Annotated in this window: 52 protein-coding genes, 2 rRNA genes and 1 other annotated feature; of the genes, 27 read left to right on the top strand and 27 right to left on the bottom strand. The window is 36.5% G+C overall.

The window, feature by feature from the left end; all coding sequences use genetic code 11:
• Both FCI53_RS05230 and rrf read left to right on the top strand, forming a co-directional pair.
• A 23S ribosomal RNA gene (locus FCI53_RS05230) occupies positions 1 to 125 on the top strand; the annotation flags it as partial.
• Positions 126 to 265: 140 nt separating this feature from the next.
• A 5S ribosomal RNA gene (gene rrf, locus FCI53_RS05225) occupies positions 266 to 381 on the top strand.
• A gap of 285 nt (positions 382 to 666) precedes the next feature.
• On the opposite strand, the gene FCI53_RS05220 is transcribed toward rrf, so the two are convergent.
• The 7 genes from FCI53_RS05220 to FCI53_RS05190 all read right to left on the bottom strand — a co-directional run bounded on the left by FCI53_RS05220 (position 667) and on the right by FCI53_RS05190 (position 2,881).
• Complete coding sequence (locus tag FCI53_RS05220) at positions 667 to 885, bottom strand: spore germination protein (RefSeq protein WP_138416523.1); 219 nt, start codon at positions 883 to 885, stop codon at positions 667 to 669.
• Between the two features lie 27 nt (positions 886 to 912).
• Positions 913 to 1,131: a spore germination protein gene (locus tag FCI53_RS05215; protein WP_138416521.1), complete on the bottom strand. Its 219-nt coding sequence runs from the start codon at positions 1,129 to 1,131 to the stop codon at positions 913 to 915.
• A 42-nt stretch (positions 1,132 to 1,173) separates the two neighbouring features.
• A complete protein-coding gene (locus FCI53_RS05210; protein ID WP_138416519.1) occupies positions 1,174 to 1,563 on the bottom strand; it encodes a spore germination protein GerPE in 390 nt (129 codons plus the stop codon).
• Positions 1,535 to 1,759: a spore gernimation protein GerPD gene (locus FCI53_RS05205; protein ID WP_138416517.1), complete on the bottom strand. Its 225-nt coding sequence runs from the start codon at positions 1,757 to 1,759 to the stop codon at positions 1,535 to 1,537. Before FCI53_RS05205 ends, FCI53_RS05210 begins: the two co-directional genes overlap by 29 nt.
• The gene (gene gerPC, locus FCI53_RS05200; protein ID WP_138416515.1) at positions 1,756 to 2,370 is read right to left on the bottom strand and encodes a spore germination protein GerPC; all 615 of its coding nucleotides are present in this window, start codon (positions 2,368 to 2,370) and stop codon (positions 1,756 to 1,758) included. The genes FCI53_RS05205 and gerPC overlap by 4 nt, the downstream gene beginning before the upstream one ends.
• A gap of 64 nt (positions 2,371 to 2,434) precedes the next feature.
• On the bottom strand, positions 2,435 to 2,650 hold the full coding sequence (locus tag FCI53_RS05195) for a spore germination protein GerPB (RefSeq protein ID WP_138416513.1): 216 nt from the start codon (positions 2,648 to 2,650) through the stop codon (positions 2,435 to 2,437).
• Between the two features lie 12 nt (positions 2,651 to 2,662).
• The gene (locus FCI53_RS05190; RefSeq protein ID WP_138416511.1) at positions 2,663 to 2,881 is read right to left on the bottom strand and encodes a spore germination protein; all 219 of its coding nucleotides are present in this window, start codon (positions 2,879 to 2,881) and stop codon (positions 2,663 to 2,665) included.
• Positions 2,882 to 3,006: 125 nt separating this feature from the next.
• Between FCI53_RS05190 and FCI53_RS05185 the strand changes: the two genes are divergently transcribed.
• Genes FCI53_RS05185 through FCI53_RS05175 form a run of 3 tightly spaced genes read left to right on the top strand, consistent with a single transcriptional unit; the run spans position 3,007 to position 5,899 of the window.
• Positions 3,007 to 4,200, top strand: coding sequence for a DUF418 domain-containing protein (locus FCI53_RS05185; RefSeq protein WP_138416509.1), 1,194 nt, complete (start codon positions 3,007 to 3,009; stop codon positions 4,198 to 4,200).
• Positions 4,197 to 5,402, top strand: coding sequence for a DUF2157 domain-containing protein (locus FCI53_RS05180; RefSeq protein WP_171038067.1), 1,206 nt, complete (start codon positions 4,197 to 4,199; stop codon positions 5,400 to 5,402). Before FCI53_RS05185 ends, FCI53_RS05180 begins: the two co-directional genes overlap by 4 nt.
• Positions 5,402 to 5,899: a GDYXXLXY domain-containing protein gene (locus tag FCI53_RS05175; protein ID WP_138416505.1), complete on the top strand. Its 498-nt coding sequence runs from the start codon at positions 5,402 to 5,404 to the stop codon at positions 5,897 to 5,899. Before FCI53_RS05180 ends, FCI53_RS05175 begins: the two co-directional genes overlap by 1 nt.
• 485 nt (positions 5,900 to 6,384) lie before the next feature.
• Here FCI53_RS05175 and FCI53_RS05170 read toward each other — a convergent pair whose 3' ends face one another.
• Positions 6,385 to 7,578 (bottom strand): ornithine--oxo-acid transaminase, encoded by a 1,194-nt coding sequence (locus tag FCI53_RS05170; protein ID WP_138416503.1) that lies wholly within the window; start codon positions 7,576 to 7,578, stop codon positions 6,385 to 6,387.
• Between the two features lie 161 nt (positions 7,579 to 7,739).
• On the opposite strand from FCI53_RS05170, the gene FCI53_RS05165 reads away from it, so the two are divergent.
• The 3 genes from FCI53_RS05165 (at position 7,740) to FCI53_RS05155 (ending at position 12,044) form a co-directional block, all read left to right on the top strand.
• Positions 7,740 to 8,108, top strand: coding sequence for a YisL family protein (locus FCI53_RS05165; RefSeq protein ID WP_138416501.1), 369 nt, complete (start codon positions 7,740 to 7,742; stop codon positions 8,106 to 8,108).
• A 290-nt stretch (positions 8,109 to 8,398) separates the two neighbouring features.
• Positions 8,399 to 10,246: an asparagine synthase (glutamine-hydrolyzing) gene (asnB, locus tag FCI53_RS05160; RefSeq protein ID WP_138416499.1), complete on the top strand. Its 1,848-nt coding sequence runs from the start codon at positions 8,399 to 8,401 to the stop codon at positions 10,244 to 10,246.
• A gap of 340 nt (positions 10,247 to 10,586) precedes the next feature.
• On the top strand, positions 10,587 to 12,044 hold the full coding sequence (locus FCI53_RS05155; protein WP_138416497.1) for an alpha-amylase family glycosyl hydrolase: 1,458 nt from the start codon (positions 10,587 to 10,589) through the stop codon (positions 12,042 to 12,044).
• Positions 12,045 to 12,095: 51 nt separating this feature from the next.
• On the opposite strand, the gene FCI53_RS05150 is transcribed toward FCI53_RS05155, so the two are convergent.
• The 3 genes from FCI53_RS05150 to FCI53_RS05140 form a co-directional block, all read right to left on the bottom strand.
• Complete coding sequence (locus FCI53_RS05150) at positions 12,096 to 12,956, bottom strand: SDR family oxidoreductase (protein WP_138416495.1); 861 nt, start codon at positions 12,954 to 12,956, stop codon at positions 12,096 to 12,098.
• 218 nt (positions 12,957 to 13,174) lie between these two features.
• Positions 13,175 to 13,375, bottom strand: coding sequence for a YppF family protein (gene yppF / locus FCI53_RS05145; protein ID WP_171038066.1), 201 nt, complete (start codon positions 13,373 to 13,375; stop codon positions 13,175 to 13,177).
• A gap of 241 nt (positions 13,376 to 13,616) precedes the next feature.
• Positions 13,617 to 14,477 carry a DegV family protein gene (locus FCI53_RS05140; protein WP_138416491.1) on the bottom strand — a complete coding sequence of 287 codons (861 nt, stop codon included), beginning with the start codon at positions 14,475 to 14,477 and terminating at the stop codon, positions 13,617 to 13,619.
• A 436-nt stretch (positions 14,478 to 14,913) separates the two neighbouring features.
• Between FCI53_RS05140 and FCI53_RS05135 the strand changes: the two genes are divergently transcribed.
• Complete coding sequence (locus tag FCI53_RS05135; RefSeq protein WP_138416489.1) at positions 14,914 to 15,759, top strand: YitT family protein; 846 nt, start codon at positions 14,914 to 14,916, stop codon at positions 15,757 to 15,759.
• A 71-nt stretch (positions 15,760 to 15,830) separates the two neighbouring features.
• On the opposite strand, the gene FCI53_RS05130 is transcribed toward FCI53_RS05135, so the two are convergent.
• From FCI53_RS05130 to FCI53_RS05110, 5 genes are all read right to left on the bottom strand, one after another.
• Positions 15,831 to 16,094 (bottom strand): NifU N-terminal domain-containing protein, encoded by a 264-nt coding sequence (locus tag FCI53_RS05130; protein WP_138416487.1) that lies wholly within the window; start codon positions 16,092 to 16,094, stop codon positions 15,831 to 15,833.
• A 267-nt stretch (positions 16,095 to 16,361) separates the two neighbouring features.
• Complete coding sequence (locus tag FCI53_RS05125) at positions 16,362 to 17,030, bottom strand: Ltp family lipoprotein (RefSeq protein ID WP_138416485.1); 669 nt, start codon at positions 17,028 to 17,030, stop codon at positions 16,362 to 16,364.
• Positions 17,031 to 17,179: 149 nt separating this feature from the next.
• Positions 17,180 to 17,371 carry a DUF3813 family protein gene (locus tag FCI53_RS05120; protein ID WP_138416560.1) on the bottom strand — a complete coding sequence of 64 codons (192 nt, stop codon included), beginning with the start codon at positions 17,369 to 17,371 and terminating at the stop codon, positions 17,180 to 17,182.
• Between the two features lie 43 nt (positions 17,372 to 17,414).
• A complete protein-coding gene (locus FCI53_RS05115) occupies positions 17,415 to 17,528 on the bottom strand; it encodes a competence protein (protein ID WP_138416483.1) in 114 nt (37 codons plus the stop codon).
• Positions 17,529 to 17,706: 178 nt separating this feature from the next.
• Positions 17,707 to 18,531: a Cof-type HAD-IIB family hydrolase gene (locus FCI53_RS05110; RefSeq protein WP_138416481.1), complete on the bottom strand. Its 825-nt coding sequence runs from the start codon at positions 18,529 to 18,531 to the stop codon at positions 17,707 to 17,709.
• 139 nt (positions 18,532 to 18,670) lie between these two features.
• On the opposite strand from FCI53_RS05110, the gene FCI53_RS05105 reads away from it, so the two are divergent.
• Positions 18,671 to 19,435, top strand: coding sequence for an alpha/beta fold hydrolase (locus FCI53_RS05105; protein ID WP_138416479.1), 765 nt, complete (start codon positions 18,671 to 18,673; stop codon positions 19,433 to 19,435).
• A gap of 253 nt (positions 19,436 to 19,688) precedes the next feature.
• Positions 19,689 to 20,000 (top strand): metal-sulfur cluster assembly factor, encoded by a 312-nt coding sequence (locus FCI53_RS05100; RefSeq protein ID WP_138416477.1) that lies wholly within the window; start codon positions 19,689 to 19,691, stop codon positions 19,998 to 20,000.
• Positions 20,001 to 20,635: 635 nt separating this feature from the next.
• Here the strand turns inward: FCI53_RS05100 and FCI53_RS05095 are convergent.
• From FCI53_RS05095 to FCI53_RS05075, 5 genes are all read right to left on the bottom strand, one after another.
• Positions 20,636 to 20,935 carry a metal-sulfur cluster assembly factor gene (locus FCI53_RS05095; protein ID WP_138416475.1) on the bottom strand — a complete coding sequence of 100 codons (300 nt, stop codon included), beginning with the start codon at positions 20,933 to 20,935 and terminating at the stop codon, positions 20,636 to 20,638.
• A 12-nt stretch (positions 20,936 to 20,947) separates the two neighbouring features.
• On the bottom strand, positions 20,948 to 22,198 hold the full coding sequence (locus FCI53_RS05090) for a cbb3-type cytochrome c oxidase subunit I (protein WP_246050013.1): 1,251 nt from the start codon (positions 22,196 to 22,198) through the stop codon (positions 20,948 to 20,950).
• A 2-nt stretch (positions 22,199 to 22,200) separates the two neighbouring features.
• The gene (locus FCI53_RS05085; protein ID WP_138416473.1) at positions 22,201 to 22,416 is read right to left on the bottom strand and encodes a DUF2249 domain-containing protein; all 216 of its coding nucleotides are present in this window, start codon (positions 22,414 to 22,416) and stop codon (positions 22,201 to 22,203) included.
• Complete coding sequence (locus FCI53_RS05080) at positions 22,406 to 22,657, bottom strand: DUF2249 domain-containing protein (protein ID WP_138416471.1); 252 nt, start codon at positions 22,655 to 22,657, stop codon at positions 22,406 to 22,408. The genes FCI53_RS05085 and FCI53_RS05080 overlap by 11 nt, the downstream gene beginning before the upstream one ends.
• A gap of 703 nt (positions 22,658 to 23,360) precedes the next feature.
• The gene (locus FCI53_RS05075) at positions 23,361 to 24,053 is read right to left on the bottom strand and encodes a Crp/Fnr family transcriptional regulator (RefSeq protein WP_138416469.1); all 693 of its coding nucleotides are present in this window, start codon (positions 24,051 to 24,053) and stop codon (positions 23,361 to 23,363) included.
• Positions 24,054 to 24,243: 190 nt separating this feature from the next.
• Here FCI53_RS05075 and FCI53_RS05070 point away from each other — a divergent pair, with 190 nt between their 5' ends.
• Both FCI53_RS05070 and FCI53_RS05065 read left to right on the top strand, forming a co-directional pair.
• A complete protein-coding gene (locus FCI53_RS05070; RefSeq protein ID WP_138416467.1) occupies positions 24,244 to 24,483 on the top strand; it encodes a DUF2249 domain-containing protein in 240 nt (79 codons plus the stop codon).
• A gap of 158 nt (positions 24,484 to 24,641) precedes the next feature.
• Positions 24,642 to 25,787, top strand: coding sequence for a TIGR04053 family radical SAM/SPASM domain-containing protein (locus tag FCI53_RS05065; RefSeq protein WP_138416465.1), 1,146 nt, complete (start codon positions 24,642 to 24,644; stop codon positions 25,785 to 25,787).
• 374 nt (positions 25,788 to 26,161) lie between these two features.
• Here FCI53_RS05065 and FCI53_RS05060 read toward each other — a convergent pair whose 3' ends face one another.
• Entirely contained in the window at positions 26,162 to 26,836 is a 675-nt protein-coding gene (locus FCI53_RS05060; protein WP_138416556.1) for a Crp/Fnr family transcriptional regulator, read from the bottom strand.
• Positions 26,837 to 26,965: 129 nt separating this feature from the next.
• A complete protein-coding gene (locus tag FCI53_RS05055) occupies positions 26,966 to 27,775 on the bottom strand; it encodes an undecaprenyl-diphosphate phosphatase (RefSeq protein ID WP_138416463.1) in 810 nt (269 codons plus the stop codon).
• A 99-nt stretch (positions 27,776 to 27,874) separates the two neighbouring features.
• On the opposite strand from FCI53_RS05055, the gene FCI53_RS05050 reads away from it, so the two are divergent.
• Positions 27,875 to 28,186, top strand: a complete 312-nt coding sequence (locus FCI53_RS05050; protein WP_138416461.1) for a hypothetical protein — start codon at positions 27,875 to 27,877, stop codon at positions 28,184 to 28,186.
• Positions 28,187 to 28,242: 56 nt separating this feature from the next.
• On the opposite strand, the gene FCI53_RS05045 is transcribed toward FCI53_RS05050, so the two are convergent.
• A complete protein-coding gene (locus FCI53_RS05045) occupies positions 28,243 to 28,422 on the bottom strand; it encodes a DUF2929 family protein (RefSeq protein WP_138416459.1) in 180 nt (59 codons plus the stop codon).
• A gap of 132 nt (positions 28,423 to 28,554) precedes the next feature.
• Between FCI53_RS05045 and FCI53_RS05040 the strand changes: the two genes are divergently transcribed.
• Positions 28,555 to 29,193: a hypothetical protein gene (locus tag FCI53_RS05040; RefSeq protein ID WP_138416458.1), complete on the top strand. Its 639-nt coding sequence runs from the start codon at positions 28,555 to 28,557 to the stop codon at positions 29,191 to 29,193.
• 244 nt (positions 29,194 to 29,437) lie between these two features.
• Positions 29,438 to 30,403, top strand: coding sequence for a BMP family ABC transporter substrate-binding protein (locus FCI53_RS05035; RefSeq protein WP_246050012.1), 966 nt, complete (start codon positions 29,438 to 29,440; stop codon positions 30,401 to 30,403).
• Between the two features lie 352 nt (positions 30,404 to 30,755).
• Here FCI53_RS05035 and FCI53_RS05030 read toward each other — a convergent pair whose 3' ends face one another.
• The gene (locus FCI53_RS05030; protein WP_138416456.1) at positions 30,756 to 31,004 is read right to left on the bottom strand and encodes a hypothetical protein; all 249 of its coding nucleotides are present in this window, start codon (positions 31,002 to 31,004) and stop codon (positions 30,756 to 30,758) included.
• A gap of 164 nt (positions 31,005 to 31,168) precedes the next feature.
• Here FCI53_RS05030 and FCI53_RS05025 point away from each other — a divergent pair, with 164 nt between their 5' ends.
• From FCI53_RS05025 to FCI53_RS05010, 4 genes are all read left to right on the top strand, one after another.
• Positions 31,169 to 32,104 (top strand): beta-ketoacyl-ACP synthase III, encoded by a 936-nt coding sequence (locus tag FCI53_RS05025; protein WP_138416454.1) that lies wholly within the window; start codon positions 31,169 to 31,171, stop codon positions 32,102 to 32,104.
• 46 nt (positions 32,105 to 32,150) lie between these two features.
• Positions 32,151 to 33,392 (top strand): beta-ketoacyl-ACP synthase II, encoded by a 1,242-nt coding sequence (gene fabF, locus FCI53_RS05020; RefSeq protein WP_138416452.1) that lies wholly within the window; start codon positions 32,151 to 32,153, stop codon positions 33,390 to 33,392.
• A gap of 789 nt (positions 33,393 to 34,181) precedes the next feature.
• Complete coding sequence (locus tag FCI53_RS22285; RefSeq protein WP_138416450.1) at positions 34,182 to 34,397, top strand: YuzI family membrane protein; 216 nt, start codon at positions 34,182 to 34,184, stop codon at positions 34,395 to 34,397.
• 74 nt (positions 34,398 to 34,471) lie between these two features.
• On the top strand, positions 34,472 to 35,239 hold the full coding sequence (locus FCI53_RS05010; protein WP_138416448.1) for a YjbA family protein: 768 nt from the start codon (positions 34,472 to 34,474) through the stop codon (positions 35,237 to 35,239).
• Positions 35,240 to 35,490: 251 nt separating this feature from the next.
• On the opposite strand, the gene trpS is transcribed toward FCI53_RS05010, so the two are convergent.
• Entirely contained in the window at positions 35,491 to 36,486 is a 996-nt protein-coding gene (gene trpS, locus FCI53_RS05005; protein WP_138416446.1) for a tryptophan--tRNA ligase, read from the bottom strand.
• Between the two features lie 113 nt (positions 36,487 to 36,599).
• Positions 36,600 to 36,774, bottom strand: a binding site (T-box leader).
• A 255-nt stretch (positions 36,775 to 37,029) separates the two neighbouring features.
• Positions 37,030 to 37,395: a DUF3899 domain-containing protein gene (locus FCI53_RS05000; RefSeq protein ID WP_246050011.1), complete on the bottom strand. Its 366-nt coding sequence runs from the start codon at positions 37,393 to 37,395 to the stop codon at positions 37,030 to 37,032.
• Positions 37,396 to 37,717: 322 nt separating this feature from the next.
• Here FCI53_RS05000 and FCI53_RS04995 point away from each other — a divergent pair, with 322 nt between their 5' ends.
• The 7 genes from FCI53_RS04995 to FCI53_RS04965 all read left to right on the top strand — a co-directional run bounded on the left by FCI53_RS04995 (position 37,718) and on the right by FCI53_RS04965 (position 46,319).
• The gene (locus FCI53_RS04995; protein WP_138416441.1) at positions 37,718 to 39,409 is read left to right on the top strand and encodes a peptide ABC transporter substrate-binding protein; all 1,692 of its coding nucleotides are present in this window, start codon (positions 37,718 to 37,720) and stop codon (positions 39,407 to 39,409) included.
• Between the two features lie 172 nt (positions 39,410 to 39,581).
• Positions 39,582 to 40,511: an oligopeptide ABC transporter permease gene (gene opp3b, locus FCI53_RS04990; RefSeq protein WP_138416440.1), complete on the top strand. Its 930-nt coding sequence runs from the start codon at positions 39,582 to 39,584 to the stop codon at positions 40,509 to 40,511.
• Position 40,512: 1 nt separating this feature from the next.
• The gene (opp3C, locus tag FCI53_RS04985) at positions 40,513 to 41,658 is read left to right on the top strand and encodes an oligopeptide ABC transporter permease (RefSeq protein ID WP_138416438.1); all 1,146 of its coding nucleotides are present in this window, start codon (positions 40,513 to 40,515) and stop codon (positions 41,656 to 41,658) included.
• A gap of 17 nt (positions 41,659 to 41,675) precedes the next feature.
• Complete coding sequence (locus FCI53_RS04980; protein WP_138416436.1) at positions 41,676 to 42,740, top strand: ABC transporter ATP-binding protein; 1,065 nt, start codon at positions 41,676 to 41,678, stop codon at positions 42,738 to 42,740.
• Positions 42,737 to 43,672, top strand: a complete 936-nt coding sequence (locus tag FCI53_RS04975) for an ABC transporter ATP-binding protein (RefSeq protein ID WP_138416434.1) — start codon at positions 42,737 to 42,739, stop codon at positions 43,670 to 43,672. The genes FCI53_RS04980 and FCI53_RS04975 overlap by 4 nt, the downstream gene beginning before the upstream one ends.
• Before the next feature lie 221 nt (positions 43,673 to 43,893).
• Positions 43,894 to 45,111, top strand: a complete 1,218-nt coding sequence (locus FCI53_RS04970; protein WP_138416432.1) for a putative glycoside hydrolase — start codon at positions 43,894 to 43,896, stop codon at positions 45,109 to 45,111.
• Positions 45,112 to 45,725: 614 nt separating this feature from the next.
• Complete coding sequence (locus tag FCI53_RS04965) at positions 45,726 to 46,319, top strand: GNAT family N-acetyltransferase (protein ID WP_138416430.1); 594 nt, start codon at positions 45,726 to 45,728, stop codon at positions 46,317 to 46,319.
• Positions 46,320 to 46,392 lie beyond the last annotated feature (73 nt).

Below are 46,392 nucleotides of genomic sequence, written 5' to 3'. Positions count from 1 at the left end.
AGATGAGACTTCCCATCATTTTAAATGAGTAAGATCCCTCAGAGACGATGAGGTTGATAGGTCCGAGGTGGAAGCGTGGTGACACGTGCAGCTGACGGATACTAATAGATCGAGGACTTAACTATATATAGAAAGCGGAGCTAGACTGTTTAAAAGTTTGATTGTCTTGAGTAATTCTTATCTAGTTTTGAAGGTGCAAAAAAAAACACTTGCATTTTATATGAAAAATGCATATAATATATTTTGTCCTTAATAAAAAATATGGTTTAGTGGCAATAGCGAAGAGGTCACACCTGTTCCCATGCCGAACACAGAAGTTAAGCTCTTCAGCGCCGATGGTAGTTGGGGCTTTGCCCCTGCGAGAGTAGGACGCCGCTAAGCAATAAAACCTTGAGATTATTATAATTTCAAGGTTTTTTTGTTGTAAATTAGAAAGGTCTAAAATGTTGGCAAGGAGGCTTATTTCGACGTAGTAAAAATTTGTAGGTGCTAAGTATACGTGCACCTTTGCTTAAAGGATTGCTAGTCAGCAGTTTTCTTTATTCCGATAATATTTAGGCATACATAATAGGTCCAATTCATGTTCCTGTTGTTGCATCGAATTTAATATAATAGGATATGAAATGAGTTTAGAGTATAGGATCTCTAAACTCATTTCTAATAGTATTACGCATTTCCTCCAACAATTTGATCTGCTGCATCTGGATCAATCGAGTTTGTTGCGTTGAACCCTCCGTTGGTGTTAATGAAGTCACCAGTGTTGAGAGCACCAGACCCAGCAGCAGTTTTATCAGCACTTTTCGGAGAAAGATAGAAACTATCTCCGTAATTTATTACCCCACCGCCAACACTATTAATTTTAATTGGTCCAACAATAGATGGCATTTCCAAACACCCTCTTTTATTTTTACTTTATGCATTGCCACTGACAACTTGATCTACTGCATCTGGATCAATTGCATTGGTAGCACTTGCGCCATTATTCGTATTAATAAAGTCACCAGTGTTGAAGGCACCAGATCCAGCAGCTGTTTTAGAGGCGCTCTTTGGAGATAAGTAAAAACTGTCTCCAAAGTTAATTACGCCTCCATCAACACTGTTTATTTTAATTGGCCCTACAATAGATGGCATGTTGAACACCTACTTTTTTAGAAGTTAATTCTCCTAGATATATTATATTTCATTCGTTTCATTTTGTTCCTCTTTTAAGATGCGAATGTGCTTTATCCTAGCCTCCGCATTAATAGTATTAAGGCTACCAATTTGAACGATAGAAGAACTAGACACACCCGTTACGTTAACTGCATTGACGTGTATATGTGGAGTATGATGAATTGTTTGTTGATTTAGCTGTTTTGTTTGTTCTAAAGACTGCAATTGACGATGAAAAAAATCGAAGTTAGAGAATTCAAATCCCTCGTCCGTTTCCACACCACCTTCTTTTTGAACAGCAATGGCCTTTGTTACTGGGGTGAACTCATGAACATCGCCAATGTCAAAAACAGAGCTGTAGGATAAGGAATTTATACGAATTTTATTTGTGTGTGCTGTTCGCTTCTTCATCGCTCATGTGCCCTCCATCAGTTGGTTGCCTTAGTGGTACAAGCGCACCAACAATGTATGATTCCGGTGGTGTATCGTAATAAGAAGACAACTTAATTTCTTCGTTATCTCCAATCAAAAAAATGGAGGAAGATGTAATACCCGTGATATCTACATTTCCAACATTTAATCCCCAATTATGCACGTGATAATTCATCCATTACTCTCCTTTTGAAAAAATTGCCGAAGGGAGCTCGTAATTTCCTTTTCAACTTGCTCATATATATATTTACCCAATTCATCTGGATTCGCTTGATTCCTATTTTGTTTGGCCTGGTCTTCATAAAATTTAACCCGCTTAGGTAATTGATTGCGAATATCAGCTAAAATCTTAGATTGATAAGTTGAATCAATTGGATAATTATATTCATGGGCTAGTTGCTGTAAAAGTTGTGGACCTTCCCCTGTTAAAAAGGAATCGAGCTGTGCAACTATTTGTTGTTTTAAAGGATCTTGTGCTTGGTTTCGTTGATTAAATTGAGAAGGCTGATATTGCATATGCTCAGATTGGTTTAATGCTAAATCTTCTACATTAGATGAAAAGTCATCAGGGGTTAGACCAATATGCAATGTACCATCTAATCTTTCAATTTTTAATTGATCAAAATGATATTCTAGCTTTTCAACAGTTGTTTGATTGCTAGGTGGTTGATGATTGTTTTCAAGGTTTATGATTCGTTGTTCTAAACTTTTTACTCTTTCGTCTTGTTGGCGAATATAGTTGTGAAGTTGCTGAATATATTCATACCAAGAATTTGATGGATTCATATGGAATACCTCCCTTAGGCGATGACCTATTACTAGCCTATGCACAAGGACGATTAATGTGATTTTACGCTGTAGTTGGGGGAGCAAGTGGAACTAATGGTTCATCTGAGATATCTTGTGGTTCTGCTTCTTCTGCAAATTCTTCATACTCCCCTGTATTATGAAGATCCGCATATGCTTGCAACTGCCCTGCACTTCCTATTTGAAGTACAGAGGAGTTTGTTACACTGTTTACTTTTAGCATATGAATATTAATTGATTGATGGACAGTTAAGTTCATATGAAAACACCTCTATATATCATGAACAATTTGATCAAACTGGTCTTTATCATAAACATTGGTATCATTTTTATCTAATTGAATTTTTATATCAGTACCAGTATTAAATGAACCACCACCTGCAAACGTCTTTGCTTCTGAATGGGGGCTCATAGCGTATACATCACCAATATTAAATATACTTGATGAAGCAATAGAAATGACTTTGACAGCTCCAACAGCAGCAGGCATAGTGATACCTCCTTTTGTCCATAGTTTATGTTGTGTTATAGGTTCCTGTTCATGATTTGTTGGTGTATGTAGACGATATCGATTAAACTGTTAGAGAGGGATACAGGTAGGAAAGGAGTACATTTATGGAAAAAGTAGATTCTCCGTTATTGAAAGACAAGCGGCTAAGGTGGATTGATGCTTCACGTGGATTTGCAATACTAGGAATCCTTATGGTGAATTTGCCTGCATTTAATGGACCATTTTTCTTATACGGTGGTGGTGAAAACTACTGGTCTAGTTCCGTAGATCCCTTGATCAGAAGTTTGATTGATATATTTTTTCAAGCTAGCTTTTATACATTATTTTCTTTTTTGTTTGGTTTTGGGATTCAAATCATTGTGGAAAAATTAACTCAGAAACAGCTAGAGGTTGGGAAAACTATCTTCCGTAGATTATTCATTTTAATCGGTTTTGGATTGATTCATGCTTTTGTTATTTGGCATGGAGATATATTATTGTCGTATGGCATCATAGGGTTACTATTATTGGCCTTTTTTAAACGAAAAAACATTACCTTGCTTGGTTGGGCCTTTGGGTTGTTACTTATTCCAACTGTTCTTTATACATTTTTATTATATCTAGTACGAGATCAACTTGATTTTGTGAATGATGTGGCAATACAAGCAGCTTTTCAAAACTATGGGAATGGTTCGCTTGTGGAAATTTGGCAGCAAAATTATTATGATTGGTCGTACGGTGGTGTAATCTATAACTACTTTTTCTTAATCATTGGTTTATTACCACTGTTTTTGCTAGGAATGGTAACAGCAAGGAAAAGGTGGTTACATCATGTACAAAAGTATAGAGCCTTTTTAAACAAGGTATGGTGGGTCACGTTAAGTTTATTCTTATTTGTAAAGGTCGGTCCACATATGATAGGAAATCCTTCGTGGATGTCTAGTTTTCAAGACAATATTGGTGGAACAGCATCGGCATTGTTTTATATTGTTTCCATCACATTAGCTTACCAAAACAGTACGTTTAAAAGGTTTTTAAAACCGTTGGAAAAGGTAGGGCGAATGTCACTAACCAATTATATTTTGCAATCCATTATTTGTTTTTTGCTTTTTTATTCAGTTGGTTTTGGTCTATATGGAAAAGTAAGTCCTTTAGCAAGTATAGGGTTAGTGATGATCATTTTTACTGTTCAAATTTTATTTAGTCACAAGTGGTTAAAGCATTTTCGGTTTGGTCCGTTAGAAGGCTTGTGGAGAAGTTTAACCTATCAACAGAAATTACCTTTAAAACGGAATCAAAGAAGGGAGGAAGAATTGTGAACTCGTCTTCCATTAAGAATGAGGCTAGAAAGTGGAAAGAAAAGGGGATTATTTCGGAAGAACAACGACAACAAATTGTTGCTCTTTATCAAGAAAAGGATCATAACTTTCTATTATTAAGTTTTGCTGGACTTTTTGTAGGGTTAGGTTTTTTAACATTTATTGCATCTAATTGGTCGGTGATTCCTGATTTAGGTAGAATGGCGATTATTCTTTTGTTTATGCTTGTCTTTTACGTGACTGGGGACATCATTTATCGAAAAAAATCTCATGCTGTAGGGATTACATTCATTGTAATGGGATTGTTTGTTTTTGGTGCAGGTATTTTTCTTACTGGTCAAATGTATAACTATATGTCTTTTCAGGCAACACCATTTTTTATATGGTCTATAGTCGGCTTGTTATTATTTGTTATTTACCAGCATGTTGCTTTATATATTGTAGCAATAACAATCACCACGGTTGGTCAATTGTATAGTGCGTTTGTTTATCAAGAATTTCACTTGCTACTATTTCTTGTACTTTTGTTGGGCTTTGGTCATTATACGTATCATCAAGCAAGAAATCTGTATGGTACGTTAGCTGCCGTTAGTTTTATTATACAAACGATGGTGCTCGTGTTTGTTGGCGAGCAATCTTACTACTGGCTAATCGTTTATTTTCTACTTTTATATGTGCTTGGTGATGTGGCAGATAGGAAGAGGTTGACACAACCATTAACTGGCATCAGCCTACTGGCTATCTTTCTATTTACGGTAATTCAAGTGTTCATCCTAAGCTCTTCTTATATAAAGGAGCAGTTATCATTTAGTTGGAGTTTCTTTGGTTGTTGGTTAGTACTATTTATAATCAGTTCCTCAGTAAAATATTGGAAAAATAAAAAAATGCAGTATGTTGATCTTGTTTTATTTTTACCAATCGTTTATTTGCCGTTTGCGGACATGGTGTATATGCTTAGTTTATTTTTATTTTCACTTGGGTATTTACTGATTGGTTATAAGGAAGAAAATCAAGCCATGATCACGGTTGGCACGATTACATTTTTAATAAGTACCCTGATTGCCTATGTCCATCTTGCTTGGGACTTTCTTGATAAATCATTATTTTTCTTTGTTGGTGGTATCCTGCTCTTTCTGTTAAGTTTTCTTTTAGAACGGAAACGTCGGTTAGTAAAGAAGGAAGCTAAAGGGGGCGAGAAGTAATGAAACGGATTGGTTTTTATGTACTTGTTGCTATCCAGGTATTATTTCTCGTTGGAATGGCAATTGCTTATTACGTCATAGATGATGTTGGAGAGACTATTAAATTACAAACATTGCCTGTTGATCCGCAAGACTTGTTTTATGGTGATTATGTAACATTACGTTATCAAATTGAAGAAATACCTGATGAAAAATGGCTTGGGGACACAGACGATACAGATGGTCGAATCCATGTTATTGTCGAACAAGCGGATGATGGCTTTCACCAAGTTGTGAAAGCATCGAATCAAAAGTTACAAGCATCTGAAAATCAAGCTAAGTTGACTGCAGCTTATCGTTATTATGATGCTCACAGTCAAACCCACCATGTGAATTATGGAATTAATCGCTATTATATCGAAGACAATACTGGGGCTCAATACGAGCAAAGTGGTGAAATGGAAGTGACAGTAGCTGTAGCTCCATGGGGGCACAAGAAAATTGAAGAGTTAAAATAATGCCAGGGGAACCTTCCTTTGGTTATTATTTTAGGTTTTTTGTATATTAATGTCATAGTCGAGAGAAACTCCGACGTAACTAGAACCAAGAACTTCACGGGATAATCGAATGAGCAACCACCTAGGAAAGGGAAGCGGTTCCTGGTTCCGTTAAAGGCTCAAAAAGTAGCCATAATGAGGACGAATCGGTCTCTGATTCCGCTAATGATCCAAAATCAAGTAAAAAAGCCCCCGAATTGAGCAAATAGCGGAATGAGAATCCGCTTTACCGTCCGAAAAGGCTAAATAATGTAGAATAACGGAATGAGGAACCACCTCGCAACTTCACCTGGGTCCTTATTCCATTAATAGCGCCGGGTTCCAAGAGTATTGCCAAAGTTACGTCGGATTCTCTATATAATGTGACAATAATCTAGAGGAATCAATGATTATTATTGTATCTGTAACAAGATAATAAATCTGTAATCTTTATTGCATATCGTACTCTACTCAAATACCTCTTTCATTTTATTAATTGCCCAATCAATTTCTTCTTTTTCAATCGTGAGAGGTGGTGTGAAGTCTATGACATTAGGTTGGGTACAATGACAAAGGATACCTTTTTCTATTAGTTTTTCACAATAGGGTCGTGCTGCTTCAGTAAGTTCGATACCAATTAATAATCCTTTTCCTCTAACCTCTTTTATTACTTTGGTGTCTAACCTTTTTAACTGTTCAAGCAAATAGTCTCCTAGTGTAAGCGAGCGCTCTGCAAGTTTTTCTTCTTCAATTACTTCAATGGAAGCAAGCGATACAGCACAGGCAAGGGGATTCCCTCCAAATGTTGAGCCGTGGGAGCCAGGATTAAAAACACCAAGAATATCCTTATTGGCCACCACACAGGAAATAGGTAATACACCACCACCTAATGCTTTACCTAGTAAATACAGATCAGGGGTAACGTCCTCCCATTCGCATGCAAACATTTTTCCTGTTCTACCAAGGCCTGTTTGGATTTCATCAGCCATAAAAAGGACATTATTTTGTTTACATACGTCGGCAGCTTGTTTAAGAAAATCTTCAGGTGGCAGAACAACACCAGCATCTGATTGAATGGGTTCAATAATAAATCCAGCTGTATTCTCTGTGATCGCCTCTGTTAATGCATCGAGGTCACCGTAAGGGATGATTTTCATACCTGGTACCATTGGTCCGAAGCCGCGTTTATATTCTGACTCTGATGATAAAGATACTGCTGTCATTGTTCCACCATGGAAGTTACCACTACAAGCGATGATTTCAGCCTTATCTTGTTCGACTCCTTTCACATCATAGGCCCATCTTCGTGCAGCCTTTATTGCTGTCTCCACTGCTTCAGAACCAGTATTCATTGGCAACGCCATCTCTTTGTTTGTCATTTTACATATCTTCTCATACCAGGTTCCAAGCTGATCATTATGAAATGTTCTTGTTGTTAATGTTACACGTTCTGCTTGATGTTTTAATGCTTGCATGATTTTTGGATGTCGGTGCCCCTGGTTAATAGTACAATAGGCACTAAACATATCCATATATCTATTTCCTTCAGGATCTTCTACCCATATTCCGTCAGCTTGTGAAATGACAATGGGGAGTGAATGATAATTTTTTGCCCCATACTCTTGGGTTTGATCAATAATTTCTTGACTTGTTTGTACCATCGAAACCCTCCGTTCGTTAACTTTTAAAGGGACAACTACATAAGTTAATTAATCACCTTTATATGTCTTTTTCACTATTCTAAGCGATATCAAACATATTAATATGAAATGAGTGACCAAAAATGATATGATAAATTTGATTAAGTATGAGGAGGTAAACAATGACACACTTACATATCACATCATGGGTATTAGCACTAATTTTGTTTTTCGTTGCTCGGAGCTTTTACAAAAAAGGAAATGAAAAAGCTGGAAAAATTTCACACATGATTCTTCGTTTGGTTTACTTATTAATTTTGTATTCAGGTGGAGATTTGTTAGCGGAGTATTTCAGTACAGGCTATCAGTTAGGTGAAGTAATTTTCAAAAGTTTAGCTGGTTTATGGTTAATTGCTGCAGTGGAAATGATTTTAATCAAAACTTCTAAAGGAAAACCTACGAAAAGCTTTTGGATTCAGCTAGTGATCGCGTTTATTTTTGTACTAGTCTTAGGTTTTGGACGATTACCAATGGGACTAAAGCTATTTTAAATTGTAATAAATTCTAAGAAGGCGCCTTTATGGTGTCTTTTTTTGTGCTCTTTTTTCGTCTATTCAAGTAAAATACCTTTCAAGTGTGCTCGCTGTTAGAGTAATCATGCACATTAGGTATGATATTGAAGCTAGATTTACATGGTTACTTTATTAACGTCTATGTCCTAGGTGAACAAACTTCTAGATGTGTCATTTCGAACAGAGAATTTAAAAAATCAGTAACAAACTAGGCACATTCATCATACTATTGTAAAGTGGCGTATACAGTAAGAAAGGATGTTGATCAAATGTGTGGAATTACTGGTTGGGTAGATTTTCAACGCGATTTATCCAATGAAATAGACAATGTAAGAAAAATGGCAAATGCAATTCAACATCGTGGTCCTGATGAACATAATGAGTGGATCTCCTCTGATGTGGCATTTGGACACCAGCGCCTGATTGTTGTCGATCCAGATGGTGGAAAACAGCCAATGGAATGTGAAAAAGACAGGTCCAATTATATTCTTGTCTATAATGGCGAGCTATACAATACAGAAGATATAAGAAAAGAACTACTTGATAACGATTGGACTTTTGCTTCCCACTCAGATACGGAAGTGTTACTTAAAAGCTATATCGAATGGGGAGAGACTTGTGTAGATAAATTGAATGGGATTTTTGCTTTTGCCATTTGGGATCCAAACAAACAGCAATTGTTTATGGCCCGCGACCGTCTTGGCGTAAAACCATTATTTTATACTGAAAAAGATGGTGGGATTATATTTGGTTCTGAGTTAAAAGCATTAATAGCTCATGATGAAATTGACCCCATTCTCGATCAAGAGGGGTTAAGTGAAGTTTTAGCATTAGGTCCATCAAGAACACCTGGTCATGGGGTGTTTAAAGGAATACATGAATTGCGGGCAGCGCATATCGGAATTTTCGATCAAAATGGATTTCGCACCAAGCGCTACTGGAATGTAACGAGTACAGCCCATACAGATGATGTGGAAGAAACGGCCGATACGATTCGTTATCTATTTACTGATGCGGTGGAACGTCAATTAATTTCGGATGTTCCATTAGGTACTTTTCTATCTGGTGGGGTAGACTCGAGTGCGATTACGGCGGTTGCATCTAACTATTTAAAACGCCATGATAAAGGAAAGTTAAGTACTTTTTCCATTGATTATGAAGGCAATGATAAGTACTTTGAAAAGAGTTCATTCCAACCGAATAGTGATAGTGACTTTATTGACTATATGGTCGACGCACATGATACAGAGCACTATAATTTTGTGATTGATAATAAAAAGTTAGCCGATCTTTTAAAAGAAGCGGTCGAACTTCGAGATTTACCTGGTATGGCGGATGTTGATTCGTCTTTATTATGGCTATGTCGCAGAACGAAAGACGAGGTAACCGTTGCCCTATCTGGGGAGTGTGCAGATGAAATATTTGGTGGTTACCCATGGTTTTATCGGGAAGATGATTTGAAGCGTGAAGGGTTCCCATGGATTCGCTCATCTGAGGTACGGAGGTCCTTGCTAACCGATGAATGGAAACAAAAGTTAGACCTTCATGAATATATGCTCAAGCGTTACCAAGAAACAATTGATGAAACACCAGAGTTTGAAGGAGATTCTGAGTTGGAAAGCCAGCGTAGAAAAATGTTTTATTTAAATATGCATTGGTTTATGCCAACACTTTTAGATCGAAAAGACCGAATGAGCATGGGAGCTAGTTTTGAAGCCCGTGTACCATTTAGTGACCATCGATTAGTTGAATATGTTTGGAATATTCCATGGGAGATGAAGACGTACAAAGGAAGGGAGAAGGGAATTTTACGAAAAGCTTTAGAAGGGTTATTGCCTGATGAAATTCTTTATCGTAAAAAAAGTCCATATCCTAAAACGCACAATCCAGTTTATAAAGATGCAGTGATTGAGTGGATGAACGAGATTCTAGAAGATCCAAATGCACGCTTATTTGAAATTTTTGATAAGGAAGCAGTTCGCAACCTTGTTGAAAGTGAAGGAAAAGAAATCGATGCACCATGGTTCGGACAATTAATGACAGGTCCGCAATTACTTGCACACTTAGCACAAATGGATCACTGGTTACGGACGTATGACATTAAAATTGAAGCATGATAGAATTAGGACGATAGGTAGCTAGGATGCACATCATAACGGTGTTGCATCCTATTTTAATATTTACTGTCCTGAAATAGAGAGCAGAGCAAGATTTCGGTACAGAAAACATAGTTACTGTCCCAAAACAGAGAGCAGAGCAAGATTTTGGTACAGAAAACAGGATTACTGTCTCGAAATAGAGTGCTGAGCAGAATTTCAGTACAGAAACAAACATTTTTTGCTTTCAAACAGAGACGGGACAAGAATACGGTACAATAAAAAAGAGAAAAAATTGACATAAGGCCTATGCGTAGTAGAAACTTAAGTTAAGTTAGCAAAAAATGGGGGATTTTAGTTTATGAGAAAAATCAGTATCGTTTTAATTAGTTTTATTCTTTTATTTACATCTGGTCACTCACTCATTGCACAAAGTAGTGAGAATGCACGAGAGGAAATTGTCTATTACATAATGATTGACCGTTTTGTGAATGGATCTGCTGACAATGATTATGACGTAAATGTGGAGGATGAGAATGCGTACCATGGAGGAGATATCCAAGGGATCATAAGTAAATTAAATTATATAAAAGAACGAGGGTTTACCACCATTAATCTCAGTCCATTTATGAGCAATGAAGCGGATGGATATCACGGTTTCTTAATTGATGATTATCGAACAATGGAAAATCATTTTGGAACAATAGAAGATGTACAAGCATTGGTAGAAAAAGCACATGAAATGGATCTAAAAGTAATCACTGATTTTGTTGTAACCCATGTCAGTCCTGAACATTCGTGGGTGACAGAACAGGAAAATTGGATCGCAGGTGAAACTTCAAACAGGTGGGGAGAGCAGTTACCAGTACCTAATCTAGAAAATGAAAATGTTCGTCAGTATTTACTAGAAACTGCTATTGACTGGATGGAAAAAACTGGGATTGATGGCTATCGTTTACATGTGAATCATGATACACCAACCGATTTTATTGATCAATTTTCTGAGCAAATTCAATCACAAAAACCTAACAGTTATCTCATGGTAGATGGGAATGATCATGGTGCACCAGTTTCTGAAGGAATTATAACGCTTGATGATCGATTATATGAACAAATGACAGAAGTGTTAAGTAGTGCAGGCCATTCACTAGAACCATTATTCGAACAGTGGCAAACTTCCACAGACCAAATGAAGGGGATTTATATTGACGACCATCAAACCCCTCGTTTTACTAGAGAAGCGGTTAACCAAGAGGGGAACCCTATAACAAGATGGAAGCTTGCATTAACATTTATGTATATGACACCAGGAACACCAATTGTTTATCAAGGTTCGGAAATTCCTATGGATAATGGTACATCAACACCAGATCATCGCATGGCACAATTAAATAGTGGAGATGACGATTTAAAACAATACTATGAAAAACTCGCAACGATACGAGAGCAACTCCCTGTTATAACAGAAGGCGAGTTACAGTATATCGATAGCAATGGTGCCATGTCCTTATTTAAACTATCGAATGATGATGAAATGGTCTATGTTGCGATTAACAATGATGAAGAAACCAAAACGATCACAACAAAAGATATCGAAACTGGAATGCAATTAAATGGTTTATTACAGGATAATATCGTACGCGCACATGAAGATGGAGAATTTCATATCGCACTCGACCGAGAGACAGCAGAAATCTTCACTGTCTCAGGAGATACTGGGTTAAATTGGTGGTTTATTTCTTTTGTTGTAATTGTTTTAGGGGGATTTGTGGTAGGAGTTAATTATTTAAGTATAAAAAATAAACGGAAAGAACAATAGGTAGTAAAAAACGAGATTCTAACATTACGGAATCTCGTTTTTTTTATGTTACTAACCATTTACAATAGATCCACCATTGACATGAAGGGTTTGCCCCGTAACATAGCTAGAGTCGTTACATGCTAAATATACATAGGTTGGTGCCAATTCATATGTTTGTCCAGGGCGTCCCATGGGCGAGGTGGAACCAAATTCTGCTACTTTCGTTTCATCAAAGCTTGCAGGAATTAGTGGGGTCCAAATAGGTCCAGGTGCGACGGCATTGACTCGAATACCCTTTTTAATAAGTGATTGTGATAATGACCTTGTAAACGAAGTTATCGCTCCTTTTGTACTGGAGTAATCAATTAACGTTTCGTTTCCTTTATATGCGGTAATGGAAGAAGTGTTAATAATGGAACTTCCTGTTTGCATATGTGGAATCACTGCTTTTGACATATAAAAGAAAGAGAATATATTGATTTGAAAGGTTTTCTCTAATTGTTCGTTTGTAATGTTTAAAAAATCAGTTTGCGGATATTGAACAGCAGCGTTGTTAACTAAGATATCAATTCGACCGAATTCGCTGGCAATGGACTGTACAGTTGATTCGCAGAAATCGGCATCACCAATATCTCCACTAATAAGTTTACAGGAGCGACCTTCCTTTTCAACTAATTGCTTGGTTTCGTTAGCATCTTGGTGTTCGTCAAAATAAATAATCACAATGTCAGCACCTTCTTTAGCAAAGTAAAGACTGACTGCACGCCCTATTCCACTATCACCACCAGTAATAATCGCTACCTTGTCTTTTAATTTTCCACTCCCTTGATAACTTGGGTCTTCAAATTTTGGTAATGGATTCATTTTATATTCATATCCAGGTTGTCGATTTTGATGTTGTTCAGGAAGTATTTTCTTTTTATTTGCCATGCTCGTCCTCCTATGATTACTAAAGTAATTCTATATTAGTCATAACCAATTTTTTATCACTCATGTAACTGAAGTAACACTCCAACTTCAATCTACGGGGTAAAACGATAGAAGGTAAATGGGGGGGACCTGCGAACAATCAGTGGGGATGAGAGAGAACCAAACAGATTAAGCGGCTCACTTTATCAGACAAAAAAACTGATCACTTGGTTAAGTGATCAGTCAAATTGATAGGCTTCCAATTCATGACAAGAGGTAGCCCCTTCATTGTGTAAGGTTTCCATTAATTGCCGATAATTCCCGATGTCGATTTCCCCAAGCACGTATTTTCGTTTACAAAAATCTAAAACCTCATTCATAGAACCGGGCTCATGATGACGCTCTCTACGGTATAAAGACATTAACTCTTGTAACTCCATCGACTTCCCCCTAATCATTAGTTAGTGAATAATTCCATGATTATGCCACTCTATTTCGAAGTCTATTAATAAAATGATATGGAAAACAAAGTTAATTTATGTTTAAAATGAGATACAATCTTCTATGGTGTACGTTATTCATTATAAATGAAAGCGCTTCATTAGTAAAAGGTTAATTTTTACTTTTTTAATGATGAGAAAAAAGTATTAGATAGAAAAAGGTAGATCTAATACTAAACTCCTATTTATGCGGACTGTTTAAGAAAAAGAGAGCAATCGTCCCAGGTCCTGCGTGGGCACCAATCGCTGAACCGACCATTTCAATATGAATGTGCTCTGCACCGACGGTTTCTTTAATCAAATCTGCTAATTGATGTGCGACTTGTTCGTTATCCCCATGGCTAATACCAATGGTTTGATTTTTAAAATCTTGTCCACGTTCCTCCATAATTGTAACCATTCGTTTTAAAACCTTTTTGGCTCCACGTATCTTTTCCAACGGAACTAGTTTACCGTCTTCGACATGAAGAAGTGGCTTGATTTTTAACAAAGTCCCTACAAATGCTGCTGTTTTACTAACTCGTCCACCACGATATAAGTATTCTAAATCATCCACTGTAAAAATATGTTCCATATGTTCGGCATGATAAGAACTAATATCCACTATTTCTTGTAGGCTAGACCCTTGTTGTGCTAATTGTGCAGCACGAAGGACAACTAATCCATAGCCGAGTGAAGCACCTTTCGTATCAATGATTTGTAAATCCCAATCAGGGTACTGGTCTTCTAGCTCTTGCTTAGCGATAACAGCGGATTGATAGGTACCAGATAATTCGGATGAAAAAGCTAAATAAAGGCACGGTTGATTTTTTTTAGCATAAGTCTCAAATACTTGTTTAAAAGTTTGTGGGGAAGGTTGCGATGTTTTTGGTGCTTTTCCCTCACGCATTGCTTGATAAACGGTATTAGCAGAAATTGTTTTACCGTCTTGATAGTTGTTATCGTCTAATTGTACATTTAATGACACCATTTCAATATGATAATCATCAAAAAAAGTTTGTGATAGATCAGAAGCTGAATCAGCGATTATTTGAACTGCCAACCTCTAACACCTCCATTTGATATGTAATAATACTGTGAATAATACGCATGGTTATAAAACATAAGTGAATAATAACTATAAATATAAATCCATTAGCAAATAGTATTGTTTAACTTATAGTTTAATCTTAGCAACTCGATTAGTCAAAATTTATCACGATGCACTGTCTATATATGCACATTCAAAACATAGTGGAAATGGCGAGGTTTAAGTAGGAATAAACGGGCACTTTCATCCAGGTTGGTTCAGGCTAATATTTGAGTGGACAAAGAGCAAAAAATTCCAACTGATTAAAGTTTGTTTTAATCATAGTAATTGTTTTGTCGTGTTAAGTTTTTAATTGGTGGTTTACTTTGAATAGGATTATCATGTAGGATTGTTGGGTATGAAATAAAAAGAGTGTTGATACATATATTGGGGTTTGGAGGTAGGTTATATGTTTCTTATGGAAACAAAACGGATTCTCATCGTTTTAGTTGGTGCATTATTGAATGCAATTGCTCTTAACTTATTTTTAATTGGAGCTAATGTTTATGCTAGTGGTTTTACAGGGATTGCACAGTTAATCTCGACTATATTTAGTGACTTTTTTAATATTGATTTTATTAGTACGGGGATTCTTTTATTTATACTAAATATTCCAGTAGCTATTTTAGGTTGGTTTAAAGTTGGGAAAGGTTTTACAATATATAGTTTCTTATCTGTTTTATTCACGACTGTGATTTTAGAAATTTTACCAATTTATAATTTATCAGATGATATTATGTTGAATGCTGTCTTTGGCGGTGTAATTGCTGGTGTTGGTATCGGAATTACGCTAAAGTGGGGGGCATCTACTGGTGGTTCTGATATTATTGCGATGGTTTTATCAAGAATAAAAGATAAGCCGATCGGTAGTTATTTAATGTTAATTAATGGATTTATTATTGTATTTGCAGGTCTTATAAACGAACCAGAAAATGCGTTATATACATTACTAACGTTATATGTCACCACACGTGTGATTGATACGATTCATACACGTCATGAGAAATTAACCGCGATGATTGTAACGAAAAAAGCGGATGAAATGCAAAAAGAGATTCACAATACAATGGTAAGAGGTATTACTATATTGCCTGCAAAAGGTGCTTATACTAAAGTGGACAAAAATATGTTGATGCTTGTTATTACAAGATATGAATTGTATGATCTAGAACGAATTATTGGTGAAGTAGATCCAGAGGCATTTACTAATATTGTACAAACAACAGGTGTATTTGGATTTTTTAGGAGAGAATAGTGAAACTGTAATGAATTGTAAATCCAATAAAAAAAGGTTGTCTATTTGACAACCTTTTTTATGTATATGCTTTAATACCCGTAACCGCTAATGATTTGTTCAACTTTAGGTGTTAGTGTTTCCCATTCTGCATCGAACTTTTTATTGACGGTGATGAAATTTTGAAAACCAAATACATTATCAACTTCTTCAATTTCCATCAAATCATTTAAGATCTTATGCTCGCTTGTTTGACCAGGCATAACAGAAACACTGTCATTACCTTCGAAAATCAAGGAATCAGTTGTAAATTTCATTGCGTTTGGGTTTGGTGTAGTTTCAGCACGAACACTCATATTTTTTCCTCCTAAATGATAATTCTTATCAAAACTAATGATAGCAGAAAATAGGGGAATTAAAAAGTGATATAAATTATCAATTATTAACCATTAGGATGTAACTTTATGAACATTTTCATTATATTTCCTGGGGAATATAGGTGAAATATGTCGTCTTTTAAGCAAGTAATATGAGTCCTCAGTAATTGTCAAAGTATTAGACATAAGGTACTTTGTGGAGAGCATTACGCACTCCACATTTATTTCAAAAGTGATACATATATCTTACAATCCAATCTGATCAACCGCGTAAGTTGCTTGCTCATTGGTATACCCATCAAATTTTAATTGATCAATTAATCCACTTCTGGAAAATGACATTGTGTCAAGATACTGTTCTCCACTTTTTACAGCTTGCTCTTTCCAATCGACTTCAATATTATCGACAGCAAACTCCGCATCTTCTTGACTGTAGCCATCGAATTTCAGTTGATCAATTAATCCACTTCTGGAAAATGACATTGTATTAAGATACTGTTCTCCACTTTTAATGGCTTGCTCTTTCCAATCGACTTCAATATTATCGACAGCAAACTCCGCATCTTCTTGGCTATATCCATCGAATTTCAATTGATCAATTAATCCCTCTCTTGAAAAGGCCATCGTATTAATATATTGTTCAGATGCTCTTATCGCATTTTTCTGGGAAAGCGTTAATTCAGGTTCTTCTTCTTTGGGCTCTTCTTCCTTAGGTACTTCTGCTTTGGGTTCTTCTTCTTCATTAGGTTCTTCTCGCTTCTCTTCTTTCTTCATTTCTTCTTGCTCTGTTTTTGGTTCAGTTTGTGTATCATTCGTCGATGTATCTTCTTCTTCACCTGCAAATATTCCAATAATAATACCAATCACGACTATTGCACCGATTGTTGTTAAACAACCTTTAAAAAATTTCCTCATTTGTAAATCCCCCTAACTATAATTTGAAGTCGAATCTTTTTGAACTACGAAAGAGTCACCTAAAAACAGGTGGTATCATTGGATATATATCCCTCAACAGAAAAGAGAGGAGCTAGTCCACGATTAGGACCGGCCCCTCAGTTTGCGTGTTATTGAATTTCGTTTTGCTGACGCAACTGCTGTTCAAGCTGTTGCAACTCTTGTTGTTCTTCTGGGGTAGCATTAGTATATGCAGATTGAATTGCATTTTGTGCTGCCTGTTTATCTTGTTGGCTGATGTTTTGACCATTTGTGATTTGTTGGACAGCGTTTTTAGCTTGTTGGAATAAATTGTTAGCCATGTTTGCCATCGTTAAAACCTCCTACAGTTTCATTGTCAGCTAGTTATTTTTCAGTCGCTTCTGATAATCGTTGTCTGTAAGGAAATCGCTCATCGTGTTTTTTGATGGTATCTGCACCTTGTTGAGTAAAACGTTTTGATTTACTTTTTTTACTCATGATTTATTCCTCCCAGTAATGAACAACTTTAAAAGCGAAAGAAGCATGAACGCTTTAACCGCGTTCATGCTTAGTATGAACTGTTCCTTATGATTCATAAGAAGAAATATTTGCTAGAGTGTAAAAGGCAATATATGGTATTTGTCCAGTTTTGGGTTAACTTGCAAACAGGTTTTATTTACGCATCTATTTTTAAATAGTTCTGTAAAAAAGTGCCGACACCGTTGTCTTGATTGTTTGTTGTCGTATGTTTGGCTAATGCTTTAAGTTCATCAATAGCATTGCCCATTGCAACACCAACTCCAGCATAATCAATCATCTCTAAGTCATTATCTTCATCGCCAAATGCGATGATACGATCTTGAGGAATGTGATAGTAGTGAGCAATCCTATGTAAGCCAACTGCTTTGTTCATGCCTTTTCGAACAATTTCAATCACATTCCAAGGTGCTGCCCACTTGCGATGTTCAATCATCTCAGCGTGTTGATCATCTAAATGGTTTCTGATTGATTCAACATGATGATCGCGAGGATAAATCAACAAGGAAGTTGGATCTGTTTTTAATTCATTTTTTAAACTTCCAATCGTTATTGGATCTTCTTCTTTACCAGTAAATAATATTTCCATGAATTTTTCGTCATATTGGTCCAAAAAGATATCATCTTGCACTTCTGCCATAATATTTCTTACTTCGTGATCGTAACAAGTTTGAATAATTCTTTTAGCTGTACGAATGGGTAGTGGACTATGAAGCATGTCCCACTTTTTATCAGTTGGGTGATGAATCAAGGCACCATTAAAATTAACCATCGGTGTATCAAGTCCTAGTTCATGATAATAATCTATACTTGCACGATGAGGTCTTCCAGTGGCGATTACTACAATATGACCAAGCTCTTTTGCTTTCATGACAACTCGTTTCGTGTATGTACTGATCACTTTGTTATCTGTTAGCAATGTACCATCTAAATCTAATGCAATTAAATGTTGTTTTGTTCTCATTTTATCACCTCTTATAGTAAGTATAGTTTATCGATCAAAGTCTATTCTGTAAAGGAACGATTCGATTGAAATGATTGCAAGTATAATTTGGAAAATATAAGATATAAGTAGATGCTTGTAGAAAGAAGGGAACCGTAAAATGATAGGTGTTAGCAAAGAACGATGGAATGATATACCTGTATTAGAAGTTGTTGAAGATATCAAAAAACATGAAGCATTGCCTGTTCTTACCTATTTCCATGGTTTTACTAGTGCAAAAGAACACAATCTTCCACTCGCCTATTTGTTAGCGGCAAAAGGATATCGAGTAGTCTTACCTGATAGCAAATTTCATGGCGAGCGACAAGGTGAAACAACGGATGAAGAAAGACAGCTACAATTTTTTAATATTGTAGCACAAAATTTAAAGGATTTGGCCATGATTTACGAGTATATGCTTGAGCATGATTTAATCAAGGATAGTCGCTTTGGAATTGCAGGAACAAGCATGGGTGGGATCACGACTGCAGCTGCTTTGACAAAATACCCATGGATTAGAGCTGCAGCAATACTGATGGGTTCACCTAAGATTACTGCATATGCTCAAGATTTGGTAGAGCATATGCGTCAAGTAAATGGAAAGCTTCCGCTTACAGATGACGAGATTGAATCGATCTATCAGTCCCTTACAGAAGTGGATTTATCAAAACAAATGGTGAAGCTAAATCAGCGTCCATTATTTTTTTGGCATGGAGAGAATGATTCTGTAGTCCCTTTCACCCATGCTTATAGTTTTTATCAAGACGCAATTGACTATTATGAAAACCCGGAAAACATTCGATTTTTGCGTGAACCAGGGCGAGACCATAAAGTGAGTCGGATTGCAATATTGGAAACAGTGAATTGGTTTGAAATACAATTATAGTGGTGTTCAAGAAGAAGTTTGAATCTAATCTAGCTGGTTAGGAAGTGAGTTTGTGCTGTTCGGTACATGAGGAACAAAAAGTAAGCTATCCTATATAAGTGAAGCTTGAATAAGCGAAACGGTTACTGTCAGTTACTTGCAGGGGAAGCAACAGTGTTTTTTTGAACATCCTCTTAAAAGTGATTTAGATCATTTAATTTTTTTAACATTTATGTTTAAATAATAATAAGAATGATGAAGGAGGTTGAAAGGCATGGATGAAGCGTTACAAGAAAACCTAATGGGTGCTTTGGAGAATGTTATTGATCCTGAGCTTGGTATAGATATTGTAAATCTTGGATTGATTTACGGTGTGGATTTAAATGATGATGGAATCGCAACTGTAACCATGACACTGACTGCAATGGGGTGTCCATTAGCAGGTCATATTGAGCAAGATGTGAAACGTGTGATGGAAGACATTCCAGAAGTAAAAGACACAGAAGTAAATATTGTATGGAATCCACCATGGTCGAAAGATCGCATGTCACGTTATGCGAAAATTGCACTAGGTATTCCAGATTGATCAATTGATTTCCCTCTGCAATTAAGCTGAGGGATTTTTTATTTTGATCTCCATCGTAAAAATTGTTAATTAACAAAACAAGATCCTGTGCTTTTTCATTAGATCCTGCGTAATTAAGGCATTTTCATACATGATCCTGTGCTTTTCCACTAGATCCTGCGTAATTAAGGCATTTTCATACATGATCCAGCGCTTTTTTCACTAGATCCTGCGTAATTAAGGCATTTTCATACATGATCCTGTGCTTTTTCACTAGATCCTGCGTAATTAAGGCATTTTCATACATGATCCAGCGCTTTTTTCACTAGGTCCTGCGTAATTAAGGCATTTTCATACATGATCCTGTGCTTTTCCACTAGATCCTGCGTAATTAAGACTTTTTCATACGATCCTGTGCTTTTTCACTAGATCCTGCGTATTTACGACTTTTTCACGTATTATCCAGCGTTTTTCTCCTTTGATTCCGTGTATTTTGGAAAATGACTGTACCTCAGTAGTTAACTTAGCTAATGATTTGTTGCACATAATAGCTTATGCGCAAGAACACAGTGGGGAAAGTATAGCTGTAGGAGCGGAAAAATGAGTAACCAAACAAAAATATCTGCCGCAAAGGCGACAGATACGTGTTTATCCTATTAAAACATCAACAATTCTTTTGCTTCACGGCTCATCTTTTCTGGTGTCCAAGCTGGTTGCCAGACGAGTTCCACATCAATTTTTCCAACACCTTCGACACGTCCCACCATATGCTCCACACCGCCAACAATGCTATCGTGTAGTGGACATCCAGGTGTCGTAAGGGTCATCGTGATGTGTACGTCGTTTACTTCATTTACATCAATGTTATAAACAAGTCCTAAATCGACGATATTAATACCTAGTTCAGGGTCAATTACCTCATATAGAGCTCCATTTACATCTTCTACTAAACTCATGTTCTCATCTCCTTATTTAAATAGTACGCGTACAATCGAATACATGTAATAAAGTGATGCGATTAACATCACCCCTTGGAAAAGAGCTACAAAAAAGTGGAATTGTGCAAGGCCAGCTAATGTTAAACCTATCACCGCAACTGTAAAAGTGATAAATAAGATAATCCCAATTTGATCATCAATCATGTCTTTTAACATTGGCACCTTTTTCTTCCCTACTTGACTGGAGTATTTATGTGTCCACCAAAGAAAGGGAACGATTTTATATAAGTATCCTAAAATACTGAACATCACCCAACTGACGATATATAAGAAAATTAGCCAACTCCACACGGTTTGATTGTCAATTGAGAAAATACGTAACAGTACGGCAACGAGATGGATCATCCAACCATAACCAATTGCAATCATGGAGAATGTAAAGGGACGATCTAACTTCTTTTTAATTCGCTTTTTCAAAATTTCTATTATATCTAAACCGAAAAAGGTAAAACCAATCCACAATAACAACCAGCCAATTGTTTGAATGCTGGACTGTTGAATGAAAAAAGAAATAATTAATGCTATCAAGCCGATGGTGTAGGTGAAAAATGCAGGTTTCGCCCATTTCATCGAAAATCCATGTGATAAGCTAAACATCGGGACCATCTTGTAGGAAAAACCAAAAATCAATAATGTAAACCAACCTGCTACACCTAATAGCATGTGGGAATGGAAAATTGCTGTATAATTAAAACTAGATCCAAATGCCATGGTCCATACTAATAATAAACCAGCAACAATTGTTACTAGAAAACAAACCAACCCCGTGCCAACAAACCATGTCATTGGTGTTGTTTGCTGCTGTTGCTTCAACGTCATACCCATTTGAAACAGAAATAAGCCAATTCCTATTATGACTAGGATTGCACCATAGACAGCGTGACTCGTTTTAAAACCTAGTAATAAGGAAAAAACGATGATACCAGTGGAAGTAATTGTGAATTGGATGAATCCTAATTTTTCACTCCAAATCTTCGTTAAAAATGCAACAGGGACGAGTTGGTACATCGCCCCCATAATTACCATTACAATCCAACCAAGTAATAAGAAATGTGCACCCATCCAAATTTCAGGTAAACGAAAGATTCCATTGGTTAGGGAGTCACTATTAATAAAAAGAATCCATTGGGCAGTAACAAATGCACCTAATCCAAATAAAATAAACGCTAACGGCAGCTTAATCGTCGTTTCTGTTTTTGTGGATGCACCAGGGGATATCAATGCTATGCCCCGTTTTTGGTAATGGTGATCGCGAAGCTGCCATCCGCTTGTTCTTCCACTTCATAACTGTGCCCTTGGTCATCTAATTCTGGAAATAAAAACATTGGTCGTCTATCATTGATGATCGTTAATTGACTACCTGCTTCAAGTTCCTCGAGTGCACTTAAGGTTCGCATCATTGGCTGTGGAGGTTGCAGGCCGCGATTATCAAGCCTCATCTGTGACACCATCTTTCTTAGTAAAGGTAATTTTCCAATGTTTCTTTTCAATTTGCTCTGATTCATGGTCAAAGCCTTTTTTCGCCATTACTTTAAATAATGGGAAAGGGTTAAATGGCGCATGCAAGACAAGTTGTTGGCCATCTTGTAAGTTCTTTATAGCATCCATAATTTTATGAAAAGGTTCAATTCCTTGTTTAATATCTTCACGTACATCAACTTCTACAAAGTGATTTTTCATAAACAAACACCTCCAATAATGATTTCATAGTTCTATGATAATCATTATCAATTAAATGAGTAGTGATAAGAATCACAATAAGCTGTTTTCAAAGAGTTGTCAGAATTACTATAGAATTCGACGTAACTTTTAAAAAGAGGAGAGTGGATGTGGTACCACTTTGCGGAAGGAGCGCCCGTATTAATAGATAGGATAACTCTAAGTGAATAGAGGAACCATTACTAAGTGAAGTTAAGCGGACATTTATCCCGGTGCAACCGTCCGTAAGACTCCCACTTCGAAACATCAAGGGAAACGGAAGATGTTTAAGTGGGAGTAAACTTTCGCTTTTACCCCGATTCGTTCAAGGGCCTTTAGGTCATACCCTTGTGGTACTAATAATCAGTGGGGGAAGGGCAAAAAAAACCCACTGATTGAAGTTTCACTTTATCCCCTTAATTAGTCATAAAAGGGACGAAATGCATTGAGCAGACACCTGTTCCGTTATAATGCTGAAATTAGATAAAAAGAGCTGATTAAAAGGAAATAGAGGAATTGATGTCCACTTAAATAGAGAAATAGGTGGAAATAGTGACCACATGCGCCAATTCCAGAAACAGGATAAACATAGAGGAATGTGAGCTAGTTTACGAAAAATGATTCCAAGGGGGGTGATCGAGATGATCTTATAAAAAAAACTCCCAAACTAATGTTGGGAGTGGGATTAGAACAACTCATCTTCCAAAGCGTCTTTGTCAATAAGAATGTCACCAGACTGTTGGGTTGTGATTAAGTTTTGTTTCTTTAATTGAGTTAGAGTTCTACTTATCGTCTCGCGACTTGATCCAATCATATTTGCTAGTTCGCGATTAGTAAAGTTTGTTTTTAATTTATACTTTCCGTCATCAGTCTCAATACCATGACTATCTGTTAACCGAAGTAATAACATCACGATTTGTTCGTACGTATTGTGTAGAATTTGTTCTCCTAGTCGTTTTTGTAAGTCAACGATAAGGTCTCCTAGTACTCTAAACAATTTAACACTGATTTCTGGATGGTTTATGAGAAATGTTTCAAATTTCTGGATCGGAATGTAAATTAAAACCGCATCTTGAGATACTTCAGCGTGTGCCGGATAATCATCTTGGCGGAAAAAGCCTTGGTGCGGGAACATTTGTCCAGGCTGAAGAATATTAACGATTTGTTCTTTCCCGTGAATATCTGTTTTATATATTTTAATTGTTCCCTCATGGATGAAATAGACATTTGTTAATGGGTCACCTTGCATAAAAATATGAGTACCTTTACGGTATGCACGAGTTTGAGCTAATTCAATAATTGGCTTCATTTCCTCATCTGTAAGATCTTTAAATAATGGTACTTTTTGCAAGAGGCCTTGTATCGATAGAGAATGCATCATTTTTCTTCCTTTCTCATGTACCAAACTTCAATAACTTTTTCCATTGTAACTACCTTTTCAAACATTATCAATAAGGAAGAATAAAATGTGTGATTAAAATCATACCAGTTCGTTGTTTGCTATCACTATTCGACATTTTGTTATCATCTATGCTTGTAACTGTAAAACCAAAAGGGAGGCCGTTCAAATGAGTGACATACAGTATGCAGCAACAATAAATGCACCAGACATTGAACCAAGATTTCGCCATCCACAAATTTTTGAGGTATTTGATGGATTAAATCCTGGTGAAGTGATGGAATTAACCAATGATCATGACCCACGTCCATTACATTACCAATTCATGATGGAACGAGAAGGCCAGTTTGAGTGGGAATACTTAGAAGAGGGTCCAACAACTTGGCGTGTAGCTATTTCAAAAAGGTAACAGAACATTGACACAAGGCTTTTGCATCTAGGGCGCAAAAGCCTTGTGTATTTTTACTAAATTGATTGTATAAAAATCTCGTTGTGAACTTGGTCACACCTTAAAAGACAATATTTATTTAAAATAGATCTAAATCGATGTTTATATGGAGGGATCTCATGCAACCGCGTGATTATAATAAAGACCCGTTTATTGTTATTTGGGAATTAACCCGTGCATGTGAATTAAAATGCTTGCATTGTCGAGCAGATGCGCAGTATGTCCGAGACCCAAGAGAACTTAATTTTGAAGAAGGTAAAAAGTTAATTGATCAAATATATGAAATGAATAATCCGATGCTTGTATTTACTGGCGGCGATCCGTTAATGCGGCCTGACGTATTTGCAATTGCTGACTATGCAGTGAAAAAAGGTGTACGAGTATCGATGACACCATCCGCAACACCTAATGTCACCAAAGAGGCAATGAATAAAGCAAAAGATGTTGGGTTGTCTCGTTGGGCCTTTAGTTTAGATGGACATTGTGCCGAAGTCCATGATCACTTTCGAGGAACAAGTGGTTCCTTTGATTTAACAATGGAAAAAATTAATTACTTACATGATTTAGAAATGCCATTACAAATTAATACCGTTATTTCAAGATACAACGTCGAATATCTTGAAGAAATGGCAAAATTAATAGAAGAACTGGATTGTGTATTATGGAGTGTCTTTTTCTTAGTACCAACTGGACGTGGACAAGAAAAAGATATGATTTCACCAGCTGAGCATGAAAAAGTTTTCAGATGGTTGTACCAACTTTCCAAACGTGTACCATTTGATATCAAAACAACAGCCGGACAACATTACCGACGCGTTGTGATTCAAAATAAGATAAGAGAAAATAAAGGGGAAAGTGATCAAGACCATATTTTCTATCAAGATGCACTGATGAAAGGTGCGACAGGCAGTATTGATGGGTTAGGAAGAGCCCCTAAAGGTGTGAATGATGGAAATGGATTTATTTTCATTTCACATATCGGAGATGTCTATCCAAGTGGTCTGCTTCCAGTTAAAGTTGGAAATGTACGTGAGCAAACACTCGGAGAAATCTATCGTGAATCCGATGTGTTGAAAGATTTAAGAAACCCTGATAAATACAAAGGAAAATGTGGAATATGTGAATTCCGTCATGTTTGTGGTGGTTCTAGATCAAGAGCGTATGCAATGACAGGGGATTATTTAGAAAGTGAACCATATTGTGTCTATATTCCGAAAGCAATGCGTAAGAAGAGAAAATCAGTAACTAGTGAAAATGCACAATAATTATGGTGTGTCTATTAAAATATTCGTGGTTGATAGTAACTTCGACGTGGATGGAAGCGGGCCCTTATTCCGCTATATCGCAGAATAACTCCATTTTAAGGTACAAAACGGTTTCTCATTCTGCTATTTCCTATTTTCTTAACGATTTTCATCAGTTGTGGGCCTAATAGCGGAATCACGAACCACTTATCCGCAGTATTTAGGCTCTTTTCCTTGAAGTAGCGGAACCACGAACCGTTTCATCCTTTGAAGCGGCTCCTCATTCCGCTAAACTCCACCTTACCAATCACGTCGGATTCTATGTTTATTGCGACAGAACAACATATTAAAAAGAACAAACGACTCAGAAAAATATGAGCCGTTTGTTCATGTTTCTAATCAATACTACATAACACAACAGGACAATCTTCACAATTAATCTCACTTTTTAAGTAGTCTAAGTCGTGAATAAATATTTTGCTTTTTTTCATTTCGATGATTTTTTTCCGTTTTAAATCGTTTAATAAGCGGTTTACACTTTCACGTGACGTACCACAAAAGTTAGCCAATTCTTGATTGGTAAGTGTAATATCAATCAAGATTCCATCATGTTGCTTAACGCCATAACTATTGGTTAATCGAATTAAAGTGGAATAAAGTGCACCTTTTTTTCCATGCATGACAAGGTCACGAAATTTTGTTTGATCGCGACGGGAAGTCTCGCCCATTAGTTTAATAAATTCAATCGCCAAACTGTTATCATGTAATAAACGCTCTTCTAATTGTTTCTTTTTAATGACAGCTACTTCTCCAGCTTCCATTACTTTCGCGTTTAAAATGTACTTGGCATCATCGGAATATAATGCCAACTCCCCAACAATATCCCCTTTGGTGCAAATTCTTAACGTTAATTCACGACCATCGGGGGACATCTTACCAATTTGTATTCGGCCTGATAATACGATAAATAGTTCGTTAACTACTTCTCCCTGCTGGAAAAGAAATGTATTTTTTTCCGTTTTTATCTTATGGTCAATCGATGTTAATAACTCTTTTAATTGATCAGACATTTGACGTTGTTTGATAAGATGATCCACTAAAAATCCTCCTTCAGCAAGGAATGGATAATGTGCACCAAAATTACCCATTCCTATTGACAATTACCATTGCTTTAAGGCTGCACATCCAATAAATTTCTATTATAAAAATAGAAAGGCAAGCCCACCAACGATAAAACAGTAAAAGGCAAAATATTTCAGATTACCTTTAGCCATGATATTCATAAACCAACGTAAAGAATAATACGTTGCCACAATAGCAGCAATAAACGCTAATAAATAAGGAATCCACATGACACTTATATCTTCAAGAACTTCATCAATCGATAGTAATAGTGTACCTAAACTGACAGGAATATATAGTAAAAAGGAAAAACGTAAAGCGGTCTCTTGTCTCATCCCGACTAACATTGCCGCAACAATGGTAGCGCCGGAGCGGCTAATACCAGGAATTAAGGCAACTGATTGGGCTAGTCCAACGATGATTGCATCCTTAATCGTTAATCCACCATCATTTTTTCTCCCTTTCAGATTACGAATAATCCAAAGAGCTAGTCCAGTTATGATTAGCGTGATTCCGACCATTTTTGGTATCGAAAATGTTTCTTCAATTTGATCTTCAAATAATAAACCAATCACGCCAGCTGGGATCGTACCTATTATTAAATAGAGGATAAAGTTAAAATCGGACTTTGCTTGGTTATCTTTCGTCGTTACATAAGCCAATCCATTTTTAATCAATCGTAATATATCTTGTCGATAAATTAATAATACTGCAATTAGTGAACCAAAATTAACCATAATTTCAAAGTTTAATCCTTGTATATCTAAGTTGAAAAGGTTTCTGATGAGTACCAAATGCCCACTAGAAGAAATCGGGATTGGTTCGGTAAACCCTTGGAAAAGTCCTAAAAAAATGTATTTCAACAGTATGATTAAATCTTCTAACATTGTATAAGTTCCTCCCGAACATCAATTATTATTACTACACTCCTATCACAAATTTAGGTTAAATGAATAGTTTATAAAGTGAGAGGAGGCGGGTTGTTCATGCATTATCCACATCATTATGTTTCGCATCACCATCAACATATGTATGAGCTATGTAAAATGCATATGCATGCTAATGTGGTAGCCAAATTAAACGATGGTACAGAAATAAATGGGATTATTACAGGTTTAGATCAAAAAAATGTATATTTATCAGTGCCAAATGTCGGGTATGAACCGATCGAACGAGGTGCACCTCCATTTGGTTATGGGTATCCATATCCATGGGGCTATGGACCAGGGGCCGGCTTTAGACGTTTAGTTCTACCATTAACTGCTCTTGTTGCCTTAAGTGCTCTGCCATGGTATTAATGAATACGAAACCCTTGCCATTCCTTGTTGGCAAGGGTACACGTAATTCTTTTCCATTATACTTTTTTCGAATCCCCTAGTATGCCATCACCAATAATAATAACAGCAATACTAAAAATGGCAGTTAATGCAAAAATTGGTGCAAGAGATAGTGCTTGTCCTGCCATACTTGTTAGTACATAAGAAATAATTAAACTAAGTAACAAAGCCCAAATAATGGTCCAAACAAAACGCACAGTTTTCACCTCATTTTTTTCTCATTCTATTGTTTAGTTTACCAAAAATATCATGGAAAATAAATAAAAATAATAGGAATGCTATGGCAGTATGTAGAGTATTCCCAGTCTGAGATGTGGAGGGTGTTCAAGATGTACGTAGTTTCACGATGCTTTAATTGGATTGGTTATCATCTAGTGGATCAATTATTACAGCAGGGGCAGGAAGTGATTGGAATTGATGATATAAAGACACCGAAACAGGAGCATTTTGCGCTATTAATTGGTCGAAACAGTTTATTTACACATCAGGAAACGGTAGAAGAGGCTAGAAAGGAAGGTGAAATCGATACTCTTTTTACCATAAATGATCACGAACGGGCGGAGAGTTTGAGTGACTTAAAGACTTCGAAGTGGATTCATTTATCAAATCAAGCAATACGAGATGGGGATCACATAATTAATGTTCATTTACCACTATTGTATGGGGAATGGATGCCTAGAGATGCGGAAGGTTGTTATGTGCAACAACAGTATATCCGCTTTGATTCCGATACATTTAAACACCAAGCCATTTATATTCAAGATTTTGTTCAAGCACTAATCCAATTGGTTAAATCGGAGCAACTTCCAAAAACAGTTGATATGTATCCATTGAAGCGTTTAGAACGTGCTCAAACAAAACAAGAAAATCATTTGTTCATTCGAGAATTAGCTCCACTTGAAAAACGACACCAAGATCTATTAACCCATTATCAAAAATTTCAACAAATTTATTTGACGTTAAGATAAGTAGCTTGATAAATGTCCTGAGAAACAAAGAAGCGACATGAAGTAAGATTTCTTCTTAAACACTCCATATATAAAAGCAAATAAGTTACATTATTAGTTAAAAAACATCCTTTAAGAAAACAGCATAAAAAATGAGTTATCATCACATCTTTGGTTCATAATTGAAAAACACATTTACGCAGTAACTATTACACGATAAAATAAGACTAGTAAAACGATTGCTTTTTGAATAGGAGTGCGAGTTTTGTTCAAACGATATGGTTTAACATTAACATTAGTATTAGGAGTTGCAGTTTTATTAGTATGGTCAATCAATTCGAACAATGAAGATAAGATAACAGGTGTCGGTATGTTAGTGGAAAATACTGTAAATGACCAGACTTGGGGAAATAAAGGGTATCAAGGCTTAATGAATATAGAAGATGAGTTTGATACTGACGTTTACTATAAAGAAAAGATACAAACACAGCAACAAGTTAACCAAGCTGTAGAAGAATTTTCAAGTAAAGGGGTAAATGTTATCTTTGGACATAGTAGTATCTATGGAAATATGTTTAAAAAGATTAATCGTTCGTACCCTAACATTCATTTTGTTTATTTTAATGGCGGTTATTACGATGATAACATAACTAGTTTGCATTTTAGTTCTCATGCAATGGGCTTTTTTGGTGGTATGGTCGCAGGGAAAATGACGGAAACAGACCAAGTAGGTTTAATCGCTAGTTATGAATGGCAACCAGAGATTGAAGGTTTTTACGAAGGGGTTAAGTTTGAAAATCCTGATGCTAAGTTGAACATGGAATTCGTTAATAATTGGGATGACACAGAACGAGCCATGAAACTACTTGATCAATTAGATGAAAACCAAGTAGACGTTTTTTATCCTGCTGGAGATTCATTCAGTGTTCCAATCATTAAGGAGATCAGTCAATTAAATAAATATGCTATTGGTTTTGTGACAGATCAATTAAACATTGCAGAAGACACAGTCCTCACCAGTACCGTCCAACATGTGGATCGTTTATATTTGCTCGCTGCTAAGAAATTTAATCAGGACGAGCTAAAGGGTGGTGTCCATACCTTTGACTTCCAGGATGACGTAATATCAATGGGATCATTTGGACCAAAAGTGCCAAACTATTACAAGCAATATATTCTTGACCAAGTTAAGCGATATAAAAGAGAAGGCTTATTACCAAATGAAAAGTAAAGAATAGAAGAGTGTGTAGCAGGTTCATCTTGTTACACACTCTTTTTATCGCGGTGCAACCGTCCGTAAGACTCCCACTTCGAAACATCAAGGAAAACTGAATATGTTTAAGTTGGGAGTAAGCTTTCTTTTTTACCCCGATTCGTTCAAGGGCCTTTAGGTCATACCCTTGTGGTACTAACAATCAGTAGGGGAAGGGCAAAAAAAACCACTGATTGATGTTTCACTTTATTTAAGAAGTAGCTTTAATTCTACTTTATTTAGAAAGTAAGAAAGCACAAATCTTCTGACCTTTTTCCAGTTTATATGCAGTAGCAGCCATGTCTACGAAGTACCCAACATAGCACTTTTTTTATTTTGGTTTATACTTCTTTACCATATCGGATAGTCCTTTTACATATGGTGATAATTGTTGGTAGGTTTCTACAATTGTTTGCGTTGTATTAAATAAATCAAACTTGTTTGTTTCATCCTCTTGTTTTGCTTGTTCTGTTGTGGACGGTTCATTTATACGATTACCAAACATCATCTGATCAAATGGATGGCGGCTTGGTTGTTCTCGCTTTGTTTTTTCCTGCTTTTCGTTCTCATCCGTCATCATCGAACACCTCCTTATTGCTATGTTATGGTGTTGTTGATAAAAGCGAGAAGGCGGGTATCATGAATCAATGTAGAACGATTGACTTGATATTAGAAGAAAGATCCATTAAAATTAGTACCAAGTCTTAATATTTGATTTTAAAGTCCGTAGAGAGGATGAAATAGATGAAAGCAGGATTTATTGGTACAGGACATTATGTGCCAGAAAAAGTAGTGACAAATGCTGATTTAGAAAAAATTGTGGATACAAATGATGAATGGATTCGGACAAGAACAGGAATTGAGGAAAGAAGAATTGCAGATGACACCATGGATACATCTGATTTAGCATATGAAGCAGCGCTCAAAGCAATGGAGGATGCTTCTATTACGGCAGATGAAATAGATATGATTTTAATAGCAACCGTAACACCTGATACACCATTCCCATCAGTCTCTTGTATGTTACAAGAGAAGTTAGGGGCGACGAATGCCGCAGCCATGGATGTAAGTGCCGCATGTTCAGGTTTTATGTACGGTGTTATTACAGCGAAACAATTTATCGAAACAGAGGCATATAAAAACGTGCTTATTGTTGGTGTTGAGAAGCTATCAAAAATTACAGACTGGTCTGACCGTAACACATGTGTGTTATTTGGTGACGGTGCAGGTGCTGCAGTCCTTGGCCCTGTAAGTGATGATAAAGGAATTCTTTCTTTTGAACTTGGTGCTGACGGTGGCGGTGGCAAATATTTATTACAAGATAAAGACTACATTAGCATGAATGGTCGTGAAGTATTCAAATTTGCAGTAAGACAGATGCCAGAGTCTTCTGTTCATGTCGTAGAAAAAGCAGGATTTAATAAAGAAGATGTGGATTATTTAATTCCACACCAAGCAAATATTCGAATTATGGAAGCCGCTAGACAAAGACTTGGCATCCCGGAAGAGAAAATGTCAACGTCCGTTAAAAGGTATGGAAATACTTCAGCGGCATCGATTCCTATTGCTTTATCTGAAGATGTAAAAAACGGTAAAATAAAAGACAATGATTTAGTGGTTCTCGTTGGATTTGGAGGAGGACTTACCTGGGGTGCGATTGCGCTCAAATGGGGAAAGTAAAACGACTAAAATCTAAACAACAACTAAAATAAGGAGGAGACCCCTTATGGAAAAAAGACGTGTAGTTGTTACAGGACTAGGTGCCGTAACACCCGTTGGCAACACGATTGATACAATATGGGATAACTTAATCCAAGGTAATTCGGGGATAGATTTTTTAACTAGAATTAATACGGAAGATTTTCCTGCGAAAGTTTCAGGTGAAATAAAAGATTGGGATCCATCTCTATATATGGAGAAAAAAGAAGCGAAACGAATGGATTTGTTTACCCAATATGCAGTTGCATCCGCGAAAATGGCTGTTGATGATGCGAAACTAGACATTACGGACGAGCTGGCTCCACGTGTTGGTGTCTGGATTGGTTCTGGAATCGGTGGTATGACAACTTATCATGAACAATTTGAAAAATACCAGAAAAAAGGTTACCGCCGAGTTAGTCCTTTCTTCGTGCCAATGCTAATACCAGATATGGCAGCTGGACAAGTTTCCATTCAATTAGGTGCAAAAGGAATTAACTCCTGTTCGGTAACAGCTTGTGCTTCTGGTACCAACTCGATTGGTGATGCTTTTAAAGTGATTGAACGAGGCGATGCTGATGTTATGATTGCTGGTGGCGCTGAAGCACCGCTGACAGAAATGGCATTTGCTGGTTTCTCAACAGCGAAAGCATTATCATTCAGTGACGACCCGAAAACAGCAAGTCGTCCTTTTGATAAAAATCGTAACGGTTTTGTTATGGGTGAAGGTGCTGGAACACTAATCCTAGAGTCATTAGAATCAGCGCAAAAACGTGGGGCTACCATCTATGCAGAAATTGTAGGTTATGGTTCAGCAGGTGATGCCTATCATATTACTGCACCTGCCCCAGAAGGAGAGGGTGCGGTAAGAGCGATGAACCAAGCGATTGAAGATGCTGGTGTTGAGGCAAGTGCAATTGATTATATTAATGCACATGGGACAAGTACGGAATTAAACGATAAGTTTGAAACCATGGCGATTAAACATGTATTTGGTGAGGGCGCATATGATATCGCTGTGTCTTCAACTAAATCAATGACAGGTCACTTACTTGGAGCGGCTGGTGCTGTTGAAGCCATTGCATGTGTGAAGGCAATTGAAAATAGCATCGTCCCACCAACAATTAATTATGAAACACCAGATTCTGACTGTGATCTTGATTATGTCCCAAACGAAGCGAAGCAAAAAGAAGTAAACTATGCCTTAAGTAATTCACTTGGCTTTGGTGGGCATAATGCAACGTTATTATTTAAAAAATATGAATCGTAATGTTTTGAGCTCTAGCTGCAGATAATGTGGCTAGAGTTTTTTATTGTGCATTAGATGTATTATACGACATAACCTTCGTAACTTTGCTCTCTACCATTCTGATTGAAATGCGTGATATACCATCGCTACGGCAGAATACTACGCTTTCCGCGGGCACGGCCTCAGCTAACTTGGTAAAGAAGACCACTTTACCAAGTGGATCTTCACCTCGTGCTGTTCCTGCAGGACAAGGAACGCTTCGACAGCGATACATCGCACGCAGAAAATTGATCTTTATTTTCAAGGATCTCCGTATTCTGCCTTCGCTGATATAAGTTTTCTGATTAGTGATAGATGTAATACTTTACATATTCAAAAATAAAGAATTGCTGCATTGTTGTGTTATAACATGCCAAGTAATATGTGGTTTCATCAGACATAGCAGCACTAAAAAACTTCAGAATACTAAAAAAAGCGGAGGAAATACACGGAGACTCCCGAGGCCCGACGAGGGTCATGCAGGCGTTGTCCGACAAGGACGATTTTAGCCTGTGGTCCTTAATTTATCATCGGTGAGACCCCGCAGTGAGGTACGAACGAGGAGGCTCACCAGGCCCCCCACAGGAAAGCGTAGTGTATTTCCGCAGCGACCTTTTACACTCATTCTTTAGAGGAAGTTGAAAGTGTTAGGTCGTATAATACAGCTTATGCGTAATATTCTATCACCCTCTATTAAATTTATAGACATGTTCTCCATTTGTCTATCATATATCTATACTAATATAAAGTGGACAGGCTAGGTGAACGCGTGTGCGATATATTTTATTATTTTTAATAGGGTTTGGTCTAACAATTTCAGGTGGAGTTTCTTTGATTCTTTATATGAATTTTATACCTGCAGGGTTATCGTGGAGCGAATATTTTATTTTTATATCCAAAAGGATTGAATGTTACGCTTTTCCACTTGGGGTCATTTTACTTATCATATCCATTTTAAAATTTCCAAATATACATGTTAAAAAATAGCTAAACTAGAATAAAATTTCTTCTGCTGGTCATAATGTATTCTAAAAGAATCAATAAAAAAGCGAGGGTTCACAATGCTATATCTACACGATGTTTGGGTGAATTGGTTCGAGGGTGAAGAAAATGGATACAATGTGTGTCATTTTCATGAATGGAGAAAAGAAGATGGTATAGAATTACTAGATCAAGTACCAATTCTATACATAAATGACTTGTTGTACCACTACATTGAAAATGACCTCCAAGATTTACCAAAGCCCTTGTTGGAAAGCATATATAAACGAGCATATTTAAGAAAAAATCAAGAACGAATCTCACTTGAATACGCATGTATTGTCACAAATGGAAAATCAATTGTTGCTTTTGATACAATGGGCTATCATTTACCAGTACGTAAAAGTAGGTTAATACCTAGACAAGAAAGATTAGTGTACGAAATGATTGAGGGAACAGAACCGATGGAGTTCTCTTTTTCAGCAACGGAGGATGACAAAGAATATCATATCTTATCATTACCACCAGAACGCATGGTGGGACTAACTAGAAAAGAACGTCAATTGAAACAATTACTAATGATGGCTTTAGATCAACTAAAGGGTACAAAAAATAGTGAAGAAGTAAGATATTGGCTAACGGAATGGGATCCAGCGCAATATTCAGAAATTCGTAAAATGGATTTTGAAGAAGCGTGGTATGAACTGTATCAAGGGGTGATTGAAGGTTGGAGTGTTGCCCATGAGGAGTTATGTGGAAAAATGATAAAAGGACAACCTTTCTTTGAAAAAATGTGGGAACTAGAACAACATCAAGAACAACAAAATAGTTTTAAAAGGATTTTATAATAACAAGAGGCTGTCATTAAAAAAACAGACAGCCTCTTATTGTTATGAATGTAATCCTTAGTGGCTATTTGTGCTTGAGCGGTCATTTGATGTGCTATACGAACTAGATGTCCGTTCAGATGACAAATTGGCTATAGGCTATATATTGGTAAAAAGAGCACTAAATGTCCATAAAATAGACGATCTGTAGCTAGATTCAGTGTTAAAACCAGAAAAAAGCGCTTAGTCTCACACTAAGCGCTTTTTTAATATTATTTTTTCTTTTTAACGCGACCTAATCCCATCGCCTTCTTCGCTTTTCGGATCATTTTTGTTGCTGCAAAATTTGCTTTATCTGCTCCTTTATCCAAAATGTCATCTAATTCTTGAGAATCAATTAACTCATAATAACGTTGCTGCAATGGTTTTAGTACGTTAATTACTGCATTAGCAGTATCCTGTTTAAATTCTCCGTAACCTTTACCTTCGTATTTTTGTTCTAAGGTTTCAATTGTTTCTCCAGTACAACTAGCATGAATCGTTAATAAATTGGATATGCCTGGTTTATTTTCTTTATCATATTTTACGATACCTTCTGAATCAGTCACAGCACTTTTAATTTTCTTTTCAATTTTCTTCTCGTCATCAAGCATGAATATTGATGCCTTGTTGTTTTCATCTGATTTACTCATCTTCTTCGTTGGCTCTTGAAGTGACATAATTCGCGCTCCAACTTTCGGAATACTTATTTCAGGGATCGTGAAAATATCATTAAATTTATGGTTGAAACGCTGAGCAAGATTTCTAGTCAATTCAAGGTGCTGCTTTTGATCATCACCAACAGGTACAAGGTCTGTATTATAAAGAAGAATGTCAGCAGCCATTAATGGTGGATACGTCAAAAGCGATGACGAGACAGCTTCTTTACCATGTGACTTATCTTTAAACTGTGTCATCCGTTCTAATTCACCAATGTATGAGATCGACTGCATCATCCAACCTAGTTGTGTGTGTGCAGGTACTTCTGATTGAATAAATAAAGTAGACTTATCTGAATCAATCCCAGAAGCTAAATATAATGCTGCTAATGAACGAATGTTTTCTCTTAGTTTTAAACGATCTTGTGGTACTGTGATCGCGTGTTCATCAACAATACAAAAATAACAGTTATTGTCTTCTTGGAGATCAACGAAGTGTTTCATTGCCCCTAAGTAATTTCCAATTGTCAACGTTCCACTTGGTTGAATTCCTGAAAATATAGTTTTCATTTTACCTCACCTCTAGTTATTAATTGTTCTACATGATTAGGATGTTTCCCTAGATTATTACCGCTTGTACCGTTATTTGCGCATAAAAAAAAGTCCATTCCGTTCCCCATAAAATAAGGGACGAATGAACCGCGGTGCCACCCTTGTTATCTTACAATGTAAGATCACTTTGAATGTAAATTAGCTCAGGAAGTCCAATTCCCATTTACCATAATGCTTGTTTTCACCAACCACAAGCTCTCTAAAATTAGCGGATAAATAGTACTACATCTCCTTCATAGCTAATGCTATCAAGTTATTATCTATCACGGTGCAACCGTCTACTTCAAAACATAATATGAAACGGAGACTTCACCACCGATTGGTTCAAGCTACCTAAGTGGGAAAAGCTAAAAAACACTGAGTAAAGTTTCACTTAATTATATAAATTCTTAAGATGAAATGCAAGGGGAGTGGCTGCGAAAAAAACGAGTAGAAGAATTGCGTTTTTATTCGATTTTCCTCCCGTAAAAGAAGCTCATCTGTTTAAGGAATTCATTTACATTAAAGATAGTAGATTATAAGCAATATAAGCGTTAATAAAGTACACAAGCTTGCTTGGATAAAAATAAATCTTAAAAATGATGGTGATATTTTTTCTGAAGGTAATGGCTTTTCTTTCCACTCATCTAATAAATCTTTATTTTTCGGTAACATACTTAAAAATCTACGAAAACCAAATGTAACACCATCAAAGAAACGTTTACTTGTTACAAAAAGTATAATCGAAACCGAAAGATAGATAAAACTCATAATGAATAAAGTGTTAATGAAATGGAAAAGATTGTATACAGGAGAAAATACGAAAAAAGCAACTGTAACAGCAATTAAATTTATAAGTAGCCATGTAATATGTTTATTTAATATCAATGATGCTCGTCTCTCCTTCCTTAAAAACTTGTTCGACAATATTCTTCATAGTCGCCTAGCTACAGTATAATTAAAAAATAGGAAGAAAGGAAGGACCTGATGAAATGGTTTAATTTGACATAAGGTGGATAAAAATGTCAAAAATCGACAAAATCAAACTAGTTCTTTTTGCCTAAATTATGACGAATGAATGTATAGAATATGCAAATTCTTAAATTTTATGTAAAAAAAATAGTGCAAAATTGTAAGAAAACTTGTATAATTCATTTTGTGGATGTTCTATCTACGAAAAATTTAGAAAATTCGGGGAGGTCATTGATTCATGAGAAAGTCAAATTGGCTATTATTAGTACTAGCTTTAGTACTAAGTATGTTCCTAGTAGCTTGCTCTGGTGGCGAAGATACAGACGACACTACTAGCGACGACACAAATACTTCAGATGAAGGTAATTCGGAAGAAAATGCAGGAGATGGAGAACAAGTATTTAACTTCCTAAACGGGGACACCATTCCATCCATGGACCCTAATATGGTTACAGATACTTATGGTATTGAGTTTACAACTCATACAATGGAAGGCCTATACCGTTTAGGCGAAGATTCACTTCCAGTTGAAGGTATTGCAATTGATCACGAAGTAAGTGACGATGCAACTGTTTGGACATTTAACTTACGTGAAGATGCTGAGTGGTCTAATGGTGACCCTGTTACAGCACATGACTTCGTTTATTCATGGAGACGTGCAGTAGACCCTGACACGGGTTCTGAATATGGTCCATATATGATGGGCGGCGTACTTGAAAATGCTACAGAAATTAACGCTGGTGAAATGGCAATAGAAGAACTAGGTGTTGAAGCTGATGGCGACTATACGCTTGTTGTTACATTAGAAAAACCAGTTCCATATTTCGAATCGTTAACAACATTCCCAACATACTTCCCTCTTAACGAAGAGTTTACGGAAGAACAAGGCGATGACTTTGCAACAAGTACTGATACATTACTATTCAATGGTCCTTTCACTTTGGAAAACTGGGATAGTGTTGCAAGTGAATGGGAAATAGTGAAAAACGAAAATTACTGGGATGCAGAGACAGTTCAGTTGGATAAAATTACCTATCAGGTAATGAAAGAGATTCAACCACAGATCGACCTTTACGAACAAGGTGAAGTAGATCGTGCAGGTATTTCTTCTGACTTTGTTGATGAATATTCAACACATGAAGATTACCAAATCACACCAGAAATGTCTGTGTTTTACATGAAGTTTAACCAAACACGTAATGAAGCTTTAGATAATGTAAATATACGTAAAGCTATTTCTAAAGGCTATAACAAAAATGCATTAGTTGATACAATTCTTAATAATGGTTCTATTGTTGCGACTGGACTTATGCCAGCAGACTTTGCTCCACATCCTGAAACAGGAGAGACATTCCGCGAATTAAACGGAGACTTAGTAGAGTTTGATGCAGAAGAAGCGCAGCAATTATGGGAAAAAGGTCTTGAGGAACTAGGTGAAGAATCTGTTGAAATTGAATATTTAACGGATGATAGTGAAACGGCTAAGAACCAAAGTGAATACATTAAAAACCAATTGGAAACAAATCTTCCAGGTTTAACAGTAACATTGAAACAAGTTCCGTTCGAACAACGTCTAGATCTTGATACGGCAATGGATTATGATATTCAAGCTGCTGGTTGGGGCCCTGACTACTTAGATCCGAATACATTCTTAGATCTTTGGGTAACAGATGGACCAAACAACTACATGGGTTATTCAAACCCTGAATATGATGCTCTAATTGAAGAAGCTGCAAATGAACTTGCACTTGAACCAGTTGAGCGTTATAATGCTTTCTTAGAAGCTGAACAAATGTTGTTTGAAGATGCGGCAATTGCGCCAACATATCAACGTGCACGTGCACAATTGATTGCGCCAAAAGTACAAGGTGTACAAACAAATCCATTTGGTTCTGACTATGAATACAAGTGGGCTTATGCTGCAGAGTAATTACGATATTCTATCAATAATAGGATAGAGTTACTATTAATGGAAAGAGAGTATATGACCTTTTTTGGGTGCATATACTCTCTTTTCCCTTTTAAGCAAAAAGACAGGCAATAAAGAATCTTCTGTCAATTTCGCTTATAATTCGACAAAAATTTTATAGGAGGTGTTGGGGATGACACGATATATTTTTCAAAGAGTAATATACATGCTTCTAACATTATTTATCATTGCGTCCATTTCATTTTTTCTTATGAAGTTTCTTCCAGGAACTCCTCTGAACGTTGAGAATAAACTTTCACCAGAGCAACAAGAGATCATTCTTGAAAAATATGGATTGAACGATCCTCTACCAGTACAATATTTTAATTATATGGCAGGTCTTGTACAAGGTGACTTAGGAATTTCCTTCCACTTTGATAGTACACCTGTATCCGATATATTGCTAGGCCGGATTGGTCCATCGGCTCTACTTGGGGCTCAATCGTTACTAGTGGGGACAGTGTTAGGAATTTTATTAGGATTGGTTGCGGCAATAAATCATAATGGAATTATGGATTATACTTCAACGTTAATTTCTGTATTAGGTAAATCAATTCCTTCCTTCGTGTTTGCTGGACTATTACAATTAGTATTTGCAGTACAATTAGGGTGGTTACCAGTTGCCCTCTGGGGTGAATTTAAACATACAATTTTACCTACCATTGCTTTAATGATATTTCCACTTGCAACTGCAGCCAGGTTTACCAGAACGGAAATGCTTGAAGTATTGGGATCTGACTTTATTACAACTGCAAGGGCAAAAGGTGTCAATGAGTTTGGGATTGTATTTAAACACGGATTACGAAATGCATTGATTCCTTTAATAACAGTTATTGGTCCAATGGCCGTTTCTTTAATGACTGGTACTTTGGTTATTGAACAAATCTTTGGAGTGCCTGGTATTGGGGAACAATTCGTAACTTCTGTTATGGTAGTTGACTATCCAATCATTATGGGAACAACCTTACTCTTTGCCGTATTGTTTGTTGTGATTATTTTAGTTATTGATCTCCTATATGGAATCATCGATCCTCGAATCAGACTTGCAGGAGGAGAGAAATAAAATGGATAAAAAGAATTTACCAAAAGATCTCTTTGTCCCTGCGACAAAAAGAGATGATACGAGTGAAAAGATATCAAGGCCTAGTAGAACTTTTTTACAAGATGCAACACGAAGTTTGTTTAAGAACATTCCAGCTATTGCATCGATTATTGTTTTAATGTTGGTTATATTGCTAAGTGCAATTGGTCCAAGTTTTAACGAATATGGATTAGATGATCAAGAGTTAGAACGTGCTAAAATGCCTGCACGTGTACCAGTTCTTGAGAATATATCTTGGTTAGGGTTCGATGGTACATTACGTGATACCTACCAAGGTCAAGATGTAGAAGATGCAACGAGAAAAGCTGTTGCCCGTTTCAATAATGATGAAGATTTCATCGATATCAACGTGCTAAATGAAGGAGACGGTAGCAAAAATTCAGCAGAAGTAAAAGCCACGTATAATATTTATGATGCAAAAGATATGAGTGACCAGTATTTTTGGTTTGGTACCGACGGATTAGGTCGTGACCAATGGACTCGAATGTGGTTAGGGGCGAGAGTTTCTCTTTATATCGCTTTTTTAGCTGCTGCAATTGACTTAATTATTGGTGTAGCCTATGGTGGTATTTCTGCCTATTACGGTGGACGAGTTGATAATGTGATGCAACGTATTATGGAAGTACTCGTTGGAATTCCAAACTTAGTTGTTGTGCTACTATTAATGCTTGTGTTAGAACCAGGTATCATCTCGATTACGATCGCCTTATCGATCACCGGTTGGATAGGTATGGCCAGGATTGTTCGTGGTGAGGTGCTTAAACTCAAAAACCAAGAGTTTGTTTTGGCATCTAGGACGCTCGGAGCACCCGATCGAAAAATTATATTACGACATTTAATTCCTAACGTGACAGGTTTAATTATTATAAATACAATGTTTACGATTCCTAGTGCGATTTTCTTTGAAGCCTTCTTAAGTTTCATTGGACTAGGGCTTACACCGCCAGATGCATCACTTGGTACACTAATTGATAGTGGATTTGATACGTTGCGAATGTATCCATACCTATTGGTCTTCCCTGCGGCTGTATTATCAATCATAATGGTTGCATTTAACTTATTAGCAGATGGATTACGAGATGCATTTGATCCTAAAATGCATGATTAGAAAGGTAGGTGCTTGAAATGGAAAAGATTTTAGAAGTGAAAAATTTAAGAGTTTCTTTCGACACCTACAGTGGGGAAGTACAAGCTGTACGGGGTGTTGAATTTGATCTGAATAAAGGGGAAACCTTAGCGATTGTTGGTGAATCAGGATCAGGTAAATCGGTGACAACCAAAGCATTGATGCGTCTACTTCCTGAGCCCCATGGATATATTAAAGATGGACAAATTCTGTTTGAAGGGGACGACCTAGCTAAGAAAACTCCAAAACAGATGCAAAAGATTCGAGGAAAAGACATGTCAATGATTTTCCAAGATCCAATGACATCTTTAAACCCAACGATGAAAGTTGGGGCACAAATTATGGAAGGTTTAATTAAGCACCAAAAAATGGGGAAAACACAAGCAAAGAAACGTGCCATTGAACTATTGGAATTGGTGCAAATTCCTAATCCACATGAACGAATTAATCAATATCCACACCAGTTTTCAGGTGGAATGAGACAACGTGTAGTAATCGCGATTGCACTTGCATGTAATCCAAAAGTGTTAATTGCCGATGAACCTACTACCGCATTAGACGTAACCATACAAGCTGAAATTTTAGATTTGATGAAAGATATTCAGAAAAAGACAGATACTTCGATTATATTTATTACACATGATTTAGGTGTAGTAGCTAATATCGCAGATCGTGTAGCTGTTATGTATGCTGGAAAGATTGTAGAAGTTGGTACTGTTGATGATGTTTTCTATAATCCAAAACATCCATATACTTGGGGATTATTAGGGTCAATGCCTACCCTTGATAGTGAGGAAGAGGAGTTGTTTGCCATTCCTGGTACACCTCCAGATTTACTACATCCACCAAAAGGGGATGCATTTGCTCCAAGAAATAAGTTTGCATTGGAAATTGATTTTCACGAGCAACCACCAATGTACCCAGTACCAGGATCTGAAACACACTTTGCAGCAACATGGTTATTACACGAATATGCACCAGAAGTTGAGATTCCTGCTTCAGTGAAGCGTAGAATGAAAGACATTTCCAAGAGTTCTGATAGCGGGGAAGGTGAAAAACAATGAGTGAAGAGAAATTACTTGAAATAAAAGATTTAAAGCAATATTTTAAGACAGGTCGCCATAGTGTTGTAAAAGCGGTTGATGGAATAAACTTTGATATCTATAAAGGGGAAACTTTCGGACTTGTTGGTGAGTCTGGTTGTGGAAAATCTACGACAGGCCGTACAATTATTCGTCTTTATAATGCTACTGATGGAGAAGTGTTATTTAAAGGGGAAAATGTTCAAGATCGAAAATCCCAAACAGACCTAAAAAAATTCAACCGCCAAATGCAAATGATTTTCCAAGACCCATATTCCTCATTGAACCCACGTATGACAGTAATGGACATTATTGCAGAAGGAATCGATGTACATGGTCTTGCTGAAAATGAAAATGATCGTAAAGATAAAGTGTACGAATTGTTAGAAACAGTTGGTTTGGAGAAACAGCATGCAACTCGTTACCCACACGAGTTTAGTGGTGGGCAACGTCAACGTTTAGGGATTGCTCGTGCCTTAGCGGTAGAACCGGAATTTATTATTGCCGATGAGCCAATTTCTGCACTTGATGTTTCCATTCAAGCGCAAGTTGTTAACTTATTGAAGAAGTTACAAAAAGAGAAAAACTTAACTTATTTGTTCATTGCTCATGACTTGTCAATGGTAAAATATATAAGTGACCGAATTGGTGTGATGTACTTTGGTAAAATGGTGGAATTAGCAGATAGTGATGAATTGTATAAAAATCCAATTCATCCGTATACGAAATCTTTATTATCTGCCATTCCTTTACCAGATCCAGATTATGAACGCGAACGTATTCGTCATCGCTATGATCCTAGTCAACATGATACAAGTGAAGAACCGGAGTTTCGCGAAGTTCGTCCACGTCATTGGGTATTATGTACGACTAAAGAATTTGAAGCATATAAGAAAGAACTTGATAACAAGTAATTCTTAATGCTGGTCGCTGAAATAAATCACCAACAGTTTTAATTAACTTTTTTACTAAAATAGCCCTTACCATTGATTGGAAAGGGCTATTTTAGTATCAATCAATACATACAGACAGACAAATAAAAATTACCAAAAAAACTTTCAATTTTTTTTACTATTCGAAGGTTTTCTCTTATATAATAGAAATAACTAAACAAATTTATGGGAGCTTGATTCTAATGGAGAAAAAACAACTGCGTTTCGTCATCTTCATTACTGTTCTCCTGCTAGGGGTAGTTATTCCGACTACGACACATGAAGCGGAAGAAACTGAAGTTTTGACAGCAAACGATCATTCCGAGCGGATGATACAATTAACAAAACGCGATATACCGAATAAGATCAAACGCTTTTATTATGATTCTGGCTTAACATTTGAATACCCTGATGCTGTTAGAGGGATTTACCTGACAGGTAATTCAGCTGGAGGGGCAAGGTTTGAAAGCCTACTTGATTTTGTTGACGAAACAGAACTTAATTCAATGGTAATTGACATTAAAGATGATCATGGTAATTTAACCTTTAAACTTGAAGAGGGACATCCCTACGAAGACATGGCTAAAAACTATATCGACGACCCAAGAGAAATGTTGGAAGTACTAGAGGAAAAAGGTATTTATCCGATAGCACGGGTTGTAGTTTTCAAAGATACTAATTTAGCAGAGAAACGTCCGGATTTATCCTTTACAGAGAATGGTCAGGTTTGGGCTAATAGTAAAGGTGAGTCGTTTGTAAGTCCTTTCCAAACTGAAGTATGGGAGTATAATGTGGAAATAGCTAAGATGGCCGCAGAACTAGGCTTTCAAGATATACAGTTTGACTATGTCCGCTTCCCAGAAGGTTTTGAACGAAGAGACGAGATGTTAGAGTATGACCTTGGTGATTATAAAGATGTTGACATGAATAATATTAAAAAGCGTGTTAAAGCTGTTACAGATTTTGTGGCATATGCACGGGAAGAATTACAATACTATGGTGTAGATGTTTCGGTTGATATCTTTGGATATGCTGCTACTATTGAAGAGACACCAGGAATTGGTCAAAATTTCTCTAAAATCTCTTCAAATGTCGACGTAATCTCATCAATGATTTATCCAAGTCACTGGACATCATATTTTGGAATAGATTTTCCGGATGAAGAACCATATCGTCTAGTAAATGAGTATGCTAAAGTTGAAAACGAAGTATTAGGCGAGTTAGAGGAATCCCCACTATCACGTCCGTGGATTCAAGACTTTGAAGCTCCATGGCTATATAGCGGCCCAACCAAACAATATGATAAAGAGGAAGTAGAAGCACAAATAAAAGCACTAAATGAAAATGGTATTCAGGAATTTCTACTATGGAATTCATCCAATAAATACACAGAGAATGTCGATTATACACCATTGGATTAAATAATCCCCCCTTGTCTTTAGATTGACAAGGGTTTTTTTTATATAGTTGTTTATCCCGGTGTAATCGTCTGTAAGAATCCCAATTCCAAACATGAAATGGAATCGAGAGGTTTACTAAGTGGGTGTAACTTTCTCATTCTTCCCGATTGATTTAGGGTCTGCGGTTCTTTTCTTTGCGGAGAGAAAAAATCCACTGATTGAAGTTTCACTTTATTTACTTTGTGTGCTTATTAGGAAAGTATTTGGTCATAATAATTACAGACTGCGGATCAACAGGTGAAAAGAGCGAAATGAGAACCCGCTTCATCCGTAAAAATGAAGTATTCTAATGTGAAGATATTATACAGAAACGGATGAAAAAAAACTTTATTCCATGTAAATATTTCTAGTCATTTTGGTCAAACTAATACTTATTGCCGAAATTTTAAAAAACTTTATGGTAAAAAATGTTAACAATTAGAGAGATATTCGTTATACTAATGAAGGGAGATTTTCATTTTAAATAAGTTAATTGTGTAATATAAGTAATCCTTCGTGCATAACTTAATGGTTTCTAAGTTTCATGAATTTTTTTCACAGTTTGATCACTATAAACTTGTTAAGGGAGTAGATCAATGAATTGGTATGAAAAGTTGAATGAGTATTTTCCAATTGAAGAAATGAAGTCAAAGGAACATATGGAAATGCTTTTGAAGGAAAAAGGAGACGTTTATCATAAAGATGAAGGTCCTAATCATGTTTTAATGTATGCGGAATTTGAAACATTTATCTTTATTGATTATGTATTTGTATCAAATGCTGCCAGAGGTCAAGGCTTAGGAAGTCAATTAATTGAAAAACTAAAGAAAAAAAATAAGCCAATTATTTTAGAAGTAGAACCGTTTGACTATAAGGATTCGGATTCACAAAAGCGACTTCGATTCTATCAAAGAGAAGGCTTTCAACACGCGCAGTCAATTGGTTACTCTAGGAGATCGTTAGCGACGAATGAGGAAAGTCCGTTAGAAATCCTATATTGGTCCCCAAATGATGAAGGTGAAGAAACGATCTATAAGCAAATGAAAAAAATGTATGAGGACATTCACACTTATAAAGATGAAGAAATATATGGTAAGCCCTATCAACCTGTTGATGAGGTACTTACTTATGATGATGATCGTGATATTGAAAACATATATGATGCAATTGATGAAAAAAATAGTAAATAAAGATATGATGCTAACTAAACTCCCGCGTTACCATCATTGGGAACTAGGGGAGTTTTCATTTTTGGGTTTATTA

It is taken from the genome of Aquibacillus sediminis, from assembly GCF_005870085.1.
Lineage (GTDB): Bacteria > Bacillota > Bacilli > Bacillales > Amphibacillaceae > Aquibacillus_E > Aquibacillus_E sediminis.
The sequence above is the reverse complement of the archived record's forward strand: the minus strand, read 5'-3'. Positions and strand labels throughout refer to the sequence as shown.

What these genes read in the sequence shown, in the direction of transcription:
- FCI53_RS05220 (WP_138416523.1), bottom strand. Translation starts at nt 885, where the DNA reads ATGCCATCTATTGTTGGACCAATTAAAATTAATAGTGTTGGCGGTGGG.
- FCI53_RS05215 (WP_138416521.1), bottom strand. Translation starts at nt 1,131, where the DNA reads ATGCCATCTATTGTAGGGCCAATTAAAATAAACAGTGTTGATGGAGGC.
- FCI53_RS05210 (WP_138416519.1), bottom strand. Translation starts at nt 1,563, where the DNA reads ATGAAGAAGCGAACAGCACACACAAATAAAATTCGTATAAATTCCTTA.
- FCI53_RS05205 (WP_138416517.1), bottom strand. Translation starts at nt 1,759, where the DNA reads ATGAATTATCACGTGCATAATTGGGGATTAAATGTTGGAAATGTAGAT.
- gerPC (WP_138416515.1), bottom strand. Translation starts at nt 2,370, where the DNA reads ATGAATCCATCAAATTCTTGGTATGAATATATTCAGCAACTTCACAAC.
- FCI53_RS05195 (WP_138416513.1), bottom strand. Translation starts at nt 2,650, where the DNA reads ATGAACTTAACTGTCCATCAATCAATTAATATTCATATGCTAAAAGTA.
- FCI53_RS05190 (WP_138416511.1), bottom strand. Translation starts at nt 2,881, where the DNA reads ATGCCTGCTGCTGTTGGAGCTGTCAAAGTCATTTCTATTGCTTCATCA.
- FCI53_RS05185 (WP_138416509.1), top strand. Translation starts at nt 3,007, where the DNA reads ATGGAAAAAGTAGATTCTCCGTTATTGAAAGACAAGCGGCTAAGGTGG.
- FCI53_RS05175 (WP_138416505.1), top strand. Translation starts at nt 5,402, where the DNA reads ATGAAACGGATTGGTTTTTATGTACTTGTTGCTATCCAGGTATTATTT.
- FCI53_RS05170 (WP_138416503.1), bottom strand. Translation starts at nt 7,578, where the DNA reads ATGGTACAAACAAGTCAAGAAATTATTGATCAAACCCAAGAGTATGGG.
- FCI53_RS05165 (WP_138416501.1), top strand. Translation starts at nt 7,740, where the DNA reads ATGACACACTTACATATCACATCATGGGTATTAGCACTAATTTTGTTT.
- asnB (WP_138416499.1), top strand. Translation starts at nt 8,399, where the DNA reads ATGTGTGGAATTACTGGTTGGGTAGATTTTCAACGCGATTTATCCAAT.
- FCI53_RS05155 (WP_138416497.1), top strand. Translation starts at nt 10,587, where the DNA reads ATGAGAAAAATCAGTATCGTTTTAATTAGTTTTATTCTTTTATTTACA.
- FCI53_RS05150 (WP_138416495.1), bottom strand. Translation starts at nt 12,956, where the DNA reads ATGGCAAATAAAAAGAAAATACTTCCTGAACAACATCAAAATCGACAA.
- yppF (WP_171038066.1), bottom strand. Translation starts at nt 13,375, where the DNA reads ATGGAGTTACAAGAGTTAATGTCTTTATACCGTAGAGAGCGTCATCAT.
- FCI53_RS05135 (WP_138416489.1), top strand. Translation starts at nt 14,914, where the DNA reads ATGTTTCTTATGGAAACAAAACGGATTCTCATCGTTTTAGTTGGTGCA.
- FCI53_RS05130 (WP_138416487.1), bottom strand. Translation starts at nt 16,094, where the DNA reads ATGAGTGTTCGTGCTGAAACTACACCAAACCCAAACGCAATGAAATTT.
- FCI53_RS05125 (WP_138416485.1), bottom strand. Translation starts at nt 17,030, where the DNA reads ATGAGGAAATTTTTTAAAGGTTGTTTAACAACAATCGGTGCAATAGTC.
- FCI53_RS05120 (WP_138416560.1), bottom strand. Translation starts at nt 17,371, where the DNA reads ATGGCTAACAATTTATTCCAACAAGCTAAAAACGCTGTCCAACAAATC.
- FCI53_RS05115 (WP_138416483.1), bottom strand. Translation starts at nt 17,528, where the DNA reads ATGAGTAAAAAAAGTAAATCAAAACGTTTTACTCAACAAGGTGCAGAT.
- FCI53_RS05110 (WP_138416481.1), bottom strand. Translation starts at nt 18,531, where the DNA reads ATGAGAACAAAACAACATTTAATTGCATTAGATTTAGATGGTACATTG.
- FCI53_RS05105 (WP_138416479.1), top strand. Translation starts at nt 18,671, where the DNA reads ATGATAGGTGTTAGCAAAGAACGATGGAATGATATACCTGTATTAGAA.
- FCI53_RS05100 (WP_138416477.1), top strand. Translation starts at nt 19,689, where the DNA reads ATGGATGAAGCGTTACAAGAAAACCTAATGGGTGCTTTGGAGAATGTT.
- FCI53_RS05095 (WP_138416475.1), bottom strand. Translation starts at nt 20,935, where the DNA reads ATGAGTTTAGTAGAAGATGTAAATGGAGCTCTATATGAGGTAATTGAC.
- FCI53_RS05085 (WP_138416473.1), bottom strand. Translation starts at nt 22,416, where the DNA reads ATGAGGCTTGATAATCGCGGCCTGCAACCTCCACAGCCAATGATGCGA.
- FCI53_RS05080 (WP_138416471.1), bottom strand. Translation starts at nt 22,657, where the DNA reads ATGAAAAATCACTTTGTAGAAGTTGATGTACGTGAAGATATTAAACAA.
- FCI53_RS05075 (WP_138416469.1), bottom strand. Translation starts at nt 24,053, where the DNA reads ATGCATTCTCTATCGATACAAGGCCTCTTGCAAAAAGTACCATTATTT.
- FCI53_RS05070 (WP_138416467.1), top strand. Translation starts at nt 24,244, where the DNA reads ATGAGTGACATACAGTATGCAGCAACAATAAATGCACCAGACATTGAA.
- FCI53_RS05065 (WP_138416465.1), top strand. Translation starts at nt 24,642, where the DNA reads ATGCAACCGCGTGATTATAATAAAGACCCGTTTATTGTTATTTGGGAA.
- FCI53_RS05060 (WP_138416556.1), bottom strand. Translation starts at nt 26,836, where the DNA reads ATGTCTGATCAATTAAAAGAGTTATTAACATCGATTGACCATAAGATA.
- FCI53_RS05055 (WP_138416463.1), bottom strand. Translation starts at nt 27,775, where the DNA reads ATGTTAGAAGATTTAATCATACTGTTGAAATACATTTTTTTAGGACTT.
- FCI53_RS05050 (WP_138416461.1), top strand. Translation starts at nt 27,875, where the DNA reads ATGCATTATCCACATCATTATGTTTCGCATCACCATCAACATATGTAT.
- FCI53_RS05040 (WP_138416458.1), top strand. Translation starts at nt 28,555, where the DNA reads ATGTACGTAGTTTCACGATGCTTTAATTGGATTGGTTATCATCTAGTG.
- FCI53_RS05030 (WP_138416456.1), bottom strand. Translation starts at nt 31,004, where the DNA reads ATGATGACGGATGAGAACGAAAAGCAGGAAAAAACAAAGCGAGAACAA.
- FCI53_RS05025 (WP_138416454.1), top strand. Translation starts at nt 31,169, where the DNA reads ATGAAAGCAGGATTTATTGGTACAGGACATTATGTGCCAGAAAAAGTA.
- fabF (WP_138416452.1), top strand. Translation starts at nt 32,151, where the DNA reads ATGGAAAAAAGACGTGTAGTTGTTACAGGACTAGGTGCCGTAACACCC.
- FCI53_RS05010 (WP_138416448.1), top strand. Translation starts at nt 34,472, where the DNA reads ATGCTATATCTACACGATGTTTGGGTGAATTGGTTCGAGGGTGAAGAA.
- trpS (WP_138416446.1), bottom strand. Translation starts at nt 36,486, where the DNA reads ATGAAAACTATATTTTCAGGAATTCAACCAAGTGGAACGTTGACAATT.
- FCI53_RS04995 (WP_138416441.1), top strand. Translation starts at nt 37,718, where the DNA reads ATGAGAAAGTCAAATTGGCTATTATTAGTACTAGCTTTAGTACTAAGT.
- opp3b (WP_138416440.1), top strand. Translation starts at nt 39,582, where the DNA reads ATGACACGATATATTTTTCAAAGAGTAATATACATGCTTCTAACATTA.
- opp3C (WP_138416438.1), top strand. Translation starts at nt 40,513, where the DNA reads ATGGATAAAAAGAATTTACCAAAAGATCTCTTTGTCCCTGCGACAAAA.
- FCI53_RS04980 (WP_138416436.1), top strand. Translation starts at nt 41,676, where the DNA reads ATGGAAAAGATTTTAGAAGTGAAAAATTTAAGAGTTTCTTTCGACACC.
- FCI53_RS04975 (WP_138416434.1), top strand. Translation starts at nt 42,737, where the DNA reads ATGAGTGAAGAGAAATTACTTGAAATAAAAGATTTAAAGCAATATTTT.
- FCI53_RS04970 (WP_138416432.1), top strand. Translation starts at nt 43,894, where the DNA reads ATGGAGAAAAAACAACTGCGTTTCGTCATCTTCATTACTGTTCTCCTG.
- FCI53_RS04965 (WP_138416430.1), top strand. Translation starts at nt 45,726, where the DNA reads ATGAATTGGTATGAAAAGTTGAATGAGTATTTTCCAATTGAAGAAATG.